Origin of the sequence: Bradyrhizobium ganzhouense (assembly GCF_049949285.1) — a bacterium.
GTDB lineage: Bacteria > Pseudomonadota > Alphaproteobacteria > Rhizobiales > Xanthobacteraceae > Bradyrhizobium > Bradyrhizobium ganzhouense.
In genome coordinates, this window is sequence record NZ_CP181318.1 from 1,507,833 (window position 1) to 1,565,503 (window position 57,671).

A 57,671-nucleotide genomic window follows, 5' to 3' on the forward strand; every position below is an offset into this window, starting at 1 on the left:
CGAGGGCTGGGTCAGCGACATCGTCAAGGAATTGAAGCTCAAGGACGTCACCAAGCTGAACGCGGCTTACGGTGAGATTCCCGACCTTTCGAAGGTGGACCCTGCGAGCGACGTCGTCTTCACCTGGAACGGCACCACCTCCGGCGTGCGCGTGCCGAACGCCGACTGGATCAGCGCGACCCGCGAAGGCCTGACCATTTGCGACGCGACTTCGGCCGCGTTTGCGCAGCCGCTCGACTGGGCCAAGCTCGATGTCGTCACCTTCTCCTGGCAGAAGGCGCTCGGCGGCGAAGCCGCGCACGGCATGCTGATCCTGTCGCCGCGTGCGGTGGAACGGCTCGAGACCTACAAGCCGGCCTGGCCGCTGCCGAAGATCTTCCGTATGACCAAGGGCGGCAAGATCAACGAAGGCATCTTCGTCGGCGAGACCATCAACACGCCGTCGATGCTCTGCGTCGAGGATTATCTCGACGCGCTGAACTGGGCCAAGTCGATCGGCGGCCTCAAGGCGCTGATCGGACGCGCCGACGCCAACACCAAGGTGCTGGCCGACTGGAAGGCGAAGACGCCCTGGATCGACTTCCTGGCCAAGGACGCGGCAATCCGCTCCAACACCTCGGTGTGCCTGAAGTTCACCGATCCCGCGATCACCTCGCTTTCCGATGACGCGCAGGCCGACTTCTCCAAGAAGCTGGTCGCGCTGATCGAGAAGGAAGGCGCCGGCTACGACTTCGCATACTATCGCGACGCGCCGGCGGGCCTGCGCATCTGGTGCGGCGCCACCGTCGAGGCCAGGGACGTCGAGCTGCTGACGCAGTGGATCGACTGGGCTTTTGCCGAGACCAAGGCGCAGCTGGCCAAGGCGGCGTAAGTTTTCTTTCTTAGCCTCTCCCCGTTCTTACGGGGAGAGGTCGGATCGCGCAGCGATCCGGGTGAGGGGCTCTCTCCGCTTGCACCTTCGCCCGTGGCTGCCCCTCACCCCGACCCTCTCCCCGTAAGAACGGGGAGAGGGAGAAGTGACCAGAGACTTCACCACATCAGCCCAGTGGCCCGCCCTCGTTGCGGGGCGAAGGAAGACATCCCCATGACCAAACCCAAAGTTCTCATTTCCGACGCGCTCTCGCCCGCCGCCGTGCAGATCTTCAAAGACCGCGGCGTCGAGGTCGACTTCCAGCCCAACCTTGGCAAGGACAAGGACAAGCTCGCCGAGATCATCGGCAATTACGACGGCCTCGCGATCCGCTCCGCGACCAAAGCGACCGCAAAGATCCTGGAGAAGGCCACCAACCTCAAGGTGATCGGCCGCGCTGGCATCGGCGTCGACAACGTTGAAATCCCTGCGGCCACCGCCAAGGGTATCATCGTGATGAACACGCCGTTCGGCAATTCGATCACGACCGCCGAGCATGCCATCACCCTGATGCTGGCGCTGGCGCGCGAGATCCCGCAGGCCGACGCCTCGACCCAGGCCGGCAAGTGGGAGAAGAACCGCTTCATGGGCGTCGAGATCACCGGCAAGGTGCTCGGCGTGGTCGGCTGCGGCAATATCGGCTCGATCGTCGCGGATCGCGCGCTCGGCCTGCGCATGAAGGTGGTCGCGTTCGACCCGTTCCTGTCGCCGGAGCGCGCCAGGGACATCGGCGTCGAGAAGGTCGAGCTCGATGATCTCTTGAAGCGCGCCGACTTCATCACGCTGCACACGCCGCTGACCGAGAAGACCAAGAACATCATCGACGCGGCCGCGATCGCCAAGATGAAGAAGGGCGTGCGCCTGATCAACTGCGCCCGCGGCGGTCTCGTCGACGAGCAGGCGGTGGTCGATGCGCTCAACTCCAAGCACATTGCCGGCGCCGCCTTCGACGTGTTCGTCGAGGAGCCCGCCAACACCAACGTGCTGTTCGGCCATCCCAACGTGATCTGCACGCCGCATCTCGGCGCCTCCACCACCGAAGCGCAGGAGAACGTCGCGCTCCAGGTCGCCGAGCAGATGTCGGACTATCTGCTCACCGGCGCGATCTCGAACGCCGTCAACTTCCCCTCGATCACCGCCGAAGAAGCGCCGAAGCTGAAGCCGTTCATCGCGCTCGCCGAGAAGCTCGGCTCGTTCGCCGGCCAGCTTACCGAGACCGGCATCCTCAAGGTCGAGATCACCTATGAGGGCCACGTCGCCGAGATGAAGATCAAGGCGATCACCTCCGCGGTCTTGTCCGGCCTGCTGCGGCCGATGCTGGGCGAGGTCAACGTGGTGTCCGCGCCGGTCGTCGCCAAGGAGCGCGGCATGGTGGTGGACGAGATCGTGCGCGCTGCCCAGAGCGACTATGAGAGCCTGATCACCGTGACGGTCGCGACCGAACGCCAGGAGCGCTCGGTCTCCGGCACCGTCTATCATGACGGCAAGCCGCGCCTCGTCGACATCAAGGGCATCCGCGTCGATGCTGAATTTGGCAAGTCGATGATCTACGTGACCAACGAGGACAAGCCGGGCTTCATCGGCAAGTTCGCTGGGCTGCTCGGCGACGCCAAGATCAACATCGCGACCTTCCATCTCGGCCGTGTCGAGCAGGGCGGCGATGCGATCGCGCTGGTCGAGGTCGACGGCGCGGTGCCGGCGGACCTGCTGGCCAAGGTGCAGGCGCTGCCGCAGGTCAAGCAGGTCAAGGCGCTGACATTCTGAGGCGTCCGCGGGGCGCGCGCCCCACGGAATGACGGCCATCATATATTCCGATACGCGGAACAACGCCGCCCTTCGCGCAAGGGCGGCGTTTTTGTTGATGCAGCGCCGCGCTTTATTTCTCCCAAGGCTGCCGAACTTTGTGTACCAATGGCGCCCAGGACGCCTCATACCAACGCCTCCGTACCAAAGTTCGAAAGGGAGAAAACAATGCGTGAAGCCGTCATCGTTTCCTACGCGCGCACGGGCCTGGCCAAGTCCGGCCGTGGCGGGTTCAACATCACGCCGCCGATGTCACTCGCGGCGCACGCCATCCATCACGCGGTCGACCGCGCCGGCGTCGACAAGGATTATGTCGAGGACTGCTATCTCGGCAATTGCGCCCACGGTGCGCCGAACATCGGCCGCCAGGCCGCGCTGCTCGCAGGCCTTCCGAAGTCGACCGGCGGCGTGTCGGTGAACCGCTTCTGCTCCTCAGGGCTTCAGACCATCGCGATGGCCGCCAACTCGATCCGCTCCGATGGTGCGGACTGCATCGTCGCCGGCGGCGTCGAGAGCATTTCGATGCCGGGCGGCGGCACGCCGAAGGAGTCGATCGATCCCGAGCTGCTCAAGACAGCGCCCGACATCTTCATGGCGATGATCGACACCGCAGACATCGTCGCCGAGCGCTACAAGCTCAGCCGCGAGTACCAGGACGAGTATTCGCTGGAGTCGCAGCGCCGCATGGCCGCGGCCCAGCAGGCGGGCAAGTTCAAGGACGAAATCGTCCCGATGAAGACCAAGATGAAGGTGGTCGACAAGGCGACCAAGGCCGAGTCGATCGTCGACTACGTCGTCGACCGCGACGAGTGCAATCGTCCGGAGACCACGCTGGAAGGATTGGCAAAGCTCGAGCCGGTGAAGGGCCCCGGCAAGTTCGTCACCGCCGGCAATGCCAGCCAGCTCTCCGACGGCGCCGCCGCCGTGGTGCTGATGGAAGCCAAGGATGCCGAGAAGCGCGGCCTCAAGCCGCTCGGCCGCTTCGTCGCCTGGGCGGCCGCAGGCTGCGAGCCTGACGAGATGGGCATCGGGCCAATCTTTGCCGTGCCGAAACTCTTGAAGCGTCACGGCCTGAAGATCGACGACATCGATCTCTGGGAGCTCAACGAGGCTTTCGCCAGCCAGTGCCTCTATTCGCGCGACAAGCTCGGCATCGATCCCGACAAGTACAACGTCAACGGCGGCTCGATCGCGATCGGCCATCCCTTCGGCATGACCGGCGCCCGTCTCACCGGCCATCTGCTGCAGGAAGGCGCCCGCCGCAAGGCCAAGTGGGGCGTGGTGACCATGTGCATCGGCGGCGGCCAGGGCGGCGCCGGCCTGTTCGAGATCTACAGCTGACCCAGCTCGCAGGAATGTAAAAGGCACGGCGCCACAAGCGCCGTGCCTTTTTCGTTGGACGGATGTCCTTGAAGCCGTGGTGGGGCAAAGGTCGTGTGGCGGAATGTGAAGCCGTTCATACTGGGCGGCGCGCGACCGCCGTAGCATTCAGAGGCCAGCTGAATGTCGAGCATTTTCTCGCATGGCCGGCACACACATCCGATGAGAATAAACACCCCGGGGGAGATGCTGTCGTGAGCATAACCTATGGTGCAACAGGATCAGGACGGACCGCGACAAGGACGCGGCACGTCTTTCATTTCATCAAGCGATATTGGCGTGCGTTTCAGCAATGGCGCAGCTGCGAGAGGTTACGAGCCGATCTGTCCAATCTGAGTGACAGGGAGCTCATGGATATCGGCACCACGCGCGGCGAGATCGACTACATCGCGTTGAACCAGGGGTTCGACCCGCGCGACATCAGATCTGCCGGATAAGGCCCGCATGGTGGCGCATCTTACGCCCGCGCCGCCACCGGCGCGAACGTCACCTCGATCAGCGTGCCGGAATTCGCCGCGCTCTTGATGTTGAACTGGGCGCGGTTGGCTTCGACCAGCGCCTTGGTCAGCGACAGGCTGAGCGCCGAATTGTCCGAGGCATCGCCGGGCGGTGGCGTGCGGAACGGTTCCATCGCGGCTGCGACTTCCTTTTCGGTCAGCCCATGGCCGGTGTCACGGATGCGCAGCGCGATCTCGCCGCGATCGTTCAATGCGGTCGAGACGATCACCTGGCCGCCGGCGCTGGCAAGCCGGATCGAGTTCGAGATCAGATTCATCGTGACCTGGCGCAGCGCGCGCGCGTCCGCCGTCACCTGCGGCAGCGCGTGCGCGAGCGAGGTGCGGATGATGATGCGCTCGCGGTTGGCCTGCGGCTGCATCACGGTGACGCAGGCCTCGACGAGGTCGTTGAGGCTGAGGTTCGCGAAATTGAGATCGAGCTTGCCGGTCTCGATCCGCGACAGCTCCAGCAGATCGTCGATGATGGTGATCACGCGCTCGCCGGAGGCGCGGATGTCCTTCATGTATTCGCCGTAGCGCTCGTTGCCGAGCGAGCCAAAGCGCTCGGAGATCATCACCTCGGCAAAGCCGATGATGGCATTGAGCGGCGTGCGGATCTCGTGGCTGATCCGCGCCAGCATGTCGGCCTTGGCGTTGGCGGCGCCGTCGACCAGGCGTCGCGCCTGCGTCAGCTCGCTCTCGCCCTTCTTGGCGTGCGAGAGGTCGCGGAACACGGCAAAGAAGTTTGGACCATCGGGCCGCGTGCGGCCCATGATCATCGCGAGCGGAAGCACGCCGCCCTTCTTCTCGCGGCCGAGCACCTCGCGGCCGTGATCGAGCAGGCTCGCGATGTCTTCGCTCTTCACGCTTTCGAGATAGTCGACCACGATCTGCTGGCTTTCGGGCGCGAACAGCGTCAGCAGATTCTGCTGCATCAGCGCCTCGCCGTCATAGCCGAACAGCGCTTCGGCGCTGCGGTTGCAGGCGTGGATGTTGCCTTCGGCATCGAACATCACGACGCCCTCGGCCGTGGTGTCGAGGATCGCGGCTAGATCTTCCGCCTCGGCATCGCCGGCTTCGAGCTCAGCCTCGGGCTCCGGCAGATCGGGGATCACCACCACCGGCTCTGCCATCAAAGGCGCTGCGACGACAGGCGCAGGATCGGGCAGCGCGCAGATCAGCGCATGCGCGCTGGCGCCGTCCCAGTCGATCGTGTGCAGATGCGCTTCGGTGGTCGCGAGCGGCTGCTCGCCATTGGCGATCGCAGCACTGATCGTCACGGGAGTGCCGGCCTGCGAGGTGCTGCTCGCGGCGGAGACGCCGGGCTCGACATAGAGCGCATCCAGCCCGCCGGCATCTTCGAGCGCGGTGAGACTGGCATAGCCCATGCGCGTGAGGAAGGCGGGATTGGCGTAGAGCAGGCGATCGAACCGGTAGATCAGCATGCCCGTCGGCACCAGATCAAGCAGCGCGCGGTCGCGCTCGCTGTGGCCGTGCGCGGGCGGCGCGGGCTCGGTCAGCCATTCGGCTGCGGCCGGCGGCGCTTCAGGCTCCGGCGTCGATGCTTCCTGCATGATCTCTTCGGCCGGCGGCTCGCTTGCGGCGGATGCAATCGTCTCGCGCTCGCGTTCGAGCCGCTCGGACAATTGCCGTGCGAGTTCGTTGAACGCGCTGTTCTCGACCGGCGTCAGCGTCGGCGATGATCTCAGATCACTCTGTGATCTGGGATCGCCGGGTGCGCGGAACGGCACGACATTCGGAGGCGTTTCCACTGGCGTTTCCGGATCGGTTGGGTGTGAATTCGCTTCGATGAAAAGTGCGGGCGGTTCGGGTTCGATTGCAGTCGGCAGCTCAGGCTCAGGTGGCGGCTCGATCGGTGGAGGCGGAGCCTCTGCCCCTGTCTCCACCTCGGCCTCCGGTTCAGGATCAGGCTCGACCACATCGGCCGAAAGGCCTTGCGCGGTGCGCGGCTCGGCAAACAGCTCGTACCGCCTGAGCGCATCGAGCCGGTTGAGGCCGTCGAGGTCGCGGCAGACGCCAAAGCCCTTGAAGCCTGCAAAATTGCGATCGCGGTCGTAGACCGGCAGGCCTGCGAGCTCGACCGGCAGATGCTCGCCGCCGTCGGCCGGCCAGTTCACGGTGATGCCGGCCCAGGTGTCGTGGCTGGCGAGGGCCTGGGCTACGCGCCCATCAGGATCGAGCGCAAATTCGTCGGCGATCTCGCGCCAGGGCCGGCCGAAACCGGCCGCGGTGTGCGCGCCCATCAGGCGGATGAATTCAGCTGTCGCCAGCACAAACCGCCCCTGCGCATCCATCTGCCACAGGAAACGCAGCGGATGCTGGCGCGGTGTCTCAGCATGTGCGGACCGCGTCTCCGCGTGTGCGGACTGCGTCTCCGCGTGTCCAGGCGGCTCGTCCATGGCGCTGGTGATCGGCGCGGCTTGCGGCGGCACGATGGCTGCGGGCGGGTTTTCAACCGGTGTTTCCGGCTCCGCTTCCGCGATCGTTTCCTCGACAGGCTCCTCGGCCGCCTCCCTCGCGGCGTCCTGGATCGGGACGATCTCCGTCGCCGCTTCGTTCGCCGGCGGCTCGGGCGTGATCGTCGCGGCCGTCTCAGGCGTTCCGTCCAGATCGGCAAAGGCGTCGAACAGGTCGATCCCCGCGGCCGGCGCGTGCGCCGGCGGTGTGTCGACGGCCTGCGGCGCGGGCTCGACCGGCGCTGGCGGGGCAGCGGCCGGCATCACGTCAGGTGCAGGGTCCAACACGCTCTCGGCCGCAGGCGCGGTTTGCGCGACCGCAGGCTCAATGAGCGCAACGAGACCGACATCGGCGCCTGCGCCGACCCGTTGCAGCACCATCTTTCCGATGCCGATCGGCAGCTCGACGCGACCTTGCGCCAGCGCATCGCTGCGCGCCTGTTCGAGGCCGGCCTCGCCGAGATCGCGAAAGCCGAGCAGGGCGCGCGCGGCCTCGCTGGCGCCGGCGAACATGCCGTCGGGCGCGAACGCCGCCATCGGCACGGCCGCGCCGTCGACGAGACGATGCAGCCGCTCGACCAGCGGCATGGTGCGCAGGGCAGGGTCCATCGCGGTGACGAGCACGCCATGACTGCCGTCAGCAAAGTCGAGCCGCGCGCAGGCGCAGGTCATCAGCGTGCCGAGCCGGGCGCCGAAGCCGCGCAGCCGTTCGAGCCTGGTCGCGCCGTTCGCCGGCAGCTGCCGGGCGAGCCGGGTGACCTGGCGGCGATGGGTGTCGGCCGGTCCAAAAGTCTTTTTCGCAAGGATCGCCGCGTTGGCCGCGCCAAAAAAAGTGGCGCCGACCGCATTGGCCCACAGCACACGGCTGCCATCGGGCGACCAGAGCCAGGCCGGCAGCGGAGAGGTCGCATGCACGGACAACCTGGGATCGCCAACCCCTCGCAACTGGAAATCCGAATGCGTCATCCGACCGGCTGTATCTCGCACGCGTTACGTCAAAGACCGCCGGGAATGACAGCCTTAAGAAAGGGTTAGTATCGCCCGCGGCCGCGGGCAGGTCCACGGCCGGAGCTTAACGGGCAGGTCCTAAAGCCGCGATAACCTTAATCCGCCCAGCCCCGCAAGCCGCAGAGGGTGGGCGTCCGCAGGATTCAAGCGGGGACCGATCGTCGGGCGGTGTGTCACGACTCGCGCCGCAACAACGGTGCGTTCCCTCCCCCCTTGTGGGGGAGGGCTAGGGAGAGGGGTAGCCCAGCAAAAGGTGCCAGTTGTCGATGACGCATCGGGTGCCCGACAGATAGAATCCCCGTGCCGCACCCCTCTCCCTGCCCCTCCCCCACAAGGGGGGAGGGAACGGAGAGACCGCCGCTGCCGAGACCGCTGACCCACCCACCCAGCTACCTCAACCCCCGGTTCCCCACCCCGGGAACCTCACCCTCTCCGAGATTAAATTTCGCGCCGCACCCCCTGGGTCACATTGCGGTGCACAATGTTGACATGTTAGGCAGGGATACTGGTGGCGCTGGACGAGCCATCTCGTTTGTTCTGCGTTTTCCAGTCTTTCGTACCCGCCAATTCGCAAGAAGAAATGGCCCCGATTGGGTCGGCGGGCGCGCCAGAAGGCCCACTCCATTTTTCATTTTCGTGAGGGACAACCATGACAGGTGCGACTGATCCGTTTTCTGCCTCGATCATCCCGTTCGAGGTTCCCGAGCAGGTGCGCGCGTTCGCCGAAAAGGGCGTTTCGCAGGCCCGCGAGAACTACGCCAAGTTCAAGGACGCCGCCGAGACCCACAACGGCACCATCGAGGCCGTGTTCGCGTCCGCCCAGAAGGGCGCGAACGAGTACACCGCCAAGCTGATGGAATTCGCCAAGGCCAACTCCACGGCCCATCTGGACTTCACCCAGGAGCTGCTCGGCGTGAAGTCGCCGACCGATGCGTTCCAGCTCTGGACCGGCCACGCCAAGAAGCAGCTCGAGACCTTCCAGGCCCAGGCCAAGGAGCTCGCCGAGATCGCCCAGCGCGCCGCCAGCGCGACCGCCGAGCCGATCAAGGCCTCCGCCTCGAAGTTCTATCCCGCCGCCTGAGCGCGCCGGCGTTGAATTGATTAAGAAACCCGGGCCCCAGGCCCGGGTTTTGTCTTGGAAATTACGTTGCTTAAGACGGCAATTATCGGGTTTTGCGGCCTTGCCAAAAACGGCCGTTGCACCTAGTTTCCGCCCCGTCCAGCCCCCTCGGTGACCGGCCCTCTCAGGGCGCCCAGAGGTGCGGCTCGCAAGGATGCAGTTGTAGCTCAGTTGGTTAGAGCGCCTGTCTGTGGAACAGGAGGTCGGTGGTTCGAGCCCACCCAACTGTACCAGCAAAATCAAAAGCTTACTGAAATCCTCGAAGGCTAGCGGATTGTTGTAGCTACCAAATAGCTACCACGAGAGCACTGGTGAATTTCGCTGGCTTGAGCGCAAGCGAAATTTACGCGCCTGGCACGTTGTCCAGATGCCGCTTAGTCCGGCTTGTGGGTGGCGGTCAGTGTGCAGGAAAATGGACGGAGTCGCACCCGCACCGTCCCGGATCCGCCCGCAACTTGTAAGGAGCGTTGACACCAATGCTCTCTCAAGGCTGAAGTAGGGGTTCGATTCCCCTAGGGAGCGCCAGAGAATTCAACGACTTAGAAACGCGCTCGAGAAGTCGTCGAATATCCGTTGAATAAGCGTCGGCGGACGTTGGCGAACCTCAACACACTGATTCAGGGATGCGACCGTGTGCAGGTTCGCGCGCATAGATCCGACAGCTCCGCGGACAATCTCTAGCGACAGTGATAGCCGCAACGATATGCAATCCGCCTCCAAGCACGCGAAGTGCTCGCATATAGTTGGGCGCGCTCCGTGCGTTGAATGCGCGAGGTCTACGGTGCGCAAATGAAGGCTTTCGCATCTTCGACGGTGCAACCGAGTCCGGACTAGGTCCAGAAGAAGACCGCACCCGCGACAGCGATCGGGAGTACCATTTTGTTAGGCTCAACGATTCGAGCTTGCTGGCGCTAAGCCGGTGAAGGTCAGCGGCGAGGAGGATTCATTTTTTGATCAACGAAGCGCTGGCGACTAAGCAGGACTTCGGTGAACTTCGCGCGCTGGAGGAACGTTGGTAACGAAACGAGATATTGGCGCAATAGGCGAGAGCCTATTTCTCAGTTGGTGCGAGCCGGAGGGTTTCCACGCCCAAAAATCTCAGGTCGACCGCCTGGGATGGGACTTTTTGCTTGAGAGTGAGCCAGACCGGTCCACCGAAAGGCCGCTCGATGCTCAGAATGAGCTTCCGAAATTCCTTGTACAGGTGAAATCGACGGAGAAGGCCGGAGTACCGCCTCGCATCAAACTGTCTGCGCTCAAACATCTCGTTGATGCAGATATGCCTACCGCTGTCATCGCGTTGATCTACAACCAAGAGCGGTAGGGTGCCCGACCGCAGCCTCTTCATTCCAGTTGATGATGTGGTCATCACGGAGACGCTGCGGCGAGTTCGTCGCGAAGAAGCGCGTGGAAACCGCGCCATCCACAGAACGACTGTGCCTGTGCCACTGGAGCGGGCAATTAAAATTGGTCCCTTGGGAGAGGGCTTGGGAGCCGCGCTCACGGCAATGCTGGGTGACAGCCCATCCGAATACATCGCAAGCAAAGCCAGGCACCGTCAAACCTGTGGCTTTGATGATAGAACTGTCATCGGGCACTTTTTCGTTCCCGGCAGCGATGCGACCAAAAAGATATCCGACCTGTTTTTGGGTGGTCGCCGCGAACTTGAAGTCGCGAATCTAACGATCGAACACCACCGCTTCGGAATAGCGTTGGAAAACGATCGCGAGCACTTCCAGAAGGCTATTCTGGAGCTGAATGTTCCTCCGCTGTTGGCGACAACAATCGAGCTTGCGTCGGCGGGAGAATGGACATCGATAGAGGCTGAAGTCTTCATACCTCCGCCCTTCGAAGGCAAAAGCGTAAGTCGCGTTCGGTTCGCAAACCACTATTTTGAGGTTCTGCTCGACTTCGAGAAGAAGTGGGCCGAGCTAACATTTAACTATGCTGGAGACCGAATGGTTGAGCTCGATGAGGCAGTCTCCATCATCGAGATTGGCGCCATCCTCTCAAGGCCGGCCAAGACGGTGACGGTGCACTTCAAAGGTACTCAGCTTGAGCTGCCCGTTGGTCCGCTCGAAGGACCATTCCACCATTGGGTACATGCCGCTCCGGCACTGCGCCGAATCTTGTCGGCTATTTCCCGCTCTGGCCGCCGCCTTACACATCAGATCATGCTTAAGGACTTCTATGATTGGGTCGAGAAGCACAAAGAGTTCCTGGCGCTGACATCTACGCCAGGCGTGAACATGATTTTCCCGAAGTTCGACAATGGTATTGTCGACGAGCAGAATGCGATCTTAACGCCGTTCTCGCTGGAGTTCGGTGGCTCGCAATATACCGCCTTGATTGAAATTCCTATCGAAGCTGTGACCACCTCCGAAAAGGAAATTACTCTGATCGGAGGTCGGCCGCATATCGTCGCCGACGTGGCGCGATTGCCGGGTTCGGATACAGCGGATTTTATCGACACGGCGATCGAGAAATCGAAGCGGGAAAGGAAGGCCACAGGCCCTGCTCTAGTGGCTGGCGGGTTCGAAAATTGGCAGAACGTTATACTGTCCACTTCATAGAGCGAGGTTATACGATTTTATTCGTGAATTGATGGAAATTAAGCCGTTTACGATCAATTGCGGACAATGACTCAAATGGGGGACGGTACCTTGGAGTCCAGTGACGAAAAACGCGAAATTGTACTCAAGGTGGGAGAGGAAATTCTCACAGCCCTCACAAGCATTGCCGATGGAGCGCGTTCTAATCTCGAAAGTCGACCATTTGGACTTTCTATTGATGGTGTTTTGAACCACTCGAACACGATGGTTGGCGTTGGGAATCCGGAGCGGTTCGCCCACGCTCAAAACGCAGGCTTGCGCGAGGCGCTGCGCAGACTTTTGCTTGAGCCGTGTATCGCGCGCGTCGAAGTCGAATGGAAGAAGGAGGCCCGACCTCCGCAGACACTCTATTTCGCACGTCTATCCGCAGCTGGCCTGAATGATGCGGTGAAAGGCGCGCATTTCGTGACCTCGCTAGACGACCTTGGTCACCTCGCGGAGCATGAGGCTGGCGAGACCGTAACCTTGGATGTCCGTAATCGCGAACGAACGGCCCGCATTCTGAAGAGGACGGTGTGGTCGCCGCGGGAACAATCCGGGGGTTGGGACGCCCTGGTTGACGATTTTGAGTCCACTCCATGGGGTGCATTGCAGCAGCTTCTGAAGCAAGACTCCCTGCGCCAAGCACTGAAACTCCTCCGCGAGGGTGACGTTTCGGCGGAAGACATCCTGGGCCAGATTTTGCAGCAGGCGGCCGACGTCCAATCTGACCGCCAGCGCAACCGACGAAGAACCATCGACAGGATCGCTCTCCGGGATCGGCCGATTCTGAACAAGTTTCAGGGAGCAATCTTTCGATTGCCGCTGAACAAGCAGGTCATGCTGTTTGGCCCGCCGGGATCGGGAAAGACGACCACGCTGATCCGGCGGCTGTCACAGAAGCGGACATTGGAAGCATTGTCGGACTCGGACAAAGCTTTGGTGACCCGTGCGGGCGTTGATCTAGCGAGCACAAACAGTTGGGCTATGTTTTCGCCTGGCGAACTCCTGAAGCAATATCTTGGAGACGCATTCAATAAGCAGGGGGTGCCGGACGTCGGCAATGTCCGCACTTGGGCTAAGGAAAGGCTCGATCTCGCACGCAACGTGCTGAACATTCTGCGGTCGGCCAACTCCGGTCGCTTCCAACTCGCCGATATTGATCTACTTGCCGATCAATCGAGCGCCGCGCGGTCGAGCCTCCATGACGAGTTTGCGACCTTTGCGGGGGCGGATCTGATCCGGAGGTTCGACGGTGCGCTGACAAGTCTGCAGGGGTCCGATAATGAACGCGCCAAGGGTATTGCGACCAGAATTCGAGCCGCTCTTCGACGAGGTGACGAGTCCAGCGTCGACGATATGTTGGCGGTCGTCATGCAGGCGACGGAGCTACACGAGGAGGTTAAGCGTCTCGGCGACCTGATCACCGCAGAGTTGAGAAAGATCAACAATCTTCTGCTAAACCAAAACAAGGGCTTGCTCCAGGAGCTCGCTTCCCTCCCTTCGCCCAGGTCATCGGAGCTGGACGACGATGATGAGGATGACGATGATGAAACAAGCCAGGTCCTAGCATCCACAGGGAGCTCCGAGACGCGCGCACTGAATGTTCTCTGGAACGCCCTTCGAAACTGGGCGCGTTCCATCGCAGAAGGCCGGCGGTCACTCGGCGGACAATCGGCCAGGGTCATTGAACTGATCGGCAAGCGGCTGCCATCCGACAACGTTTTCGTGCCGATCGGCAAGAACATCGCGACACGGTCTTGGTTGAGGACGCTACTCCAAGCGCCGCGCTCATCAGTTCTTGGCTTGCCCGGTGCCTATTCGCGGTTTCGTCGCCAAATGATCCGGGAAGGCAGGCACTATATTTCGGATGAAGCGGTTGCCGAAGCCGCAAGCCGCAGCTTGATCTCTCCCGATGAGGTCGACATCGTTCTGCTGGCAATGCTTCGAAACGCTCGCCGCGTGGTACGCAACGTGGATGCGAGACGCGATGGCGGTGTCAGGTATGACTGGCTCGAGACGATACGCAGCCGGTATCTCACTCAGGTTTTTGTTGACGAAGCTACGGATCTCTCCGCCGTCCAGCTTGCATGCACGATCGAGCTTGCCCATCCAGAACTGCGCTCGTGGTTTGCGTGTGGCGATTTGCGCCAGCGGGTGACGTCGTCTGGCATTCAGAGTGAAGCCGAGCTTGACTGGCTGCATCATGCGTCGGGAGTCCAGATTGACGTCCGCAAGATTGATATCGGCTACAGACAGAGCCGGAAGCTTCGCCAATTTTCAGACGCTCTTGCAGAGCTGCTCGACCCGGGTGCACAGAAGACGCTATCTCCTTCGGAAACCGAAGAAGCGGATGTGTGGCCGCTACTCGCGGAAGGTGTTTCAGGCACGGCGCTTGGAACCTGGCTCGCCGATCGCATTGATGAAGTCGAGCAGTCAGTCGGGTCGCTACCTTCTATCGCCGTTTTTGTTGACGGCGATGACCTCATTGATCCGCTGGTAAATGCAACACGGAGCGCGTTGGCGGAGCGCAACATTTCCATCGTCGGGTGCAAGGAAGGGCGCGTGGTTGGCGATGCAAGCGAGGTGCGTGTCTTCGATATCCGGCATATCAAAGGTCTGGAATTTGAAGCTGTCTTCTTCATTGGAGTCGACGGACTCGCCCAACGCCTTAAGGAGCTCTTCCCGCGCTATCTTTACGTTGGCGTCACGCGTGCCGCGACCTATCTCGGAGTGACCTGCGAGGGGCGCTTGCCCGCGATCCTCGAACCATTGCGACCTCAATTCAGCGATCGTGTCGATTGGCGCTCGTGATAGGACTGCCCATGCACTCCCTACCGGCGGTTGAGAGAGAGCGGTTTCTGACCGAAAAAGGCGAGCGAAAACTTGTTCTGGAATTACCAAGCACAAACTCAAACAAAGCGGTTCTTGAGAGCGTTTTTGCTTCACGGCAGTGCCCCTGCTGTAGGTCGCATCCGCAATTGTGCCCCACAGACCAACGCCAAGACAGTGATGGTCGGCGATTTTCCGAGTATGTCGAGGTGTTCACCTGCTTGTCTTGCGGCTGGTGGTTCGCATTCAAAGATATCTGGGATAGTTCCTGCGGGTCCGTTCCGGACAGGGCGCTGCGGACCGTACAGGCCGGCGGTGCGGCCTTGGCAACGTTTTCACCAGCTCTCGACCAAGCTCAAATCGGGCTTTTGACCCGGGAGGTCGAACAACATCTCTTGGGACGAGGACGTGCTGATGAATGGGCAACTCTCGAAGACGCCAGCACGGCAATTCTCAGAGAGTTTGGCTACGAGGCCCGCGGCACGGCGCGTTCAAAGGATGGCGGTGTCGATATTGTGGTTCAGCATCCGGACGGCGGCCCCGCCGCGATTTACGCCCAGATTAAGCACACGAGAAAAAAGGTCGGCGTTCGGGTGTTGCGCGAACTTATTGGCACGATGGGCATTCACGCGACCCACAGCGGCCTGCTGGTGACATCGTCGGTATTCACGGCCGGCGTCTTTAAGGAAACCGAGATGGCCGCTCAGAGCGGCTTTGTCGTCGAATTGGTTGACGGCGCGAAGCTTCTGGCGTCGTTGCGGCTCACGTATCGAACAGCCCCTCCTACTGTATCCGAGATACTCCATGTCGCGCGACCGAACGTGATCATCTTGTCCGGTGAATTCGATGGTTGACGTTCCGCGCCTCGACCATCCCTAAAGGACCACGCCGGCAGTAGGGCGCCGCATGGCTGTGATCCACCGAGTAACCTCGTCACGGTTCGCAACCGTGATCGGATACGCTCGAGCTTCGACCAGTTTCGACGCTCCTGGACTGATATCATTCGTCGTGACTACGAGGCCTCCATCCGCTCCTTCTGCATGAACGTCGGCCCAGAGAGCCTTTACGACGACCTTACCGATCTTCCGCTTCTCGCGTTTGCACTGAACGATCACAACTGGTGGAACACCGGCTTTCCTGCCGGCATTCCAAGCTCGAACGTCGACACCGCCGTCATTTCGGCCAGCTCCAAGTTCTACCTCGTAGCCATTCCGGACGAGCCATTCTGCGGAGAGTCCCTCGAACTGCCGCCAATTTATCTCCTGCAGAAGCTCCGGCTTTTGGGATAGGTAGTTTATGAACCGCTGATCAAAGAAACCCGATCCTTCGATTGGAAGACGCTCGCTCTCGAACAAATCCGTCAGAGCCAAGTGATCCTCCGCTTTCATCTCGCGTGTAAAAAACGGGGACAAAGCTAGGTGGACAGACATCGCCTCCAGCAGATGCTCCACAATTGCCTTACGGGACCCACTGATGACGCATTTGATGTCTGAATCGAGTGCGTCCCGATCGAGCGATCCGCTCCTATTGCGTAGTTGCAGATGATGATTTCCAACGGCCTCGACTTGGAGGATCGTCTCGAAGTCCATCAGCGCGCGCCAGTCCGGCCCCAGTCTTGCGATCAACCGTTGACCCAGGCTCGGCATGCCTGGTTGGTCAGCGGCGCCGAGGGCGTAGAGTAGATCTCCTACCGTGTCCGCATACTCCTCACTTCCAACGCGCATCAATGCGTCATCTTGTGCAAATGCCACCCGAAATGGGTGATCCTTCCGGAGATGCTCGATAAGTTGTTGCCTGCTGAGTGCGAGACCCGAACGTTCGCCGGTGTCTTCGCTCAGCGAAGCCACGAACCCCGAGGTGACCATCAGAATGTGTCCCATAAAGCACCGAGTTTGAACCAGTGTTAGCGATCTCCCTCCCGCCCTTCACGCAGGCGAGATTCCGGCAATCTCCTCCAGCGTTGATCTTGCTTGTGGAACGAACCGGGTCCCCGCTGCGGGCGCGAATGTGAGAAGCAGTTCGGCGGCAGACGCGATGGTTCGTTCGGACCGCGCAAGGACAGCCTCGACTGGCGGCACCGTGGTCGCCGGGAGCGATAGGCGGAATCGAGCGTTGCTGACAAGATGAGTGCACCCGGCAAAGATCCACGCCACAAGCGGCTCGGCCACACCACTGCGGAGCCGCGACGCGTTCACATGGAACAGCAGCCATGCCGCTGCCCAGCAAAACTCGGCGGGGCGCGCCGTTAGATCCTCTCGCAGTAGCCAGATCGCGTTGGCCGCGCCATCTCGATCGGTCGCGATTGCCGTGAGGTCGCCCCCCATCCGTCGAAGCAAAGGATGAATGGATTCGATCTCGGGCGACGCCAGTCCTTCCTCGACAATCGCATCGATCGCCTGGAACTCGCGGGCGAGAGCCGCAGCCGTGGCGAAGCTCAGCAGATAATCTTCGGCGGCTCGATGCAGATCCGCCTCGGCGGGCTCGCCGATCGTAGCCAAAGGAATCGTGCCGCGTCTGGGATTCTTAAGTGCGTCGCCACTTTCGAGCCCCTCGCCGGAGGAAACCATGCGTGCCACTGAAGCATGCCGTCGAACGCGCTCGACGAAATGGGCTGGATCGTGCGTTGCGATGGTCCTACGATCTTCGGCGATCACCGTCGACAGTTCTGAAGAGACAATCGGCCCCTCGACTAGATAGTCGCGAAAATTGCGATAGAAACCGGTAGGCTCGGTGAGTGCTTGGTCCGCATCGGCCAGCAGGTAGAACCCGAGATCAAGCGCAATGACAGGATGCTCGCGGATTGCCTCGAGCGGCTCGGTGTTGCTGCCGCAGCCCGGCGGATAGAAGACCTCCTCTTCGCCGCCTGCTTTGGTCCCAGTGATTTCTCGATAGAGCCAAAGCAAACCATTTGGCACGACGCGGCGGCAATAGGCTTCAGCCAGCGTACCTTCCGCATCGACCCCGGACAGGGCGGAGAGGGCGTCACGCATCTTGACGATTGAGATGTCGGGTCGGCTGGCGCGATAGGCAGCCTGCGCGGTATCGGCGAGCAACCCGATCGCCATGGCGCGTACCGATGGTATTTTGTCAAGCTTGGACGCCTCGACTTGGGCGCGTTCAAACCACTGTTGCGCTGCCGCCCACTCGCCCAGGGTCGCAGCGCTTATGCCTGCTTCGCGGGCGATATGAGCCTTTTCGATTGTGTCTTGGCCCCCAGCTTCCGCAACTGCAGTCAGCAGCGGGAGCGCCGCTGCATGATCGCGCCTGCGCCAGTGGATCTTCGCGCGCGCACGCGAAAGCGCGATGTCGAAGCCAAATTTGTCTTCAGCCTGGATCAGACAGGCAAGGGCTTGCTCGACGTCGTCGCCATTCTCATCGATGCAGATCGCTTGGGCAATTGCGCAGCGTGTCGCGAGCATCGCATTGCCCCATCGCATCGCAAGGTCCGCGCAAGCAGCATAGTCGCGAGCAGCGGCCTCCCAATCGAACGTCTCGGCGCGCGATTCCTTGAGCCAGGCTTGGTTGACCAAAATCGAAATATCGCCGCGCCCAGGTTGGAAGGACGAGAAGATCTGATCGCGTGTCGCGGGCTCCTCGCCATCGAGCCGTTCCAAGATTTCCTTGAAACGGGCAACGCTGCGGATATTGCCAAGCTGCGCTGCGAACAAAACGCCACTCACATGCGGATCGCCGCCGGCCGGCGAACTGAAGTTTCGGTTGGCCTCGGCGAGCTTGGGTGAGCTTCTCAGCAGCCGATCGAACCGAAGTAGGATCTCCAACCAATCGGGAAAAAGCTCGCCGGTTCGTGGATGGAGCAAGAGCTTGGATAGCGCGAAACCCTCGATGAGTTCCGGTCCCTTTAGGTGGACGCGCTCGCGCTCGAATGCGTTCCAGGCGGCGCGAGCATTTTCGGATGTCCCATAGGGGATGAGGGCGAGCAATTGAGCCAATCGCAACATCGCCGACGCCGCAAGGTCTCGAGGGAAGATCGGCGTGTCGGTCCCGAAGATCAAGAGTTCGCCCACGAAAGGAGCGAGCACATCCAGCACGCCCACCGGGCAGGTAATCACGCTGTGCGCGAAAGCAAATACGAGGTCACCCTCCTCGCTCTTGAGCGCGTGATGCAGCGCTGCCGACGCATCCAATACGGAGATGTCCCTGTTTCGCATCATCGAGTCCGCTACGCGGCGATGGACGGCCCGACATTCTGCGGCGGTGAGTACTTCCTCCGCGGCATCTTCCAGCAATGGCGAAACTCGCAGTCGCTTTTTACGATATGTTTCGATCCACGGCCCGATGAGCTGATCGAGCAGAAGACCGGGAAGCGCAATGGTGGGATCGAGGCCAGCGATCTCTAGCGCCAGAGCTCGGTCGAACCCGCCACGGATCAGGCTGGCGCGCAGGAGCAGCGTCTGTGCATCTGTCGAGAGCGCCGTTGTCAATCGTTGCCGCGCTGCGCGCCGTTCCGGGCCCAGTTCACCGGGGAGCTGCCCGCCCAATACCTCAGCAACGGATGCGCGCGACCAATTCGCCGCCTTCAGATGAAGCAGCGTTGCCATGGTGAGTTGGGGATGGCCCCGTGCCGCCGCGCGATAGACGGCACCGGCGTATTTGGCGTCGCCGCCAGCCAGCGCCACGAGTTTAACAACCTCGTCGTCCGAGAGGTATTCGACCTCGATTGTGGCAGGCGCCTCTGGTGCTAACTGGTGATGTGTCGTCCTGGTAGGCGCGCGATAGCTTGTGACTATCGCGGTGCAATCGCGACGCCGAAGACTGGCGACGACGCGTAACAGTGCATCCCGCACCGCAGGCTCGTCGATCTCATTCACGTCATCCAGGATGAGATGCGTTGCGGGGGAGGCTGCCAGTTCGCCTTGCAGAAGCGACAGTCGTGCAGCGGTATCGGAGGGCGACAGGTTGCGGAAGTCGACGATCGACCACACCCCGCCGCCGTGCTCGCCCACGAGACGCGCAGCGAGAGACTTGCCCAGTCCGGTCGCGCCACTCGCGATGGCTATCCCTGCGGTCCGGCGTGCCGTGTCGATTGCGGCGACCAAGATCGCTCGGGGAGCTCGAATCGGGGGAAGAGGCAAATCGCTCGCCGGGACAAGCAAGGTTGGACGGGTGAAGGTCGTGCCGGCGCTGCTGCTCTGGAACGCTGCGGTTAATTGCTCCAACGGAACGGGAACGATGGCCGTCTTGTCGATTAACTCGAGCAGGTCGGCACGTCGTAATTGCCGTGCGTTGTCGGAGACCACCGTCATCAGCAAGCGCTCGATCGTCGCCGGCACCACGGCCCTACCGGTATGGCTTGAGAGCCGTCTTGCTGATGCGACATACTCGATAAGTCCAGCCTCGAGCTCGGCGCGCACGTCTGCGATACCGGGTGAACCGCAATCCCAGTGAATGCGTCGGAGGAAATCGCTGCGGAACCCTTCGTCCGGAAGTGCTTCGAGATAGAGCTTCGTGGACGCCTTCAAATCGAGCGCGGCTACCAGCGAGCGTAAGGGCCCGACATCGGCTCCCGCCGCGGCCCGGCGCCAATAGTGAAGTGCGGCACCTCCAGCAATCCGATGCGCCACGCTCCGCTCCACGCCGATTTCGGACGTAGTCAGATAATGAAGCGACACGACGCGCTTGGGGTTGCGGTGCACGAGATCTACCAAGGAGTCGATTGCGGCGCGGACGTCCGCAGACTGGAGAGTGATGTTCGCGCTGCCTCCAGTGTCCTTGACCTGGGTTCCTTCGAGCGCGTCGCGCGCCGCGACCGCATAGTCTTCAGCCACTTCGAGATAGAGGATTTCACCATCCCCCAAACCTATCCAGGCCAAGCCGGATGCATAGAGCTGATAACCATAGCCGCGTAGCGCAGCGGTCGCCTGCCGAGCGACATCGCCTTCCGGTGCATCGAGGCCTGGGCCTGACCCGAAAATGCTCGTCAATAGAGCTCCTCCAGCACGGGCGCGGCCGGCACTCCTCCGTTTCGCGCTTGGTCTTCAGAACAGTTCGCACCCATTTCGATCAGTCTTGGATCGCTAATCTGCTCGATTATGATTGGAGGCCGAGTCCGAACCGCAACAGCTCGATATTGCGAATCTGCACCATGACACTCGATCCTTGGCGTTAAGCAATAGCCAGCTAACGATTTCCTGGCCAGCGGTGACCGGGGTAGGGTCATCGCGCGACGCGATGCAGTCGGAATAGCTTCTTGAAGAAATCCGCAATCCTCGATTCGGCGTCGTCGCCGACCAGCTCATTCGCTCCAAATCGGTAAATTTCATAGCCGGCGAGGCGTAACTCTCGGTCGGCCGACACCATGTCTGCATAGACCTTCAATGACGGGCGGTCCTTTTGCGAGAAATGATGCTTTCCGTCCACCTCCAGCACGATGCGCTGGCGTCCCGGGAGAAGGAGCAAAAAGTCCATCCGCTGTCGCCGAAGCGGCAGGCGATGGCGCAGGGTTTTTACGATAGCGGGATCATAGTGAAGGTAGACCTGCGGCAACAGCGCAGGCAACGTCTCACCCAAAGCGGGGTGGAAAACCTTGAAATACGTAGCGAAAAGCTTGTGCTCTGCATCTGACGACAGAGACTTCTGCAGGCGCGCGCCAAGATTTGCCGCATTGGCGCCTGGCATGATATCGCTCCACCACGCGACAAGTTCGGACCAGAGCACACCGTTTGAACTGATGGGCCGATCATAGACCAAGCAGCTCTCCTCGCCAGAGAGGATGACGATGTCATTGTTTATGGCGTCGGCGAACCCGATCTCAGGCTTCGGACCCTGAGAAGCGAAGATCAGGTTTTTGGGCCGGCCGCCAACACCCCGCACGAGAGGTCGGAAAATGAAAATCGGGTGACCGGAAAGTTCGCTCTCCTGCACCAATTCGTATCCATCGCGCGCGAGTATTTTGTTGAGGGTCGCGACCGTCTTCAACTGTTCCTCGCCCGACCGGCGAGGGGGTGGACAGCTTCCTCAAGCAACGCGCCGAACCGAGCTCTGGAGCAGTCAAATGCACCGATTTCCCCGAATAGATGCTCGACCGACCAGTCACCTGGATTGTCATCCATGTGCCGAGTGATCTTATCGCGCAAGCTTTGACGGGCACCCTTGCTTCGAGCCATACTTCCAAAGAAGTCTTCAATGGGCGTGGAAAGTGGGAAATAACGTTCGACCATCTCCACCGTGCCACGCTCGCCAGCGAGATCGTCTCCGAAGACCCGTGCGACATCGCGCCTGGTGATCTGGGTTATAGGCGGGTCGTTGGCTTCCAACACCTTTCGGCCGGCCTCGTCGAGAGAAACGTCGCCACGATGAACCGCAAACTTCAAAGCCAACTGCGCCAAATCCATCTCGGTGAGGTTGGCAAGCGCCGAGTCGATACGTTGGCGCTTTGAAAGACCTTCACCGGCGGGAACAACCAAGCCCGCGATCTCAAGCGGAGCCTGGCTAAGCTCCGTGTGGGTCATTGGCTGCAATACATCGGCGATTAAAATGCGAAGGTTGGTGGCCATTGAAAATGTTTGAGTAAGTCGGCTTCAAGCTTTTGGAATCGCCTGCACTTTATAACATTCGGATCGCAAATTCAGCCGGAATGCGACTTTATTCGAGCTGGCCGTGGGAAGCTTTTGGAAGTGAAAGCGAGAGAAGCGGCCGAGCAGGCGGGGAAAGGAACGACGCATGAAACAGGTGCTGGTTGTCGGGTTGCGGATCTCCTGATGGGTGAGACTGGTCCGAGCACGGCGATGCTTGCGGCGATGACGGAGCTCTGGCGGCTATGTCCGCCGGGGCCTGACAATATTCTCGCGCATCCCGCCTTCGTGCGGCTGCGCGAGACTTGCCGCGACGGCTATACGAACGCCGGCAAAAATGGGCCGAACTTCGCGCTCTCGACTGCATTGCGAAGCCTGGGCCTTCCGTGTCACCTGCAGAAGGAAACGTCCCATCTTGCGTTGTCGGTGGAGGAAGCAGCGAAGGGACTGGATGCGGCGCTGTTGGCCACCCATGCCAGGCGCATTCACCTGGCGCCGCTCGATCTTGCTGCCGACCTGCCGCCGCTCGCATTCGGCCCGGTCAGGGTGTGCCGGTTGAGCGCGGACGAGCTGCGCGGCTTGATCGATGTGCACCGGCTGAAGCGGCTTTATCCGCGTCAGGACTTCGATGCTGAGCGCTTTTCCGAATTCCACTGGCTAATCGTCGAAGAGGCCGTGGCGCTCGGGCAGGAGCCTGAGAAGCGCGCGGTCCCGGTCCTGTTCATGGACCTGAGCCAGGACTTGGGGCGGATCGAACCGCACAAAGGGCGCTTCCCGAGCGCCTTGGAGAAAGCATTGTTCTTCCTCCTGCTCGCTCCCTGGGAGAGCTGGTCGACCATGCAGGAAGTCGATTGGCGCGGCTTCCGCGTGCCATGGGTCTACACGATCGACAGCGACATCTTTGTTCGGCCCGTTTGGCCGCCGTCCCCCGACACCCTGAGCTGGGAGGACCGGGTCTACGACGACGGGTTTGGCAAGACATACGAGGAAGAGCGCCCGGTCGAGCTGCACTTGGAGGAGGATGCGAAAGCCGAGCTGCCTGTCTGGGACCAGAGCCGGTGGGCGACCGTCGAACAGGCAAAGGGATCAGTCTTGTTTGAGACGCCGGTCGCCCACTTCCTCGTCCGCGCGTTCCTGGCCGACGGCGTGGACGAATTCCTTGCGCACATCACGACGATCGAGGCGGCGCTCGGCTTGCGGGCGGATTATCAGAAGAGCTTCCGCGTTGCGCCTGATCGACACAAGGGGATGCGCGCCACGAATCGAATGCGGGTACGGGTCGCGGGTCTACTCGGTGATCGTCTTTATGCTAACCAGTATGAGCAGCTTTTCGATATAAGAAGCGCTTTCCTGCATGGCCGTGCCGTAGCTGCTATCTCGACACAGGAGCGGGTGATGGCGCGGTCGCTGGCCCGCAAGGTGGTCGAGGCACTCATTCTCGTGATCCGCAGAGGGCCAATTACGACAAGAGAGGGCGTGCTCGACGATCTTCTCGACAAGGGCGCTGCGCTGGTGTGACTGGGGAAGGAACGTCGATGGCGACCGATAGCCAGAGGCCACAAGCGCAATCGGATCTGTTCCGGACCGTTGTCGTCGACGGTCCGCTCGCCCTGCGCATGGCGCGATTGAAAGCAGCGCGCGAGGGGGCGGTCGGACGTCAGATCGTGAGCCTCTCCCAATTGGCCGCTCGCTTGGCAGGAGGGTTTGTGCGCCCCGCACAAAGAGAGGAGCTGGAGCCTGCGCTCGCCGAAGCACTCGCCGAAGGCGGATTCGCGGAACTAACGCCGCTGCAGAGCCTCCCCGGGACGGTGCGCGCCTTGGTGCGGACCTTCGAGCGGCTGTGGTCAGCAGGGTTCGATCTGTCCTCGGTGGCGCCTACACCGCGGGTCTCGGACTTGGCCCTCATCGAGAGCAGGGTCAAGACGCGCCTCGGACCCGGCATCCTGACACCGCCTGACTTGGCGGTGGCCGCCATCGCGCGGATCCGCCTTGCCCCCGATCTGCTCGGACCCGTTGCTCTTCAGCACATCGTCTGGATTCCACCGGTCTGGCGCAGCCTGCTTGCGGCTCTCGGCGAGGTGACGCGTGTGACGGGGCTACCTGGTGAAGAGCCAGGCGGCGGGCTGACCACTGTGACCGCGTGGGTATGTGCCGATCCTCACGCTGAAGTGGTCGAGGCCTTGCGATGGGCACGCGCGCTGATCGCGAGTGGGGCGGCTAAACCCGAAGAGATCGCGATCGCCACGGCCGCACCCGGGCCTTGGGATGAGTCCATGCAAACTCTCGTGGCGAGCGCCGTGTTGCCTGTCCATTTCTCGCACGGCACGCCGATCCTATCGACGGTCGACGGGCAGGCATGCGCGGCTTTAGCTGAGCTCCTGGGGCAAGGGCTATCGCAGGAGCGGGTACGGCGCTGGCTGGCCCATAGCGTGCGGCGCTGCATCGCCTTGGACGCGCTGCCCGACAATCCGTTGGCCGGAGTTCCAAGCCACGTACATCTCAACGACTTCGCCCATTGGCGACGGGTGCTCGACCTGGCTCAGGCGCAGCGGACCGATGGAGCCCGGCCGGCGCTGTTGCTCCTGCCGGCCCTGGAGCTGATATGCCGGGGATGGGCGGCAGCTGAGGAGGCCGGTCGACGGCTTCTGCCGGCCCCGGCGGCTCGGGTCTGGAGCGCCGCCATGCGGGCTGGGCCGGCGGAGGCGCTGGCTTTCTCGCTAGCGACGTTGCGCACACCCGATGGCGCGGATCCGGGTAACAGCATCGTCTGGTGCCCGGCTGCGCATCTGGCGGGCGCCCCGCGACGCTTCGTGCGGCTGATTGGCCTCACCGCCGGCGGTTGGCCTCGAGGCGTTTCCGCCGATCCGCTCCTGCCTGACCATATCCTCTCCCTGGACGACGATCATGCGCCGACGCGTTCACAGACCGATCGGTGGGCGTTCGCTTCGATCGCGCGCTACGCCGAGCACCTTTCCCTCTCCTACAGTCGGCGCAACGCCCGCGGAGGCCTGCAGACGCCCAGTCCGCTTTTGCCCGCGAACCTGACACCGGTTCGGCTGGCGCGTCAGCGTATTCCTGAGCACGCCTTTAGCGCTGCGGACCGGCTGGCCGCTCGAGCCGCGGAGGCGCGGCAGAACCCGCGCGTCGCCCGCGCCATCGGATGCTGGCTGGCCCGCCGATCGGCCGAAGTCGGAGCGCATGACGGGATTATCCAAGCCGATCATCCGGTGGTGATCCGCGCGTTGCAGCAGCCGCAATCGGCAACTTCCTTGCGGCGGCTGCTGCGCGACCCGCAGGGATTCGTCTGGCGCTACGCCCTCGGCTGGCGGGAGACCGTTGTTACTGACCCGGCGTTCGACTTGGACCCGCGAGCCTTTGGCGACCTGGTTCACCGGTTGCTCCAGCGGACCGTGAATGTTCTGGAGCAAGGACCCGGCTTCGGCCGGGCATCTGCTGACGAGCTCGAAGCGGCATTAGGCACGGCCAGCGCCGCGGTCCTTGTCGACTGGCCGCTCGAACGGCCGGCGCCGCCGCCGCTGCTGTGGCGCTACACGCTTGACCAAGCCCGGACGGTGGCATTACGCGCCTTGCAGCTCGATCCGAGCTTTGAGACAGGTACCCGCAGCTGGACCGAAGTGCGGTTCGGGGACCCCGATGGAATCGAGGCTGACCCAAACGCTCCATGGGATCCGCGCGAGATCGTTCCGGTGCCCGGCGTGCAGCTCGCGATACGCGGTGCCATCGATCGACTCGAACTCGACACCGGCGATCGGCGAGCTCGCGTCACCGACTACAAGACAGGAGCGGTTCCTAAGGCGCCGAACGACCTGCGGCTGGGAGGCAGCACCGAACTGCAACGCGTGTTATACGCAGTGGCCGTCGCCCACCATCGGCCGGAGACTCGAATCCAGACCCGGCTAGTGTTTCTGGCGGAGGAGAACCCACAGCCTTATCCGCTTCGAGGTGAAGATCTGGATCAGGCGCTTGCTGACGCTGTTCAGCACCTCAAGGCCGGTGTGACCCTCATCCGGGCTGGGACCAGTTTGCCGGGTCCGCATGATCCCTGGGAGGATTGGAACGACCTGCGTATCGCGTTGCCCGCTATCGGGGAGCCTTTCACCAGGATCAAGGACGTGGCGTTTCGTCGGGCATTCGGCGATTTCGCTGCAGTGTGGCGGGCGCGATGACCGAGCCTCGGGATATTTCGGCCCGGGTGCGGGCTCTGTCTGACTTCGGTTCGACGCTATTGGTGGAGGCGGCCGCCGGCACGGGCAAGACATCGCTGCTGGCCGGACGGATTGCACTGCTGTTGGCGAGCGGCGTGCCGCCCGCGTCGATTGCCGCCATCACCTTTACGCGGCTTGCGGCGGACGAGCTCGCCGGCCGGGTACGCGAGACCATCGAGGACCTCTTGGCGAAGAGGGTCCCGCGCCCGCTGCAGGCGGTTCTTCCTGCGGGACTCGGCGATGACCAGCATCGCGCCCTTGAAGCGGCGGCGGCAGGATTTGACGCCCTGACGACCGCGACTATCCACGGTTTCTGCCAAGAGATCCTGTGCCGCTATGCCGTCGAGGCCGATGTCGACCCCGGCGCGGTGGTCTTGGACAAGGACGGGGCAGAACTGGCTTTCGGACAGGTGTTCGAGGCCTGGCTCGGCCGGCGGCTTGGCGAAGGCGGGCGGCTGGACGATCCGATCGCGATCCTGGCGCAGCGCGATCCGCGCAAGTCGACGAAAACCTTGCGCGAGATGGCTGATTTCCGGCGCAAACATCGCAACGCGACGGCGCCAGTGGTGGACCTGACCAGCCGGCCGGACCTTGCGTTCAGTGACGCGGTGGACACGTTCAGACGGGCTGCGGCCGCTGCACCGGCCGACAATCGCACCACCATCGTCCTGCGGAACCTGGAGGCGCTGGACCATCACTTTCGAGACGGCTTCGCGGTCGTGCCTGACTTCTCCCGTCTGTGGCGAATGGCCCATCCGCCCCGGTTGAACTGTATGGCGAAGGATTCTTTCGACCTCCAGCGCCCTCGGCATCTCGGAACGCCGGCGCCGACGGCTGCAGCTGTTCACCGTGAGCTGGTGGCGGCCTACGAGTTCACCGACGCAGCCTATCGGCGTTTAATGGGCACGATCAGCAGCGGCGTTTTCGCCACTCTGTTCCCGGAGCTGGACGAGGTGCTGGCCGACTATGACGCTTACAAGCGCCGGGCGGCGCTCCTCGATTTCGATGATCTTCTGATCCGCACCCGGCGACTGTTGCACGCCCATGAATCGGTTCGGCTGGCTCTGGCGGCGCGCTATCGCCACCTGCTCGTGGATGAGTTTCAGGACACCGATCCTGGCCAGTGCGATATCATCTTTCGGATCACGGCGTCCGAGCCAGCCCAGGATTGGACGGAGCTCGCGCCCCGCGCCGGCGCTCTCTTCCTGGTTGGCGACCCTAAGCAGGCGATCTTCCAGTTCCGCGGCGCTCACATCTCCAACTACGAGGTCGCCAAAGCCGTGATCGTGCGGGCTTGGCCCGACAATGTTCTCCAGATAAGCGCCAATTTCCGCTCGCGCGAAGGAGTGCTCACCTATGTCAACAGTGTTTTCCGGGCTGCCCTGAACGCGGTGTCGCAGCCGGGTTATGTCGAACTGGAAGCCACGCGAAGAGACGATCCGGCGCGCCCGAGCGCTACCCGGCTGTCCATCGCGGCGCCTCCGGGCTCCAAACGCGAGGCCCTGCAGATCGAGGAAGCCGACGCGGTCGCAGCAGTCTGCGCAAAGCTGGTGGGTGCACGGCTCCTGCGAGAAACTGATGGCCGAATCCGGCCGGTGCTCGCGCGCGATATCGCTTTGCTTGTGCCGACCAGCAACAGCCTCTGGCTGTTCGAGCGTGCGTTGCGCAGGGTCGGACTTCCCATCGCTTCCCAGGCTGGGAAGGGACTCTATCGCCGCCAGGAGACGCTGGATGTCATTGCCCTGGTGCGGGTGCTGGCAGACGCCAAGGACACTGCCGCCTTCGGCGCTTTAATGAGGGGCCCATTGGTCGGTTTCACCGATCAGGCCCTGCTCGACATCGCCGCGGCGCTGCCTGAGCGGGACGGGCGGCCAGGTGTCTTTACGGCGGCCACCCCGCTCGACGATATCGCCGATCTGGAAGCGCGTGCGGTGATGTCCGATCTGGTGGCGCTGCGCCGTCGTGCGCGGTTCACCAGCCCGGCACAGCTGCTCGGCGAGGCGATCGAGCGGCTCAGCGTACGCGTCGCAATCTCCCTGCGCGATGATCCGCGTCACGCGGCAGCGGCCACGGCCAATATCGACGTCATCCTGGAGCGCGCGGCTCGCTACGGGGTCCGTGGACTTCGCCGGCTTGCTGCGGATCTCCACGCCGACTGGCGTGATAACCGCGAGGCGTCCGAGGGTTGGGGCGATGTCGATGGCGATGCTGTCTCGATCGTCACCATGCACAGCGCCAAGGGGCTCGAATGGCCCATTGTGATCCCCATCAACGGCGTGGTGCAACCGCGCTCGCCTGACCGATTTGTCCGCCATCCCGATCGCGGCACGCTCCATTGGCTGGTAGGTGACATCGCGGCGCCAGAGCTTGCCGAGACGGTCCGCCAGGATGCAGAGAGTCAGCAACGTGAAAGGGTGCGGCTTTGGTATGTGGCGTGCACGCGCGCCCGGGACTTCTTGATCTTACCTCATCATCCGGATGCAAATGCACGCTCCTGGGGGCGCGTGCTTGACCTTGGCGCTGCCGGCCTGCCGGAGATCAATCTGGACGCTTTTGAGGGGGGCCCGACAGCCGCGGGCGATCCGCCTGCCAATGGCCAGGACGCTGCGACCTTCGCAGAGGAGGCGAACCGCATCGCTGCGGCGAGTCCGCCCATTACCTGGTTGCGGCCCAGCGACCACGATGCCGACCGAGCCCAGAGGGTAGAAGTCGTTTCGGACTCCATCGACCAGGAGGAGACATGGATCGCCACTGGCGGGCGCTTGCGGGGCTTGGTGCTGCACAAGCTGATGGAGGAAATCCTGGAGGAGGATTTGGTTGAAGAGGCTGGCGCGCTCGCCGGGCGGGCGCGCGAGCTGGCCGCCCAGCTCCTCGCTCCGGGCGAGACTGATGAGAGCCTCGCGGATGTTGCGGAACTTGCCCAGACTGCGCTTCGCACGCTCGCCTTACCCGATGTTGCCGGTTTGCGGCCGCGGCTGCGTGCGGAGTTGCCGATCTATGCTGTGATCGGGCCAGCGAGCGAAGCCCAGCCGATGGCGGGCCGGGTGGACGCTGCGGTTCGCGCAGAGGATGGCGCGTTCGAGGTGGTCGTGGACTGGAAGAGCGACATCTCGCCGGGCACGCAGCAACTGGCCGACCATGTAGACCAGCTTCGGCTTTATCTAGAGGCAACCGGCGCGCCGCGCGGCGCCTTGGTCTATATGAGCCTCGGACGGGTTCGGTGGGTCGAACCCGCAAACTGAGGAAGACCTGGACTAGAGGGTTACGCCGCCGCCGAGCTTGCGAAGCTCATGCAGGGGGAAAGGACGCGCGGTGTCGGTGTCATATTGGGCATGTGCACCACGCAGCCGGTGGACCAGGGTCGCAAGGGTCAGGGGATCGTCTCCATCCTGGCGAAAGGCGACGCAGATCTCGTCCATCTGTGAGCTGACCCGGCCCAGGCTCTCCTTTGGCCGGCGCACGCCTTCTTCAATTTCGGCGTGTCGCGAGATGCGGGCAGCGTAATGCTGGGCATTGGAGACCGTAACCGGCTTCTGTTTCAAGCCGTAGAAGGTGCGTGTCGCCGCGCCCCAGACGAAGAGGCCGCTCGGCCAACTGGTTTCCGTGTCGTGGTGATAATAGGGTTGCCGCTTGGGATCGGGGCTGGTGCGAACGATCCGCAGATTGGGCAGGTCATTGGGCGTCAGCGTTCTGTTGGCAATCGTCAGGTGATCGAAGACCAACCTTCCATTCGCCAATGCCGACAGCCTGTGGGTAAGGGTTTCCCCCTCGCAAATCACCAACGCCGGGCCGACCCGGTTGATGTCCTCCATCGCCATGGTGAAGAAGGTCTCGAACTTGGCGAGGTTCTCCTCCTGGCGGCCTCGACCGAATTTGCCGTAATCGCCCTTCAGGATCCGTAGGTAAGTGACTGCATAGGGCGCCCATTGCGGCGTTCCGGTCTCGTCCGGAAGCGCGCACTCCAGTCGCCCTTCTTTGGTACGGGCGGCAAGCGGAAAGGCGTGGCCTTTGCGCTGCTGGCCCGCCACGAGGTCGGCGTTCCTCTGGATGATTGTGAGTGCGGCCGGCTGGAGGTCCTGCGGCAGGTCTTCCACCGGCAGGACACCGAGCATGCGGAGGCAGTCGCTGAAAGCCGATCCATATTTGGCCTTCATCACGCTCTCGGACAGCGCCTCGACTGAAGTGAGCACGACTTGGGGAAGGAGATCGGCCTGCGCAAGCGCTCGTCGCGCAAGCTGGAACGGATCGCCCGTGCGTCCTTGCAACGCCTCGGGCATTTCCAGGATCGCCCAGCCGATGCCGATGGTTTGGGCGCGGACCCCGGCCACGTAGGCGACCATGGTTTTTTGTGCGTCGTCGAAAGCCTGTGAGCGGTTCATCTCGCGGATGCTGCGCAGCTGGGCAGGGTTGAGGGTTTTTGCTTCCTCCGTCGTCGCCTCGGCCCACGAAATCTCCTCGGCCAACACACCGGCGTTGACGGGATGCAACCGGATGGTGAGGCCACAGCACCACGACAGCACCCCGTCCTCCTGGGCCTGCGGCGGGCCGAGTTCGTCAAGGAGCGCGCGGGTGATCCGCTCGGGCGCGTCGTCGCGACGCTGGAAGATGAACAGGTCGATCTCGGGGCTCGGTGCGCCCATCGCTGTCAAGGCCATGCGGACGGCACGCCGGCGAGCGGCGAAGGTCTCGTCGTCCGCCTTGCTGTTGAACGGCTTGTCCAACGGCATGACCTGGCGGGCGCGGGTCATCGGCTCGACTGCTTTGAAGCCGGCTTTGGCGAGGGCCTGATTCAGAGAGTTACCAATGTCATGGCGGTCGGGCCAGGAAATGCCGGTGCCGCCGGGCAGCCAGTCATCGCCATGCACGGTTCCGAGGCGCGGCAGCACCCAAAGCCCGTCCTCATCGACCACCGGCTGGGCCAGCTCGGCCGGAGCGAGGGCGGCACGGCCGGTCAGGCGACGAACGAGGTCGAAGACCTTCTGATCGTCCTTGTGCGGCCAATAGCCGATCGTGGGTCCATGTTCGCCCTTGGACGGCGCCGGGCCGCTTCTGGCGCGGAAGTCAAACGAAGTGTGGCGATAGACGTCGGCAGAGGCGGACTCCATCGCCGGCATGAAGACGTCAAGCGCGCGATTGGGGTCATTGCGGCCCGTCCATCCGTCAACTGCGCCCCAATTGCGGATGGAAGGCCGGGCGAGGAGGTGCAGCTGCGGGCGCTCGGGATAAGTCGGCGTATAGAGAGTGATAACCTCGCTCCAAAGGCCCCGCTTGGTCTGACGCGGCGGGAAGGCGACCAGCTCTACTCCCGTGAAGGCATCGCTTTGTGCGGCCTTGGCCACGAGCACGCGTTGCGCGCCGCTCCGGAAGCGCAGGTCTTGACCTGCCAACGCGCCCAGCGCGTGGGCGGCGATCGCATCGAACAGAATATTGTCCGCCGGACTCGGGCAGGCGCCCTTCTGAGTCTGCAGCGCGCCATTCACTTGCAGTTTGGTCCAACTGGCCGTGTCCATCGCGGTCGCGGCAATCGCCGCGCGCGTCGGCGCTGGCTTATCGGGGTAGATCAGGGTCAGCCATAGGCCGATCGCCGCCTGGACGCGCCGACGCAGGTCTTCGTCGGTGGCGACATCGCCTGTGATGAAGAAGGAGAGAGGCCGACTCTGGGTTTCGGCGTCCAACTGGTGGCGCCGCATGAAGGCGATCTCGGGAACGAACCAGGCCAGGATCTCGGAGAGCCCATCAAGGCGCAGGGTCGACGGAGCGTCATTCGGGCGCTTGGATTTCTCGCGCGACCATGCCTGCAAGGTTTCTTGCGCGTCTGGTGACAAACGGTAGCGCGTCAGGACCAGATTATCCTGGGCGGTGAAGCCGGCTTCCCAGACATTCAGGTCGAGCGAATTGACGTTAGCCATAGGCGAGGCCCTTGGTCTTGGAGAGCGCATCGCGGAACGGCTGGTAGAGCAATTTCGCGAGTGTTCTGGCGGTGGGATCGGACGACGCCATGGCGATGTCGAGCTGGCGCAATGCCTGGACGAGGGCGCTGCTGTCTGGCGTGTCAGTTGCGCCGTCGAAGGAGAGAGGCGCGAACTGCCGGTCGACAAAGCCGATGTGCACGGGGCAGCCGTTGCGAATGCCACGGCCGATGGTCTGCCAAAGCGGGGTCAGCATGTCCCACGCGAACTGGGCCTTGTATTCGGTCGAGAGGCCGCTGTAGCCGCCGCGAGCATAGAGGCTGTAGCGCACGATGTTGGTGGCCGCGTAACGCATGCGGCGGGCGCGCTGGGACAGGCGCTCGTCAGGCTGGCCGGGATCTGTGCCCATTCCGCGGTCGAAGCGCTCGACGCCGAAGCGGTTCAGCCGGCCGATCACCGCGGCCAGGTCGTCCGGCCGTGGGTGGGGTCGGTGCAGGAAATAGATCGAGGCGATCGCTGCGCGACTTTCGCGATTGAGGATATTGTGGCCGCGGGCGACCACTTGCATCGGCGCCACTAGGATCGATTTTTCCGGTTCCTCGCCGAAGCGTTCGATGAGGGAGCGGGGAAGCGGCCTGGCGCGTCGCAGGCGATGATCGTCCGGCGCGCCGGCGTCATCGGCTTGGTCCCGTGTCAGGCAGAACACCCGCCAGTCGGCCAAGCCGTGGGTCTCGAGGCTCTCGAGCAGCATGTCGGCGACGATTGCCGCATCCGTGTAGGAGTTGGTGACGAGAAGGGCGCGGCGTCGCCCGCGCAGATGCTCGTCGCCCCATTCACGGGCCATGCGCAGCCAGTTCTCCTCGATCAGGTTAAGGTTATCGCGGCGGGCGGACAGGCGCGCGGCGACGCCGCTCAAGGCCCTGCGGCGGTCTGCTTCCCGCAGGCCTGAAATTCGAACCTGCTTTCCCTCCTCGTTGCGCAAGGGCACCAGCTCGAACACAGAGCGTCCGATTGCATCGAGCTCGGCCTGGGGCTGCAGCAGTACGCCTTGGGCCGGGACTTGCACGTCGAAGCTCGGCGATGCGCAGTCCATGGGCTTCCCTGTCTTGGGATTGAACTGACGTTGGGCGCCGCCGGCCCAGCTCGTGCCGCTGAGCATCAGCACATGGGGACCGGCCTGACCTTCGCTGGCGAGCAGGTCGTGCAGGTGGGTGAGCAGGTGGCGGCCGACCCCGAGGTGATTGATGAGGGTTAGCTTGCCGCCCATCGTGTCGCGCCGATCCTCGCTTGGCTCGTCATACAGCAACCCGAACACCGCTCCGGCCGGGTTCGACGGGAGCAGCGTGCGGTAGTGGCGGATGAGATTGCCGGCCTGGCTCAGCAACTGGGCGTCGTCGATCCCGAGGTCAGTGGCCACGGCCGGTTGGGTCTTCACCAGCCAGTAATAATGGGACAGGACGAGGTCGGTGACGATCGCAAGCAACAGCGCGAGCGCATTGCCGTGGGGGCTCATCGCCGCCTTGCTTGTCGTGGCGCTGGTGGCGTTGAACGCCGATAGTGGACCGTCCAGGAGATCGCGGACCCGTTCGGTCAGATTCTCATAATAGTCGCTGACCACCATATCGCGGGCGATGGCCTGAAGGGCATCGCTGGCTGACTGGAAGGCGGGATTGCGGAAGGGTTGTCGCGCCTCGTCGGCTTGTTCCTCGGCCTCGTCACGGCTGACGGCCGACCCTTGCGAAAAGCGCGAGATGCTTCCGGCGACCTTGATGACCTCGAGGAAGTCTTCCTCGAAATCCGGATCGTCGAAGCTGCGACCGGGGCGGGTGAGGCCCTGCACATCCTGCCGCCTTCGCCAGATTTCATAGAGGATGCCGCCGGCGGTGAAGGGCGTGTTGCGGTAGAAGTCAGCGAGATAGGCCTGCTCGTTCTGAAGAAGAGCGTAGAGCGTTCCGATCAGGCGATAGAATGTGTGGAAGTTGGCCTGCCAGCGAGCGTTCACCTGACGGCGAAACTGGACTCCGCTGCGCTCGCGCAACGCCTCGGACGACTTGGTGCCGATTGCCGGTGCATAGACGTCGCGCTCGTCACCCATGATCGGTGAGCGTGGCGCGAAGATATCGTCGAGGGTTTTTTGGACGGAGTCGACCTCATCGACGATCATCAAGTCCAGGGTGTGCTGAAACAGTTCCGGCAAGGTCAGATGCTGCGCCGATGTCCATTTGTCCGGCGTCATGTGGACGAAGGCCTGGGGCGTAAGGGCGATAACCTGGGCGGTGACGGCGCTACGCTGCTGCTCCTGAGCCGGGCACCGCGTCCATAACGGACATGACCGCTGGGCGCCGACGCCATCGTCGTCGTCAACCGCGTCTTCCTCGGCGAGCTCCGCGTCGCGGCGACGCTGATAGATCCTGTGGCAGGGCTTCTCCTTGAAGGTGGGGAAAGCGGGCCGCTGGCCCGCTCCGCGGACGACGATCGGATCGCGCTGAAAGCCGTCAAGCGGGCAGGCGACGCTGAAGTTTTCGGCGACGTCTCCGACAGCCGACACCGACCAACCCGAGGATGACAAGCCCTGCTGCCAGTGAATGGAGTTCAGGTGGCGATCGCGATTGTAGAAGCTTGAGAGCACCGTGGCGCTGACGCCGTGCATCCGCAGGCGGGCGATCAGTGTCGCTCCCTGGATGGTGTCGGTGACGAGGATGCCGATGCGCTTGCCCTCACCGCCGAGAGTCAGGGCCAGCACGACAAGCCAAACCAGGGTAGATTTGCCGGAGGACAGCATGCCGAGGACATGCACGGCGCCGTCCAAGGTCAGGGTTTCGCCGTCGAAGAAACCTTCCTTAAGGCCTTCGAGCTGGAGTTTGTTGAGACGCTCGCGCAGCCGAAGCGGCGGGAGGGTCGAGGGCCAGTCCGATTGAACTTCCCGCGCGTCGACCCTTTCGGCGGTGGCCCGCAGCTGCGCCAGGGTCAATGTGATTGGCGCATGGCGGTGCCGGCGCGGGATGGCATGCTTGGCTGCGGCCGCCGCATCCGGATCGGCTACGGGGATTTGGTAGGCGAGCAGCGTCTCACCGCGATTGGTGCGGACCAGCGCGTTGCCTGCGCTGGCCAACTGCAGGACACGGGCGATCCAGGGCGCGGGGGTTTGCAGATGACCGGTCAGGACGGCGAGCACGCCTTCGGGCGCGCTGCGCCGCAGGGTGGGGATGCGGCCGTTGATAGCGTAGCAGCGCATCGTTTCCGGCGTGAGGCCGTGTCGACGGCAGGCGTCGAGCCAGGCCGAGGCCGACATGTAGCGGCCGGCCAGGTGTCGCAGGCTGGTCAGATCGCGCAGGAAGGCCGGATCGGCGCCGGCTGCCATGACTTTCGCATAACCAAGCAACAGATAGGGAAGGGCCGATACGTCCTCGTCGGGACAGTGGCGCGCCAGGAAATGAAGACATAGCTCGGTGAGCGCGAGTGTGCGGTCCTCCGCCGCGGGGAGATCGCGCGCCGCGGGATCGGCGCTGCGTAATGCTTTGCGGTAGACCTCCAAGAAGGCGCGATCCGTCCTCATGGTGTCAGCTCTTCGAGGAGATCGGATACGGTGGCGATCGCGACGGCCGGACGGCCGTTGGCCGCGCGCAGAGCCTCAAAACGAGCCTCAAAGCGAGGATCCGTCTCGATGATGTAGTCGGGGATGATCAGATAGCAGTGGTGGTCGGCCTCGAAGGTCTTGAAGCCGTTGAAGCGGCTGGCGAGGCGAGCGGGCGAGATATAGTCCTTAACATCGATGGCTAGCCGTCGGCTGCCGTCCGGGGCTATTGCCACAAGGTCGACCCGATCCAGGCTCGGCCACAGTTTCGATGTCCACCCCAGGGAGTCGAGCCCGCGTTTGAGTTCGAGTTCCGCCAGGCCCGGAAGAGCCCAGAAGGTCCGGAAGGCGCGCTTTAAATAAAGCATTCCAGGGCGGTACTTGAGCGTTGCGCGCACGCCTTCGCGGGCTTTGCGGATGGCTTCAGGCTGGCGACATTCGGTGTGGAAGGCGCGACCGTCGCGGCGCAGGATCGTCTTGCTGACCGTGCAGATTGGCAGTTCTCCGTTGATCGCGAAGCTTTCGGGAATCCGGTCGTAGAAGGCCTCGACGATTTCGTCCGATCGTTCGAGGGTGGCGAGCAGAGGGTCCATGAGGATGGCTGTAGACCAACTCGTCATGACCACGTTTTCGATGATCGTTTTCCGCCAGGTCCGGTAGAGCGCTTCGCCATCGACACGATCGCGGCAGAGGCCCACCAGCATCTCGTAGCCGAGGTTCTCTTCGATCTCGGATTCGGGATCCCCTCCAGGCAGCGCCAAGGCACGGCACGCAGTGCTGGCCTCGCCGGACTCGACGAGCCGCACGGCGAGGTAGTCGCCGCCCACATCCCAGCTGACGTCCGGAAGCCACCGGAAAAGAGGCTCTTGGGCACGACGCATGAGCCCGTGAAGATCTGTCGGCCAGACGTCGTCGCCATCGGCGAGGTTGCGCGCGGCGCCCAAGTCGAACACGCGCCGGACAGATGGTGGATAGGGCGCCTTCAGCCACCCTTCGGCGTCGAGACTGGCCTGGATTTGGACGATGGCGCTGGCGATCAGAGTGACCATCTCGCGAACGCCGTGGACGGGCGCCTGGGGGCCTTCGAGCTGCGCAAGTTTGGCGAGAACATCCGGCGCCACGCCCGCCGGGTCCTCGAGATAGCGATAAAGGGTGGCGCGGCCGATGCCGAGTTGGTCGGCGGCGGCCGTCTTCCAGCGGCGCCCATAGCCGAGCTTCTCCGAGAAGAGTGTGCGCGCGCGCTGGGGGAAGGTCAGTACATCGGCCAAACGAATCATCTCCGGTGAGACAAACGGACCTTAGTGTCTCAAGTGTCTCATCGCAAGCGGGCTGGCCTTCCTTGTGGAAACCTCGGTCCTCATCGCCTTGAATAGTGTCAGAAAACCGTTTATGTTTCTGACAGGAGAGCGCCATGCAGCGGCTAACCGAACAGATTCTTGCGCATGCCGAGGGGTTGCCGGAAGGTGCGCCTGTGACAGCTAAAGGCTTGCTCCACCTTGGTAATCGTGCCGCGATAGATCAGGCCTTGTCGCGTCTGACCGAGCGGGGCCAACTGATCCGGGCCGGTCGCGGCGTCTATCTTCGCCCCATCACGAGGCGGTTCGGCACGAGGGCTCCTTCCGTCCAGCTGGTGGTCGCGGCGCTCGCCAGCCAGCGCGGCGAGATCATCGTACCGAGCGGGGCGGCGGCGGCCAACACGCTCGGCCTTACGACCCAGGTGCCGGTTCGGTCGGTCTATCTGACCTCCGGCCGCAGCCGGACGATGAATCTCGGCAAGCAGGTCGTCGAACTTCGTCACGCTCCTCGCTGGCAGCTCGCCCTGGCTCACAAGCCGGCGGGCGAGGCGGTGCGAGCGCTGGCCTGGCTTGGGCCGGAAAAGGCGGAAGCCGCCTTGAAGACATTGAAGCGGAAGCTCCCTCCGTCGACCTTTAGCGAACTGGTGGCGGCGGCGCCGCAGCTTCCGACCTGGCTCGCGCGCAGCGTGGGAAAGGCGGCGCATGGCTGACGCCTTTCTCCACCTTCCGGTCGCCGACCGCCGCGAGGCGCTGAGCGTCGCGGCAGATCGGTTGGGGCGGCCAGCGCACCTTCTTGAGAAGGATGTGTGGGTGGTATGGGCGCTCGCCACGCTCTACGGATCGGCGCTCGGCGAGCACTTGGTGTTCAAGGGCGGCACGTCACTGTCGAAGGCCTATGGGGTCATTCGGCGGTTTTCCGAGGACGTCGACCTGACCTACGACATCCGGGCGATCGCGCCCGATCTGGTAGACGGCAACGGCGAGGCGTTGCCAAAAACGCGGAGCGAGGAGAAGCGCTGGTCGAGCGAGGTGCGCAAGCGCTTGCCGGAGTGGGTGGCGGGGAACGCCCAGCCGGTGATCGCGGACGTGCTGGCCGCGCAGGCGTTGGCTGCTGCCATCCGCGTCGAGGACGAGAAGCTGTTCATCGACTATGAACCGATCGCAGCGGGCTCCGGCTACGTGACGCCGAGCGTGATGCTCGAGTTCGGCGCGCGATCGACGGGCGAGCCGGCAAGTCTGCGGGACATCGCCTGCGACGCATCCGGTCTGATCGAAGGCGTGACGTTTCCGACGGCACGACCACGCGTCATGCACGCCGAGCGAACCTTCTGGGAAAAGGCGACGGCGATCCACGTCTTCTGCCTGCAGGAGCGACTCCGCGGCGATCGCTTCGCACGACACTGGCATGATGTCGTGCGGCTGGATGAGGCCGGCCTTGCGGAAGCGGCTTTCGCGGATCGCGACCTGGCGGGCGCAGTCGCGCGCCACAAGGGGATGTTCTTCGCCGAGAAGGCGGCCGATCGCAGTCCGATCGACTACGTGGCCGCCGTGAATGGCGGTTTGCACCTCGTGCCCGGCGGCGATGCCTCCAAGGCGCTGCGAGAAGACTACCGCCGCATGGTCGATGACGGATTGCTCTTGGACGATGCCGAATCTTTCGAGGCGATGATGGCGCGATGCGCCGACATCGCTGCGCGGGCCAATCGCGCGGCGTAATAGAAAAGAAAAGCGGGGGAGAGAAATGTGCGTATTTCGCGGGTAAAAATCAGCAACTTCGCGAATTTCTCGGAGATCGACGTCGAGACTGGCGAAAGCATCGTCATCGTCGGTGAGAACAAGGTTGGCAAGAGCAACTTCGTCCGTGCGCTGCAACTGATCCTCGACCCTGGTCTTTCTGAACGTGATCGGCAGCTCGGGCTTGAGCATTTCTGGGATGGCTTGGGAGAAGACAAGCTCGGCGAAACGATCGAGGTCGCGGTCGAGCTGACCGGCTTCACGGGCGATCCGCGGTTGATGGCGCACCTCAACGACTGCGTGGTCGATCCGGGGCCGCCGATGGTTGCGCGTCTCACCTACCGTTTCCAACCGAAGGCCAATCTCGGGCGGGATCCGGAGAGCCTTGCCGACTATGAGTACATCGTCTTTGGCGGCAACGATCCGGAGATGTCCATCGGGCCGTCGCTGCGACGGATGCTTCCGCTCGACGTGCAGGTCGCGTTGCGCGATGCCGAGAAGGATCTGTCGAGTTGGCGCAATTCGCCGCTAAGGCCTTTGATCGAGGAACTGGCGACCTCTCTCGATGAAGACGCGCGGGCCGAAATCCAGGAGCAGGTCAACGAGGCGCAGGCCGAGTTGGTCAGCCATGATGAAGTGGTCGCAACCGCCGAGCGGATCGGCCAGCGGTTGATCGCGATCGCCGGCGAGCAACATGCGGTGCCGTTGACGCTCGGCCTCGCGCCGACCCGGGTTGATGCGCTGCTGCGCAGCCTGCGTCTCCTGATCGACAATGGTGCGCGCGGCATTTCCGATGCCAGCCTTGGGACCGCCAACCTGATCTTCCTGGCGCTCAAGAGCCTGGAACTCGATCGGCTCGTGACGGATGGCGAGCGCGACCACACTTTCTTTGTCGTCGAGGAGCCGGAAGCGCACCTTCACCCGCACGTCCAACGTCTGGTTTACCGCTATTTCCTCGGCAGCGGCGGGGATGACGAGGAGCAGACGCCGCCACTCACAACCATCCTGACCACGCATTCGCCGCATATCGCGAGCGTCACCCCGATCCGGTCGGTCGTGCTGCTTCGTCAAGACGCGGCGACAAATGCGACGATCGCCGTTTCGACGGCCAAGGCGCCGCTCGACGAGCGCGACGAGGCGGACCTCCAGCGCTACATCGACGTAAGCCGTGGCGAGATCTTCTTCGCTCGCGGGGTCATCCTGGTCGAGGGCGACGCGGAGCGGTTTCTCGTGCCTGCCTTCGCCGAGGCGCTGGACATTCCGCTCGACATGCTGGGCATTACAGTATGCTCGGTCAGCGGCACGAACTTCACGCCCTACGTCAAGCTACTGGGTCCCGAGGGCCTCAACATTCCGCACGTCATTTTAACCGATCGCGACCCGAACGGAACGAAACCTCCACTGGTCCGACGTCGCTTGATCAATGTCCTGCGGTTGGTCGAAGACGGCGTGAACTATACGCCTCTGGATGCCGACGCCGTGATCGCGCGTGCGGAGGCGTTCGGGTATTTCGTGAACAGCAACACGCTCGAGCCGGAGCTGTTCGCCGGCGGCCTCGCTGAGGCGATGCAGGAGGTCATCGAACAGGAACTTTCGATGGGCCAAGCGACACGCGACCTGATCCAGGGATGGGTCGACGACACCGACAGTCTCGACGAGGAGCAACTGATCAAGATCATTGAGCGGATTGGCAAAGGGCGGTTCGCGCAGGCGCTGGCGCCGCACGTCGATGAGGATGCGTGCCCGGATTACATCCGGCAGGCGCTGGAGCATATCCGCGATGCCGTTACGTAGCGTCAGCGCTGCCTATCTTGCCGAAGCGGGCGATCTGGCCGGCAACCCGGGTCAGCAGGCGGCCTATGACTCGACGGGAAACTGTGTCGTTCTCGCGGGGCCCGGTAGCGGCAAGACCAAGACGCTGGTTCTCAAGCTCGCGCGGATCATGGCGGAGGACGTCCGCGCGCCGCGCGGTGCGGCATGCATCACCTACAGCCAGGAATGCGCGCGCGAGCTGACACGCCGGCTCGAGCGATTGGGCCTGCGCGAGGCGCCTAATCTCTTTGTTGGTACGGTCCATGGTTTCTGCCTGAGGCATCTCCTCATGCCCTATGGACGGCTTGCCGATCTTCCGGTGCCGTTCCCGCTCGCCGTGGCCACACAGCGGCAGAGCGACCAGGCGATGAAGCGCATCGGCGATCGACTGTTCGGCGTTGGCCATCCCAACAAGCCCATGGACCTGGGGCGGCATCGACGGTCGGTGCTCGACAGGACGTCGATCGCTTGGACGAGCGAAGCGGAGCTTGCCGCTTGGGCGGAGGGATATGAGGCCGAGCTGCGACGGCGGGGCCTTGTCGATTTCGATGACCTTGTGGTGTTCGGTCAGCGGCTGGTGTCAGAGCATGACTGGGTGCTGCCCCTGTTGCAGGCGAAATTTCCGGTCCTCGCGGTCGATGAATATCAGGACCTCGGCGTGGCGTTGCATCGCATCGTCAAGCGTGTGGCCTTTGATGGCGGCATTCGGCTCTTTGCGGTGGGAGACTCCGACCAGTCGATCTACGGCTTCACCGGCGCCGACGGAGCACTGCTCCAAGAGCTGGCCGAGCGGGATGATGTCGAGCGGGTTCAGCTTCAGCTCAACTATCGTTCGGCGTCGCGCATCGTCAGCGCGTCCGAAATGGCCCTTGGCGAGGCCCGCGGGTATCGGTCGAACGACCCGGAACGGCAGGCGGTCATCGAATTCGTTCAGTGCGCCGATGGCCTTGAAGGCCAGGCCGCGCATGCGGTCGCCGAAATCATTCCAGCAGCTCTCGCGGCCAAGCCCGGACGCGCGCTCGGTGACATCGCCATTCTCTATCGCGACTACCGAGCGGGCGACGTCGTGGCGGAAGCCGTTGCTGCCGCAGGCATCGATTTCGTTCGCGTCGATACCGCGGCACCTTATCGCAAAGTCGCGCTTACGAGTTGGCTCGAGGATTGCGCAGCGTGGTGCGCCGGTGGCTGGCGCGAGGCTCGGCCGCAATTGCGTGGCCTGCTTGATCGCTGGCTCGGATTTCGTCGCACTCGGATCTCAGAAGTGCAGGCCCGAGATGAATCCCGGCGCCTGACGCAGCTTCTATGGTTGCTTCGCGTCGAGGAGGGAATCGCCCGGGATTTCGTGTCGGCGGTGCGAGCGGGAATGCTTGATGCGCTAATGACAGCTGAGCCGGGTCTCGCTGATCAGCGTGAGCAGGTGGATCGCATGTCGGCGGCGCTGGCGGTCGGGGGACCGCTCGCGGATCTCGACCTTGCAAGCCTTGGCGGGCGCGATGGGTCTCCGCTGCATCTGAACTTGTTGACGCTGCACTCCGCAAAGGGGTGTGAATACGACGTTGTCATCATGGTTGGTCTCGATCTCGGGAGTTTGCCCTGGCGCAATGAGTTGCCCGCCGCCCGCCGCGAGAGCCGGCGGCTCTTCTACGTCGGCCTGACCCGCGCTCGGGACGAAATCCATATGCTCTACTCGGGCTACGTCGACACGGGCCGCGGCAGGATGCATTGGGGGCGCTCTCCTTTCCTGGATGAACTTGAAGCGCGGATGGAGGCGGCCGAAGGCGAATAGTCAATGAAGGCGGCAGCCGGTCAGAAGGAAATGCTGATGCAGATCGCCGGCAAGAAGCAGGCTGCGGCGAAGAAGCCGGCCGCCAAGCCGCAACGCAGGTCGGCGTGATGGCTGTGCCGAGACTCATGTGCTCGGTGCGCGCTCTAATGTCTCCAGATCTGGCGAATCCGGGAATAACTCCCGCTGCGCGAGGTGGATCAGGCGTTCGGAATCCGCGAGGAGTTGGGCGCTGGGCTTGAGCTTGTCCGCATAGCGTTCATCATAGACCATGAAGTTGTGCAGCGCGACCAGCCCATCAGGGTGTGCTTCCGCGTAGTCCGAAAGCAGTTGACGCATGCCGAATTCGACGACCGACGACTCGAGATTTTCGAGGTCGGCAATTGTCATGATCGCCAGCGGCATCACGCGCTTGCCTTGCGGTACGTCGCCGAGCAGGCTGCGAAACTCCACGTCGAGAAAGGTCCCGTAGGCTGGCGCGTTGAGGCGCGTGTCGTGAACGAGCAGGACCGGATGGATCACTGCGACGTCGGCGAACTCCGGCTGCGCTACCCCACAATTACCATCGAGAACGCGGCGCACGATCTGCGCGAGTTGTGCGACCCCCTTTGGTCGCTCTTTCTTCTTGCCCTTGGGCAGTGTGGTCTCAATGCCGTAGCGCGAGCGTATCTGCTCGATCCAGACGTCGACGTCACCGAGCACCACCTCGTCTCTCAGCCATGCCGCCTTCTCCTCGAAGATCACGGTCTGGGGGATGTAATTGAGCACGGCGTCGATTTCGAAGTCGCGGCCTTCGCGGTCGCGTGCGGTCACGCCGCACCGCAGGCGCGAGGCAAGGCCGGGTCGGTCGGGATACATGCGCTGCAGGATGCCGTTGGCGTAGTCTTCGAAGGCCAGCCCGAACGCCCCGAAGATTTCGTTGGCCTTGCCTGGCGCATTAGGAAGCAAATGGAAGAGGGGGCCGACCGATATCTTCTCGCTGAAGAACACAGGATCGATGATCACGGCGCGGCCATCGGCCAGAGACAGGATCGGGCGTTCGCGCAGATCCCGATTGCCGCGTTCGGCGAAGCCCTCCCAGAGCGTGACTGCCAGCTCTTCGGGCGTTTGGGATTCCGATGCCATATATGCGGAAAGCACGTCTCGATAGGCTGTCGCGTCAGCGAGCGTGCGAGCGTTGAACACCAACCCGTCCGGTGAATCGAAGGGCAGGTACAGCGCGAGACCGGTCACGCAGGTAAAGTATTGTTCGACCGTAAGCCCGGTCGCTTCAAAGAAGTCGACCGAAAACGTGGGATAGTGTTCGGGAAAATGCTTCGAGAACATCGCCCAACCGCGCCCGAGGGTCGCGCCGAGGTACGGCGCGATCATCGACTCTTCGAGCCCACGGCGGAACGGGCCGAGCGCCTGCTCCCGGGCTTCGTCCACGGGGAGCGTCCCGGATAGCCGGCTACCAAATACCCGCTTGCTCCACAACGTGCTCGCGATGAGCGCGGCCTTCAGCAACTGGCTTCGCGCCGCCGGATCGTCCAGCGCCTTGGCATCGGGAGTCGCAGGGCAGCACCGGACCGCCCAACGCATCAATTCGAGGAGTTGGCCTCGAAAGAAGACTATCGGAAGATCGCCGGGAGGGCGGGTCTGGGCGAACGCGTTAATCCGTTGCAGGTCCTCGCTGCTGCAAATCAGGCCGATGGCGCGTTCTTGCCGCACCTTGGTGTCGGGGTCACCGGTCCGCTTACGACAGTGTTCAGGCGGGCGCACGCGACCAAGACGGCGTCTCGGCTGAGCGAGGCCAACAGCGCTTCCATCGTCGCTTCGGATGCGTCGATACCTGGAAACAATGCCTCGGGAGACACGAAAACGCTGATTTCGCGCGACGTCATCGTTGATGACTGCCGGCGACCGGGTTTCGGAAGGATCAGGCCTGGTGGCTTCACGAAGGCTCCATCGACGCACGGCGCTGTAGCGGGGATATGCCGGAAGCGCATGTGTCCAATATAGGATCGCTCCGGTCCATACGCCACGAACTGGAAAGAATGCAGCTTCACCGACGATAGCCATCGCCGTCGGTGGATCCCGGGGAGCGTTACCGATTCAATCGAGGATGTCCGTGATTGCATAGCGGTTGCCCCGCGACCTCGGGCGGCGGACCCTCCCGGGCGATATCGAGGGCGCGATCGCGCGCGTGCGGGTCGGAACGGTCCTTTGTCCAACTGTGGTATTCATATTCGTGATGGCGCCTACGTCCTGGAGCACCGCGGTCGCCTAGCTGCGCAGCGAGCGAATCGCCGGCCGGCGCTCCTTCGTCATTCGAAGAAAACGAGAGTACCTCCCAAGAATGTCACGAAACTCCGGGCGGGGTAGCGCGCCAAACAATCCAGGATGGGCAAACTGTGTCTTTTGCGGCTGCCCGGTCGGCAAGGCCGCGCGATCGCGCGAGCATGTCATACCAATGTGGATGTTGCGCGCGACCGGGGATCCGAACCGCGTCATCAAGATCGAAAGCGATCCGATAACGGGTGCCGACGTTGCCCGGCCGGCGTCTACGTTCCACTTCCCGGCCTGCAAGCCGTGCAACGAGAAATATGGAAAGACGCTGGAAGCGCGAGCGAAGAACGCGATCGAATCCCTGATGGCCGGCAAGTCGCTTGCGGTGTCCCATTGCTATTGGCTGCTCGACTGGCTCGACAAGGTGAGAGTCGGACTCTGGCTCGGCTACAACATGCTGCACAAGGAGGAGTTCGCACCCAAATTCAGAATCGATCAGCGGATCGGGATCAAGGACCGGGTCGCGATCCTGAGCGTCGATCCCGACGACCGCACCAAAGGCTTCGCCCTGGGCGGAATGGACAATCAGATTTTCCGGACCAGCCAAGCGGGAATGTACCTTAAGATCAACAATGTTCGGATCCTTTCGCTCTCGTTCGATGGCTTCGTTTCACGCTATGCCGGCATGCCTTTCCCGAAGGAGTTGCTGGCGCTCAGTGAAAATCCCGACGCATCGATGGCGTTAATGGAGAAGACGGATTACCGCGTGAAGCAGGACTGGAAGGCATTCGACATTCCGGGCGCGACGGTCATTGCGCAGTCGAGCTTCTGGTTAGCCAACTGCGCGGACGATGAAACGTTCGCCATGTACATCAATGAGAGCACCATTCCCCGCTTTAGACGGATCCCGCGTATCCGGAATCGCGAAGACCTCGAACAGTTCGTTCAGACGCAACTGATCTCGAATGCGACCGGCACCTTCCAGTATCACCCAAATCCGCGCCGGAAGCTTCGATTCGGACGTGCCAAGGACAATACCGATTGGCATTTCATGCGGTCGTTGGATGCCTTGTTCATCCAAGAGGTACTTCCGCTCAATCCCAAGAGAATGGTCGATCCGGATGGTACGCGGCGCGGGACCATGCAGCTTGCGATGCTCTGGATCGAAAAGCCCGTTCAGTTGATGCTGCGTTTCCGGCAACTCGGCGCCCCGGACGAAGGAAGCTTCGGCCTGATGGTCGACGAATTGCAGCACGTCTACAGGGACTGGGAAGAACTTCGTGCAAACACGCTCGGTCAGTGGGCCCGCGACGCTTCTGCTTATCCACTCGAAGAATAGGGCCGGGCTTCAGCTTTGGGGGCGATACCGGTGATTCAGCCAGCACCGTGGTGACAAACCTTGTATTTCATGGCCAGGCAGAGCGAGCGACCAAGAAGCTGTAGATCAAGAAGGCCAAGATGGCCGACGAGCGAGGCCACGCGTTGCGTCATGTATCCGGCGGGTCTTCCTGACGCTGCGGGCGACGATCCGAAGTGGCTCGTCCGTTAGGCTTGCGATGGTCGGAGGCGAACTTTGCCAGAAACTTGTTGTAGGAGATGCCCGGCCGAAGCGTTGAGGCCGCTCACCTCCTCTTGATCTTCGCACGTGGATGATCTTGCGCTGGAGGTCCCGGGAAGCTACCTGGTCGTCATCGTCCTCGGTGGTCACGTCGCTAGCCCGGCCGTGTCTTCTTTGACGCCGCGTGCGACGATCCGGAGCGCTCCGTCGGCAAGCGGCCGCTGCAGCTTCAGGGCCTTGTCCAGAGGGGCCGTCATCCAGGTCTCGACTTCGTCTGGCGTCGTAAGGATCACCGGCATCGCCTTGGGGTGGATGGCGCCGACCTCGGCGTTCGGCTCTGTCGTGAGGAATGCGTACAGGTCGTTGGTCGTCTCGCCTTCCTTGACCTTTCGGACAGACGTCCAGTTGGTCCAGATGCCGGCGAAGCAGGCGAGGGGACGGGTCTCGTCGAGCGCGAACCAGATATCACCGCCCTCGGCCTTGTTGAACTCGCTGAAGGAGTTGAACGGCACCACGCAGCGGTTTTCGGCTCCTAGCCACCGCCTCCAGTGCTTGCTATTCACGTTGCGGATGTTCGTCGTGCCGCCGTCCGGCTCCATCCGCAGCAGTTCCTTGAAATCGACGGTCTTGCCCTTGGCCTGCAGCTTTTCGGCTCGTTTTTTGGTGGCATCCATCAATGCCTTTGATGACGATGGCATACCCCACCGCGCCGTAGCGAGTTCGCGGCCTTCGGTCCCATTGCGCACGATCGGTGCCTCATAGTCGGGAAAAACACCTGGCATCGGCGCCAGATTGCCGACGTATCGGTTCACGACGCGAAACAGCGCGCTGATGGCGGCCTGGTTGGTCGTGATCGAGTAGAGATTGCAGATGTGGACGGCCCCCCACTTGTCAGGATGGTAGCAGACTTTTGACCTGATCGCTTGCTATCAGATGTCCGGCCTGTTTGCGCGGACAAAGTCCGCTGGCCGAGATGGTGTTCGCTACGCACGCTCCAAGCACATAGGCGACATTGATGATGCCAGTGTAATCTACGTGAAGCTCGCGCGTATCGACCGATCGGTCCTTCCATCTACTGCGTCCTGCAAGTTCGTGGGCTATCCGCTGAGCAACCTCGCTCGCGGCGCCGATTTCAGATCAGATAGGCATGTTGGCTACCGGCCGGTTGTACACTCCGCCCGATATCATCAAGCGCCAAGCGATGCGGGCGAACTTGTTAGCCAATGCCACCGCGACCAACTTCGGCGGCTTTCGCTCCAGCAGCGAAGCGAGCCAGGGTGTGGGCTTGTGACGACCCTTTCGGATGTGCCTCAGCAGCGCGGTCGCACCGACGATTAACGTCGATCGGAGCGCCGAATCTCCGGCCTTTGTGATGCCGCCATGTCTTTGCCGGCCTCCAGTTGAATGATCCTTGGGCGTCAGTCCGAGCCAAGCCGCAAAGTCACGGCCCGATCTGAACGTCTCTGGCGGAGGCGCCTTCATGCTTAGCATGGAAGACCCAATCGGACCGACGCCGGGAATTGTCGCAATACGCCTGCTCACGTCATCCTCGCGGTGCCACTTCATCAGCTTGGCCTCAATCTTTGCCAGGCGAGCTTGGACCGCGGCATACTCTTCGGCCTGAAGGCGAAAGAGGTCTCGTGCCATTTCCGGCAAGCTGTCATCCTCGAGCACCCGCTTGATGAGTGCCGTGACGTTCTGCCGACCGGCGGGACCGACGATGCCAAACTCAGCTGCATAGCTCCTGAAAGCATTGGAGAGCTGCGACTTCACGCCGACCAGGCGTTCCCGCACGGTCATCAACATGCAGGCCGCCTGCCGTTCCTTTGACTTCACCGGTACAAACCGCATGCTCGGCCGGGTGACCGCCTCGCACAATGCCTCGGCGTCGGCCGCGTCGTTCTTACCGCGCTTCACGTAAGCCTTCACGTACTGAGGTGGGATCAGCTTCACCTCGTGACCGAACGACTGCAGCAGGCGCGCCCAATGATGTGAGCTGCCGCAAGACTCGATGGCGACGAGAACCGGTGGAAGCCGCTCGAAGTAGCGGATCATCTCGGCTCGCCGGAACTGGCGGCGGACAACCACCACCTCGTTCTCGTCGACACCGTGAAGCTGGAAAACCGACTTAGAAGTATCCATGCCGATGCGAACAGGAAGATTCATCAGACTTTCCTCTCATCTAGCTGTGACGCTGAGAGCGCCATAGAACCGTGGGGATGAGAAGCCGTCCACACCAGCACATTGGTTAGGTTTCGGTCCGAGGGTGGCGCGGCTGCCGCGCCAATTGTAGCAGAGTCGCGGAAGGACGCCGGCCTGCCTTGGCGCATTTGCGGCAGCGCAGCCGGCTGGCGAGATCGTGCACGAAGGTGGTCGGCGGATGCTTCATCGCCGCGAGGTCAACGTCGCTCGGCGTCTTGCAGCGCGCGCACTGGATCTCCAGCCAAGGGAAGCCACCAGTCACCGCTTGGTCGATGGTCGGGGACGGATCAATCGGTTCTCCGTCTGACCACATGCGTTCGTTCCAACTCTCGCATAGCAGCTTGTCGGCCTGCTGGATGAGCGCTTCCCCCTTGGCTCGCGTCTCCGCCGATCGGGTAGCCAGGATGTTCGCCATTGCCCGCGCCTTGCCGAGTTCCTTCGCCAGAGCTTTTCGGTCGCCGCCCGACAGGGGCGTAGGGTGATACTTCGGGGCCATCCGGACATCCGGGCGCAAAGAGATCAGGATCGGCAATCCAGAGCGGGCTACGGCGTCTCGAACGCCGGCCAGCACCCGTCTTCTTCATGCCTGCCGGTGCGCTGCTGGCAGGTGTCGTCGAGCAGTCGCTGCGCCACGTCCTTCCACACCGCGTCGGCACCATATAATCGGACGGCATCGGCGGTCTGGATTTCAACGGTTCGCTCGCAACGGCGACAAGAGATGCGGAGTACGTGACGCTGAATTTCTGAAAGGCGTCTCAGCCGCAGCTGGCCGGGAGTCGCGCCTGCGCGAGGGTCTTTGAGAACCGATTCCCAGTATCCGGCCGGGAGGGGCGCATCTGTACCCGTAGCAGATGCGGCCGTCCGGCGGACGGCTTCGGCGGCTAGTTTGTCCATCTGTTTTGGGGTCGGCATGCGCCAGCTCGCGGGTCGATCGGTCATTCCGAATTAGAACATAACCAGAACAAAAGTCGAGTCCTCGAGAGCTTGCACTGAGAAAAAAATCATCCTGTGGGAGAGCCTGCGATGTCGGAACCAAGGCGGGTGGATCGTCTTGAATCCGGCATCAGTAGATGGAGTTCCCCGCGATGGCCCCCCGCGCCAACTGGAAAGGGTTCCTGCGTCTTTCCCTCGTCACCTGTCCGGTTGCGCTCTATCCGGCCACGTCGGAATCGGAAAAGGTCTCATTCAACCAGCTCAACCGAAAGACCGGCCACCGCATCAAATATGCCAAGGTGGACGCCGATACCGGGGAGGAGGTCGACAACGAGGACATCGTCAAGGGCTATAAGGTCGACACCGACACCTTTATCGAGGTGACCAAGGAGGAGCTCGAAAACGTCGCGCTGGAATCGACGCGGACCATCGAGATCGACGAATTCGTCGACCGCAGCGAGATTGATCCGAGGTATCTGATCCGTCCGTACTACCTGGTGCCGGATGGAAAGGTGGGTCACGACGCCTTCGCCGTTATCCGCGAAACTATCCGCGAGATGAACAAGGTCGCCATCGGTCGCGTCGTTCTGACGAACCGCGAGCACATCATCGCGCTCGATCCGTTGAATAAGGGGTTGATGGGTACGCTGCTGCGATACCCCTACGAAGTCCGGTCCGAAAAGGAGTATTTCGACGAGATTCAGGATGTCAAAGTGACCAAGGACATGCTCGATCTCGCCAGGCACATCGTCTATCAAAGGGCAGGCCATTTCGAGCCGGACAAGTTCGAAGACCAGTACGAAACCGCCCTCATCGATCTCATCAACCAGAAGCGCGCTGGCAAACCCATCACCGCGAAAGCACGTCCTCGAGGTGAGAACGTCGTCGACCTGATGGACGCGCTGCGCAAGAGCATCGGAAGAGAGGGGGCGGCCGCGACAGAGGCGCCAAAGAAACCAGGCAAAAAGCCGCGCAAGGCGGCTGTTGGACAAAAGGAAATGCTGATGCCGATCGCAGGCAAGAAGCCGGCGAAAGATGCCGCGGCGAAGAAGCCGGCAGCCAAACCGCAGCGGAAGTCGGCTTAGGTGCCGTGAAGCATCCGGTGACGCCAGACGGCCACTACTTCGTCATCCGCGGCAGGCTCTGGCGGATGGCAAATCCCAATCTCGACGAGGTGACGCGAGACCATCTCGTCGGCAGATTAATGGCGGCCCGACGGGCGGTGCGCGACGCCGGGAAGGCCGCCGACCGCGAGGCCCAAGCAACGGCGCATAGGGCCGTGGACGAGGTTAAGCAGGCGCCCGGCGAGCGAGATCCCGTATGGTAGGACGACGGCTCGCCGGATCTCAACCGTCGCATGGCGAAGAACACGCTCTATGCCAACTGGTATGCGAAACTGACTCGCTCCGACCATGGAGGACTGTGAGTTGCCAAAAGCCGCAATCTTCGATTTGGACGGCACGCTTCTCGACTCGGTGGATCTCCATGCGCTGGCATGGCAGGAAGCTTTGCTCAAGTTTGGCCACGAGGTCAGCTTTGAACAGGTTCGAGGCCAGATCGGTAAAGGCGGAGACAAGCTCATTCCCGTCTTTCTGTCCGTCGACGAACAACGGGATCACGGCAAGGAACTGGAGCAGTGGCGTGGCAAGCGTTTCAAATCGGAATATCTGCCGCTTGTGCGTCCCTTCTCGGCGGTCCCGAGCCTGCTGCGACGCGTTCGCGACGCTGGAGTTCGGATCGCGATTGCTTCCTCGGCCAAGAAAGATGAAGTCGATAAGTATCTCGACATCGCTCACGTCGTCGATCTCGTGGACCTCACAACTTCTTCCGACGACGTGGATGAACAAAACCGGCTCCCGACATCTTCAATGTCGTTCTCAAGAAGCTCAAGATCGATGGCGCCCACGCTGTCGCGATCGGTGACACGCCGTACGATGCGGAAGCGGCTGGCAAGGCGGGAGTTCGCACGATCGGCGTGCTCTGCGGAGGCTTTACGGAAGACGGATTGAGGAAAGCCGGGTGCGTTAAGGTGTATCCGGGGGCCGCTGCGCTACTGGCCTGTTTCGAACGATCCTTGCTGTGCAATTAGCCAGTCGTCGCGCCGCAGTGCTCCTCGCCTGCTCAGCTCTCGATTGCTCTGCAAAATAGGAGCGATATGGCAGCGGCAAAAAAACTACCAGGAGATCGACCTTGAGCGCGGGCATCCTCGCCTACCGCAAGGGCGCTCGCGGGCTCGAGGTTCTGCTCGTTCATCCCGGCGGTCCGTTCTGGCGTAAGAAGGATGATGGCGCCTGGTCCATCCCAAAGGGCGAAATCGATGCCAATGATGCCCCGGAGAACGTCGCGCGGCGCGAGTGTGCCGAAGAACTCGGCCCGAGCGCTTCGATTGGTCCACTCCAGCCGCTGGGGGAAGTCCGACAGCGAGGAGGGAAGCGCATCATGGCATTCGCCGGCGAGGGCCATTTTGACCCAGCAGCGCTGACCAGCAATACCTTCGATATCGAATGGCCACCCCGAAGCGGTCGACGGCAGAGTTTTCCCGAAGTCGACCGCGCGGAATGGTTTGATATCGAGCTCGCGCGGACCAAGATGCTGTCCGCTCAGGCAGAGTTTCTCGATCGTCTTTTGGCAATCGCGGTTGAGAGCGCCGGGAAATAATGTTCAGGATTGGAATCATTTCGGACACGCACGGCCTGTTGAGACCCGAGGCGGAACGAGGCCTGACGGGCGTCGATCACATCATTCATGCTGGCGACATCGGGCGTCCCGAGATCGTCGACGCGCTTCGCCGGATCGCGCCCGTCACGGCCATTCGTGGAAACGTGGACAGTGGCGAGTGGGCTCGCGACTACCCCGACACGAACCTTGTGCGCCTGGCGGGAAAGTCGATCTACGTTCTGCACGACTTGAAGACGCTGAAGACCGACCCCGGGGCCGGCATCGACGTCATCGTCTCCGGGCATTCCCACGTGTCGAAGATCGACATGGTCGGTGGCGTTCTCTATCTGAATCCCGGCAGCGCGGGACCCCGGCGTTTCAAGCTGCCGATCACGTTTGCGACGCTCGAACTCACGCCTGACGGCATGCGACCGGAAATCCACGACCTTGGAGGCGACTGAGTGCCACCGCGAAGGGAATTCACACCGGAGGAGGCGAGTGCGTCAATCCTTGTTGCCGGCTTTCGCCGAACGGAAGCTCTACTTGCGCGGACGTTCTCGCTCGCGCACGACCTCCTTCGCCCGCTTGTCGGACCTGAGCCCAAGGTAGACGGGCTGGCGCAGTTCGCCCTTACTCGTCCACTCCGCAAATTTGACCTCGGCAACCAATGAGGGCTTGACCCAGGTCGTGGCAGCCTCGTCCTTCACTTTGACAGGGAAGGGTGATTTAGGAGTCGTTAGCTTCACGAGCTTGGCATGGAGGTCTTCCAGGACCTTGTGGCTGAAGCCAGTGCCGACATGTCCGATATAGCGCCATGTGTCGTCTTCCCGCACGCGAGGACCAGGGCGCCGAAGAACGGCCTGGTGCGCTTGGGCGCTGTGAAGCCCGCGATCACCACTTCCTGCCGCTTGGCTGTCTTGATCTTCAGCCAGTCCGCCGTCCGGCTTCCGGACGCATACGCGCTGTCGGCGCGTTTCGCCATGACGCCTTCCAGACCCTTCCGCTCGGCCTCGGCGAAAAATTTCGTGCCGTTCGCTTTGCGGTGTCGGCTGAAGGCAATCAGCCTGTCGCGCGGCAGGATCGCCTTCAGCCGCTTCTTGCGTTCGACAAGAGGCTGTTTGCGCAAGTCAACTGCGTTCTGAAACATGAGATCAAAGGCGCAATACAGGAGCTTCGCTTCATGGCGCAGCGCGTTTTGCAGCAGCTGGAAATGCGAGACGCCGTCCTTTCCGATCGCGACGAGCTCGCCGTCGATCACGGCGTCGCCCTTCACGCCCTCCAGCGCTTTGGCGACCTCGATCTAGCTGCGGCTGATGATCTTGCCGTTACGGCTGTAGAGTGCAACCTTGCCCTGCCGGATTTCCGCGATCATCCGGAAGCCATCGTACTTATTCTCGAAAGCCCAGCCGGGGTCGTCGAATGGCGCGTCGGTGAGCGTCGCCAGCATCGGCTGTAAACGCTTGGGCAAGGTCGACGTCCGGCTCATTCAAGGGCCAATCCTTCAGAGCGTGTAGCGTAATGCACGGACGGCACCTTATCGCTCGAGGTGGCAGGCCCGGCGAAAAGCGCCTTGACGCCGATAGGCCGCCGGCCTTTTACGCTGAAACGCCACTGAAGAACTCCACGCTACAGCCGATTCAAATTGGCACAGTTGGAATCGTTCCGGAACCTGCGAATCCTTGTCGCGTTTGCTTCGATGTCACAACAGGAAGCACCGATGGCGGTAGCGAAGAAGTGCAAGACGTCGCGCGGACGAAAACAGGACCGGGCGCGGGTGGCCGGTGGACAAGACTACGAGGTGCGGTACGAGGCGAAGAAGACAGGAAAGTCGGCGCAAGCGGTGAAAAGGCCGTCAAGAAGGTCGGCAACACGCGCAAGCGCGTGGAGAAACGGCTAGGCCGCTGAGTCGGAGACGGGCTGGCGTCCGAGGATGGCGGCGATCCTTCTAATCGGAGGGGCATTCAGGGCAGGTATCACCGATCGAGTCCAGCACGTCGCGAACCGCGGCCTCCGCTGTCTGACGGGATACGCCTTCCGGCAGGTCTCGACGGGCGATGTCGAAGGACCGCTCGCGGGCATGCGGATCGGCGCGGTCCTGCATCCAGCCGTGCTCCTCGCACTCGCGGATGGCGCCGGCTTCCTTCAGAACGTTGATCGCCCAACCGCGCAGGGTGCGGATCGGAGGCCGTCTCTGCTTTGTCATCAGCATTGAAAGGTTCTCCCACGCTGAGACGAATCGTTTAGTCCCGCGGACGTTCCCCATCGCTAACACACGACTGGGATTCCGGATCGTGGGATCTCGTGGTTTTTCGAAGGCCGAATTTTCCAGCCGGCCAGCTGGCAGGGCGGGCGAGAACAAACTGAAGAAACCGTTTTCCGATACTTTAGACGCCTTATCCGTTTTGCGCGTGCGTCTGTCGCCGCACCGGGCTCTCGTGAACCGCACAGCATCTCGGCGATGCGGCTCCGATCCCTCGCGCACGAGCAGGTCTCGCTCTTCGCGGGGACAGAAACGAAAAACCGGACCTTTATGCAGCAGCCACCTGCACAAAGGTCCGGCCTTATCTTAGCGTGCCGCGATACCGAACGGCTGCAAAGGACGCTTCATATCCTTTGGGAGGTCTCGCTTTTCATCCGGGTTGCGACCCGGAGGCGGCAATAAATCAGTAGCCGATACGACTACTTCTTTTTCTTTGAAGTCTTCTTTGCCACCTTCTTGGTGGCTGCCTTCGCGGTCTTCTTTGCCTTCTTGGCTTTCTTGGCCATGTCGTCCTCTGTAAGAATTTGCTCTCAGTGAACATGCCCACGCCGTGCATCGACATGCGCACCGGTGAGACGCTATCACAAAAGCAAAACTGATACTAACGAGACGTGATCCGCATTGAGTCGCTCGCCGGAGGCACTCGCCCTCGGGCCCGCCGTCATTGCATGCCGGCGTCGCTATCACAGCTCGGGTGCACCGGTCTCACGACTGCACTCGGTCCCAGGTCCCGCCGCTACGCGTCGGCGCTATGCTGACCCTCCTGCGGGTGCCTCTTTCGCCGCGTCCGCGAGTGGTCTTCGCTTTCGCTCCGCCCACAGGCCTCTCTTCCATAATTGTGAGACTCCTGTGAAAATTCCGGGCGGTTCTCGTCTCATTGCCTGCATCACGTTCGCTCAGGTTTTGGCGCGTGCGGCCAGGGCCGCACCGGGCTCTCGTGAACCGAGCCGCGCAGCGTCTCGGTAGGGTAGGCGCGGGACACCTCGAAGAGGATATCCCTACGCCTCCCCCCAAACCGTGCGGGCACTTTTCAATGCACACGGCTTTCCGTACGCGCATGCTCTCGACCGGAGACGGCCGCACGGCATGACGGGCACAGGACAATGGTCTTGCGCCGCCAACCGGACCGTTTCCAGACCGTCAGCGATCCGCTTCGCAGGTCACCTAGGCGGCGGAGATGATGCATCTCGAATGGTCCTGTCGTATCGCCGCACGCTTCGCATTTGCGAGCGTTAAGTCGATCGATCAGATCATTTGGGCTTTTGACCCACCACGCACCTGCCGTGACGTTGTCGATAGTCGGACTTGTCCAGTAGGCTCGGGTGAGATGCTTCAGTCTCCACAGCTTGATGCTGCGAAGCTTACCACGGACCACGGAGCTAACCTCGTAGTCCGTGCCTTTCCACAGCCGCGCCATGGTTTTTGCTCTCGTCGTCCGATGTCGCATCGCAAGCGTATTCACAAGACTGCGGAACACGACAAGCTCCAGCAATCCCAAGGCGCTCTTGATGTCGTCGGCAAACGAATGGTAGTTCGCAAACCCACGGAACTCTGAGTTATAGGCGAGGACGGTTGCAACGTCGCTGGTTACCAGGAACTGCTCGCGCGGACTGCCGGTCTTCTTGGCGAGATCGCCATAGCCGTGTTGCTTGCAGAACTTGGTGACTTCCTTGCGCGGCACCCGCAGGCTGACATTGCCGGTGGTCGGCCGACGCATCACACGCCATGTCCGTCCAGCCGGTCCTTTGCGGCTGGATTTTCGTCCAGCCCCGTAGGATGTGTATGTCGAGACGCGATAGCTCAAGAAGGTCACTCCCTTTGAAGCGGCGTGAACCCCACTTTTCTCGGGCGACACGGCGAGCTTCAAGGTCTCCGTCAGGAATCGTTCGACACAGACCATGATCTCACACGCTTCCCGCTTGCTCCCGATCACGCCGATGAGGAAGTCATCGGCGTAGCGGCAGTAGCGGAGCCTTTTGAAGTTGGGGTCCATCGGATCGACGGAAGGCACTTTCCGCCTCTCCCTATTAATGGCCTTGATCTCCGCGAATGCGGCGTTGATCTCGGCCTGATCCGCGCCTTCGGCACGGAGCCGTTCAATCTTCCGGCGGAGACTGAGGACGCGCCGTTCCAACGCTACGTAGCGCGGGAATGGACGTCGCTCACGGCCTTTGTCGAAGTCCGCCTTCATAATCTGCATGTGCTGATCCAACTCGTGCAGATAGATGTTGGCGAGCAAGGGCGAGACAACGCCGCCCTGCGGCGTGCCACTGTAAGTGCGTCCGTAGACCCAATCTTCCATGTAGCCTGCTTTGAGCATTCCTTCGATCAGACCAATGAACTTGTTGTCATCGATCCGCTTCCTTAGAAGCCCAAGCAGGATGTCATGGTCGATGTTGTCGAAGAACCCACGCACATCCACTTCGACCAGCCACTTGCAGCCCGTCCAACTCTTCTTGATGAGCTTGAGTGCGGTATGACAGGATCGCCCCGGGCGGAACCCATGTGATTCATTGAGGAACACAGGTTCATAGATCGCTTCGAGTAGAATCCTGACCGCCTCCTGAATGAGCCGATCTTCCACCGTGGGGATACCCAGCGGTCGTGTCTTGCCGTTGTCCTTCGGGATATAAACCCGCCGGACCGGCCGGAAGCGATAAGTGCCATCTGCCACGCGCCTGGCGATGTCGGCGAGCTTCTCCAGCGACATGCCGTCGAAGGTCTTGCCATCTACACCGGGCGTCAGGGCTCCCTTGTTGCGGGAGACCTTTTCGTAGGCCCACTCGAAGAGATGCGGACATCTCATCAGGCGGTGAAGGCCATTTACGCGCTTACCCGACCGCGACAAAGTCGGCAGTGATTCAATTCTTCTCTGGATAGTAACGGCCTGCATCAGCAGAACCTTTCCGTCGAAGAATCTCTTCTACGCATACTGCACATGCCGTTATTCGCGGCATCGTCCTTCCCCCGATCGGAGGCGCTTTCGGTCCGGTCGCCCGGCCTTATACGCATGATCGTCTGCCTCACGGCAGCTGTCCCGGCCATTACGCCGGGCATTTGGGTACTATGACGGCTCCGTCGCCATGCAGGTCCTCGAAAGAACCTGTTGTAGGCGATCCCGTAGTTGCGTGTGCGGGGAGTTGCGGCGTGTTTAGGTGTCCCATTCGTCTCCTTGACCCACGGATGGTGGTCGTCCCACGCGGACTGGTGGCAGTTCGCACTGGCCGGTGCGATCCGCCCCGCGTGGCGTAGCGTGTCAGCCGCGTTCGCTACTGCCAGCCCTTTGGCGACTGGAAACTGGGATTCAGG

General features: G+C 62.4%; 33 protein-coding genes, 1 tRNA gene and 5 pseudogenes (1 of these 39 only partly in view). 24 read left to right on the top strand and 15 right to left on the bottom strand.

What is annotated here, in order from left to right:
* From ACLFLU_RS07155 to ACLFLU_RS07170, 4 genes are all read left to right on the top strand, one after another.
* A protein-coding gene (locus ACLFLU_RS07155; RefSeq protein ID WP_426411603.1) for a phosphoserine transaminase crosses the window boundary here: on the top strand, positions 1–871 show its 3' portion. 302 nt of this gene lie to the left of the window's left edge; only the last 871 of its 1,173 coding nucleotides appear in the window; its start codon lies off the left edge, out of view; the stop codon is at positions 869–871.
* Positions 872–1,084: 213 nt separating this feature from the next.
* Positions 1,085–2,674, top strand: coding sequence for a phosphoglycerate dehydrogenase (serA, locus tag ACLFLU_RS07160; RefSeq protein ID WP_426411604.1), 1,590 nt, complete (start codon positions 1,085–1,087; stop codon positions 2,672–2,674).
* 207 nt (positions 2,675–2,881) lie between these two features.
* Positions 2,882–4,054 carry a thiolase family protein gene (locus ACLFLU_RS07165; RefSeq protein ID WP_426411605.1) on the top strand — a complete coding sequence of 391 codons (1,173 nt, stop codon included), beginning with the start codon at positions 2,882–2,884 and terminating at the stop codon, positions 4,052–4,054.
* A gap of 233 nt (positions 4,055–4,287) precedes the next feature.
* Positions 4,288–4,530, top strand: a complete 243-nt coding sequence (locus tag ACLFLU_RS07170) for a DUF1127 domain-containing protein (RefSeq protein ID WP_426411606.1) — start codon at positions 4,288–4,290, stop codon at positions 4,528–4,530.
* Between the two features lie 20 nt (positions 4,531–4,550).
* On the opposite strand, the gene ACLFLU_RS07175 is transcribed toward ACLFLU_RS07170, so the two are convergent.
* Positions 4,551–8,033 carry a PAS domain-containing protein gene (locus ACLFLU_RS07175; RefSeq protein WP_426411607.1) on the bottom strand — a complete coding sequence of 1,161 codons (3,483 nt, stop codon included), beginning with the start codon at positions 8,031–8,033 and terminating at the stop codon, positions 4,551–4,553.
* Positions 8,034–8,724: 691 nt separating this feature from the next.
* On the opposite strand from ACLFLU_RS07175, the gene ACLFLU_RS07180 reads away from it, so the two are divergent.
* The 5 genes from ACLFLU_RS07180 to ACLFLU_RS07200 all read left to right on the top strand — a co-directional run bounded on the left by ACLFLU_RS07180 (position 8,725) and on the right by ACLFLU_RS07200 (position 15,472).
* Positions 8,725–9,156 (top strand): phasin, encoded by a 432-nt coding sequence (locus ACLFLU_RS07180; RefSeq protein WP_426411608.1) that lies wholly within the window; start codon positions 8,725–8,727, stop codon positions 9,154–9,156.
* Positions 9,157–9,351: 195 nt separating this feature from the next.
* Positions 9,352–9,428, top strand: a tRNA-His gene (locus ACLFLU_RS07185).
* Between the two features lie 1,092 nt (positions 9,429–10,520).
* On the top strand, positions 10,521–11,768 hold the full coding sequence (locus ACLFLU_RS07190; protein WP_426411609.1) for a hypothetical protein: 1,248 nt from the start codon (positions 10,521–10,523) through the stop codon (positions 11,766–11,768).
* A 90-nt stretch (positions 11,769–11,858) separates the two neighbouring features.
* Positions 11,859–14,600 (top strand): ATP-binding domain-containing protein, encoded by a 2,742-nt coding sequence (locus ACLFLU_RS07195; RefSeq protein WP_426411610.1) that lies wholly within the window; start codon positions 11,859–11,861, stop codon positions 14,598–14,600.
* Positions 14,601–14,611: 11 nt separating this feature from the next.
* Positions 14,612–15,472 carry a restriction endonuclease gene (locus ACLFLU_RS07200; protein WP_426411611.1) on the top strand — a complete coding sequence of 287 codons (861 nt, stop codon included), beginning with the start codon at positions 14,612–14,614 and terminating at the stop codon, positions 15,470–15,472.
* A 21-nt stretch (positions 15,473–15,493) separates the two neighbouring features.
* Here the strand turns inward: ACLFLU_RS07200 and ACLFLU_RS07205 are convergent, their stop codons facing one another.
* The 3 genes and pseudogenes from ACLFLU_RS07205 to ACLFLU_RS07215 all read right to left on the bottom strand — a co-directional run bounded on the left by ACLFLU_RS07205 (position 15,494) and on the right by ACLFLU_RS07215 (position 22,132).
* Entirely contained in the window at positions 15,494–16,483 is a 990-nt protein-coding gene (locus tag ACLFLU_RS07205; protein ID WP_426411612.1) for a restriction endonuclease, read from the bottom strand.
* 60 nt (positions 16,484–16,543) lie between these two features.
* Positions 16,544–20,560 (bottom strand): hypothetical protein, encoded by a 4,017-nt coding sequence (locus ACLFLU_RS07210; RefSeq protein WP_426411613.1) that lies wholly within the window; start codon positions 20,558–20,560, stop codon positions 16,544–16,546.
* A gap of 232 nt (positions 20,561–20,792) precedes the next feature.
* Positions 20,793–22,132: pseudogene (locus tag ACLFLU_RS07215) on the bottom strand (hypothetical protein).
* Between the two features lie 204 nt (positions 22,133–22,336).
* Between ACLFLU_RS07215 and ACLFLU_RS07220 the strand changes: the two are divergent.
* From ACLFLU_RS07220 to ACLFLU_RS07230, 3 genes are read left to right on the top strand one after another with little or no spacing between them, the layout of a single operon-like run.
* A complete protein-coding gene (locus ACLFLU_RS07220; protein ID WP_426411614.1) occupies positions 22,337–23,668 on the top strand; it encodes a hypothetical protein in 1,332 nt (443 codons plus the stop codon).
* 17 nt (positions 23,669–23,685) lie between these two features.
* Complete coding sequence (locus ACLFLU_RS07225) at positions 23,686–26,337, top strand: PD-(D/E)XK nuclease family protein (RefSeq protein ID WP_426411615.1); 2,652 nt, start codon at positions 23,686–23,688, stop codon at positions 26,335–26,337.
* Positions 26,334–29,618: a UvrD-helicase domain-containing protein gene (locus ACLFLU_RS07230; RefSeq protein WP_426411616.1), complete on the top strand. Its 3,285-nt coding sequence runs from the start codon at positions 26,334–26,336 to the stop codon at positions 29,616–29,618. The genes ACLFLU_RS07225 and ACLFLU_RS07230 overlap by 4 nt, the downstream gene beginning before the upstream one ends.
* 12 nt (positions 29,619–29,630) lie before the next feature.
* Here ACLFLU_RS07230 and ACLFLU_RS07235 read toward each other — a convergent pair whose 3' ends face one another.
* From ACLFLU_RS07235 to ACLFLU_RS07245, 3 genes are read right to left on the bottom strand one after another with little or no spacing between them, the layout of a single operon-like run.
* Positions 29,631–32,285, bottom strand: coding sequence for an RNaseH domain-containing protein (locus ACLFLU_RS07235; RefSeq protein ID WP_426411617.1), 2,655 nt, complete (start codon positions 32,283–32,285; stop codon positions 29,631–29,633).
* Positions 32,278–35,841, bottom strand: coding sequence for a hypothetical protein (locus ACLFLU_RS07240; RefSeq protein WP_426411618.1), 3,564 nt, complete (start codon positions 35,839–35,841; stop codon positions 32,278–32,280). Before ACLFLU_RS07240 ends, ACLFLU_RS07235 begins: the two co-directional genes overlap by 8 nt.
* The gene (locus ACLFLU_RS07245) at positions 35,838–37,127 is read right to left on the bottom strand and encodes a hypothetical protein (protein WP_426411619.1); all 1,290 of its coding nucleotides are present in this window, start codon (positions 37,125–37,127) and stop codon (positions 35,838–35,840) included. The genes ACLFLU_RS07240 and ACLFLU_RS07245 overlap by 4 nt, the downstream gene beginning before the upstream one ends.
* A gap of 143 nt (positions 37,128–37,270) precedes the next feature.
* On the opposite strand from ACLFLU_RS07245, the gene ACLFLU_RS07250 reads away from it, so the two are divergent.
* The 5 genes and pseudogenes from ACLFLU_RS07250 to ACLFLU_RS07270 form a co-directional block, all read left to right on the top strand.
* Positions 37,271–37,864, top strand: coding sequence for a DUF6088 family protein (locus ACLFLU_RS07250; RefSeq protein WP_426411620.1), 594 nt, complete (start codon positions 37,271–37,273; stop codon positions 37,862–37,864).
* The gene (locus tag ACLFLU_RS07255) at positions 37,857–38,870 is read left to right on the top strand and encodes a nucleotidyl transferase AbiEii/AbiGii toxin family protein (protein WP_426411621.1); all 1,014 of its coding nucleotides are present in this window, start codon (positions 37,857–37,859) and stop codon (positions 38,868–38,870) included. The genes ACLFLU_RS07250 and ACLFLU_RS07255 overlap by 8 nt, the downstream gene beginning before the upstream one ends.
* Before the next feature lie 27 nt (positions 38,871–38,897).
* Positions 38,898–40,682, top strand: a complete 1,785-nt coding sequence (locus ACLFLU_RS07260) for an ATP-dependent nuclease (protein WP_426411622.1) — start codon at positions 38,898–38,900, stop codon at positions 40,680–40,682.
* Positions 40,567–42,486: an ATP-dependent helicase gene (locus tag ACLFLU_RS07265; RefSeq protein WP_426411623.1), complete on the top strand. Its 1,920-nt coding sequence runs from the start codon at positions 40,567–40,569 to the stop codon at positions 42,484–42,486. Before ACLFLU_RS07260 ends, ACLFLU_RS07265 begins: the two co-directional genes overlap by 116 nt.
* 6 nt (positions 42,487–42,492) lie before the next feature.
* Positions 42,493–42,594, top strand: a pseudogene (locus ACLFLU_RS07270) (Ku protein); the annotation flags it as partial.
* 15 nt (positions 42,595–42,609) lie between these two features.
* On the opposite strand, the gene ACLFLU_RS07275 reads toward ACLFLU_RS07270, so the two are convergent.
* Positions 42,610–44,193 carry a hypothetical protein gene (locus ACLFLU_RS07275; RefSeq protein ID WP_426411624.1) on the bottom strand — a complete coding sequence of 528 codons (1,584 nt, stop codon included), beginning with the start codon at positions 44,191–44,193 and terminating at the stop codon, positions 42,610–42,612.
* A gap of 742 nt (positions 44,194–44,935) precedes the next feature.
* Between ACLFLU_RS07275 and ACLFLU_RS07280 the strand changes: the two genes are divergently transcribed.
* Entirely contained in the window at positions 44,936–46,090 is a 1,155-nt protein-coding gene (locus ACLFLU_RS07280; RefSeq protein ID WP_426411625.1) for a hypothetical protein, read from the top strand.
* Between the two features lie 365 nt (positions 46,091–46,455).
* On the opposite strand, the gene ACLFLU_RS07285 is transcribed toward ACLFLU_RS07280, so the two are convergent.
* The 4 genes from ACLFLU_RS07285 to ACLFLU_RS07300 all read right to left on the bottom strand — a co-directional run bounded on the left by ACLFLU_RS07285 (position 46,456) and on the right by ACLFLU_RS07300 (position 49,450).
* The gene (locus ACLFLU_RS07285; RefSeq protein WP_426413917.1) at positions 46,456–47,181 is read right to left on the bottom strand and encodes an SOS response-associated peptidase; all 726 of its coding nucleotides are present in this window, start codon (positions 47,179–47,181) and stop codon (positions 46,456–46,458) included.
* 265 nt (positions 47,182–47,446) lie between these two features.
* Positions 47,447–48,475, bottom strand: a complete 1,029-nt coding sequence (locus ACLFLU_RS07290) for an IS110 family transposase (RefSeq protein ID WP_426411626.1) — start codon at positions 48,473–48,475, stop codon at positions 47,447–47,449.
* An 82-nt stretch (positions 48,476–48,557) separates the two neighbouring features.
* Positions 48,558–49,007 carry a hypothetical protein gene (locus tag ACLFLU_RS07295; protein ID WP_426411627.1) on the bottom strand — a complete coding sequence of 150 codons (450 nt, stop codon included), beginning with the start codon at positions 49,005–49,007 and terminating at the stop codon, positions 48,558–48,560.
* 47 nt (positions 49,008–49,054) lie between these two features.
* On the bottom strand, positions 49,055–49,450 hold the full coding sequence (locus ACLFLU_RS07300; RefSeq protein ID WP_426411628.1) for a hypothetical protein: 396 nt from the start codon (positions 49,448–49,450) through the stop codon (positions 49,055–49,057).
* Between the two features lie 146 nt (positions 49,451–49,596).
* Here ACLFLU_RS07300 and ACLFLU_RS07305 point away from each other — a divergent pair, with 146 nt between their 5' ends.
* The 5 genes and pseudogenes from ACLFLU_RS07305 to ACLFLU_RS07325 all read left to right on the top strand — a co-directional run bounded on the left by ACLFLU_RS07305 (position 49,597) and on the right by ACLFLU_RS07325 (position 52,563).
* Positions 49,597–50,529: a Ku protein gene (locus tag ACLFLU_RS07305; RefSeq protein WP_426411629.1), complete on the top strand. Its 933-nt coding sequence runs from the start codon at positions 49,597–49,599 to the stop codon at positions 50,527–50,529.
* A 5-nt stretch (positions 50,530–50,534) separates the two neighbouring features.
* Positions 50,535–50,771 (top strand): hypothetical protein, encoded by a 237-nt coding sequence (locus ACLFLU_RS07310; RefSeq protein WP_426411630.1) that lies wholly within the window; start codon positions 50,535–50,537, stop codon positions 50,769–50,771.
* An 85-nt stretch (positions 50,772–50,856) separates the two neighbouring features.
* Positions 50,857–51,533 (top strand): annotated as a pseudogene (locus ACLFLU_RS07315) (HAD family hydrolase).
* Between the two features lie 101 nt (positions 51,534–51,634).
* Positions 51,635–52,102: an NUDIX domain-containing protein gene (locus tag ACLFLU_RS07320; RefSeq protein ID WP_426411631.1), complete on the top strand. Its 468-nt coding sequence runs from the start codon at positions 51,635–51,637 to the stop codon at positions 52,100–52,102.
* Positions 52,099–52,563, top strand: a complete 465-nt coding sequence (locus tag ACLFLU_RS07325) for a metallophosphoesterase family protein (protein WP_426413918.1) — start codon at positions 52,099–52,101, stop codon at positions 52,561–52,563. The genes ACLFLU_RS07320 and ACLFLU_RS07325 overlap by 4 nt, the downstream gene beginning before the upstream one ends.
* A 78-nt stretch (positions 52,564–52,641) precedes the next feature.
* Here ACLFLU_RS07325 and ligD read toward each other — a convergent pair.
* Positions 52,642–53,588, bottom strand: a pseudogene (ligD, locus tag ACLFLU_RS07330) (non-homologous end-joining DNA ligase).
* Positions 53,589–53,819: 231 nt separating this feature from the next.
* Between ligD and ACLFLU_RS07335 the strand changes: the two are divergent.
* Positions 53,820–54,007, top strand: a pseudogene (locus ACLFLU_RS07335) (DUF3606 domain-containing protein).
* 40 nt (positions 54,008–54,047) lie between these two features.
* On the opposite strand, the gene ACLFLU_RS07340 reads toward ACLFLU_RS07335, so the two are convergent.
* Both ACLFLU_RS07340 and ACLFLU_RS07345 read right to left on the bottom strand, forming a co-directional pair.
* Positions 54,048–54,311 carry a hypothetical protein gene (locus ACLFLU_RS07340; protein ID WP_426411632.1) on the bottom strand — a complete coding sequence of 88 codons (264 nt, stop codon included), beginning with the start codon at positions 54,309–54,311 and terminating at the stop codon, positions 54,048–54,050.
* A 1,081-nt stretch (positions 54,312–55,392) separates the two neighbouring features.
* Positions 55,393–57,255, bottom strand: coding sequence for a reverse transcriptase domain-containing protein (locus ACLFLU_RS07345; protein WP_426411633.1), 1,863 nt, complete (start codon positions 57,253–57,255; stop codon positions 55,393–55,395).
* Positions 57,256–57,671: the final 416 nt, after the last annotated feature.

Excerpts from the sequence above, each read along its gene's own strand:
- ACLFLU_RS07305 (WP_426411629.1), top strand. The coding sequence starts at position 49,597 with ATGGCCCCCCGCGCCAACTGGAAAGGGTTCCTGCGTCTTTCCCTCGTC.
- ACLFLU_RS07300 (WP_426411628.1), bottom strand. The coding sequence starts at position 49,450 with ATGACCGATCGACCCGCGAGCTGGCGCATGCCGACCCCAAAACAGATG.
- ACLFLU_RS07200 (WP_426411611.1), top strand. The coding sequence starts at position 14,612 with ATGCACTCCCTACCGGCGGTTGAGAGAGAGCGGTTTCTGACCGAAAAA.
- ACLFLU_RS07175 (WP_426411607.1), bottom strand. The coding sequence starts at position 8,033 with ATGACGCATTCGGATTTCCAGTTGCGAGGGGTTGGCGATCCCAGGTTG.
- ACLFLU_RS07345 (WP_426411633.1), bottom strand. The coding sequence starts at position 57,255 with ATGCAGGCCGTTACTATCCAGAGAAGAATTGAATCACTGCCGACTTTG.
- ACLFLU_RS07235 (WP_426411617.1), bottom strand. The coding sequence starts at position 32,285 with ATGGCTAACGTCAATTCGCTCGACCTGAATGTCTGGGAAGCCGGCTTC.
- ACLFLU_RS07250 (WP_426411620.1), top strand. The coding sequence starts at position 37,271 with ATGCAGCGGCTAACCGAACAGATTCTTGCGCATGCCGAGGGGTTGCCG.
- ACLFLU_RS07205 (WP_426411612.1), bottom strand. The coding sequence starts at position 16,483 with ATGGTCACCTCGGGGTTCGTGGCTTCGCTGAGCGAAGACACCGGCGAA.
- ACLFLU_RS07295 (WP_426411627.1), bottom strand. The coding sequence starts at position 49,007 with ATGGCCCCGAAGTATCACCCTACGCCCCTGTCGGGCGGCGACCGAAAA.
- ACLFLU_RS07290 (WP_426411626.1), bottom strand. The coding sequence starts at position 48,475 with ATGAATCTTCCTGTTCGCATCGGCATGGATACTTCTAAGTCGGTTTTC.
- ACLFLU_RS07225 (WP_426411615.1), top strand. The coding sequence starts at position 23,686 with ATGGCGACCGATAGCCAGAGGCCACAAGCGCAATCGGATCTGTTCCGG.
- ACLFLU_RS07280 (WP_426411625.1), top strand. The coding sequence starts at position 44,936 with ATGTGGATGTTGCGCGCGACCGGGGATCCGAACCGCGTCATCAAGATC.
- serA (WP_426411604.1), top strand. The coding sequence starts at position 1,085 with ATGACCAAACCCAAAGTTCTCATTTCCGACGCGCTCTCGCCCGCCGCC.
- ACLFLU_RS07240 (WP_426411618.1), bottom strand. The coding sequence starts at position 35,841 with ATGAGGACGGATCGCGCCTTCTTGGAGGTCTACCGCAAAGCATTACGC.
- ACLFLU_RS07340 (WP_426411632.1), bottom strand. The coding sequence starts at position 54,311 with ATGCTGATGACAAAGCAGAGACGGCCTCCGATCCGCACCCTGCGCGGT.
- ACLFLU_RS07180 (WP_426411608.1), top strand. The coding sequence starts at position 8,725 with ATGACAGGTGCGACTGATCCGTTTTCTGCCTCGATCATCCCGTTCGAG.
- ACLFLU_RS07220 (WP_426411614.1), top strand. The coding sequence starts at position 22,337 with ATGGGTGAGACTGGTCCGAGCACGGCGATGCTTGCGGCGATGACGGAG.
- ACLFLU_RS07230 (WP_426411616.1), top strand. The coding sequence starts at position 26,334 with ATGACCGAGCCTCGGGATATTTCGGCCCGGGTGCGGGCTCTGTCTGAC.
- ACLFLU_RS07165 (WP_426411605.1), top strand. The coding sequence starts at position 2,882 with ATGCGTGAAGCCGTCATCGTTTCCTACGCGCGCACGGGCCTGGCCAAG.
- ACLFLU_RS07255 (WP_426411621.1), top strand. The coding sequence starts at position 37,857 with ATGGCTGACGCCTTTCTCCACCTTCCGGTCGCCGACCGCCGCGAGGCG.